Origin of the sequence: Congregibacter sp. (genome assembly GCF_045107095.1) — a bacterium.
Lineage (GTDB): Bacteria > Pseudomonadota > Gammaproteobacteria > Pseudomonadales > Halieaceae > Congregibacter.
Map to the genome: position 1 here is coordinate 1 of NZ_JBGCFU010000018.1, position 46,401 is coordinate 46,401.

The 46,401-nt window shown below is 54.3% G+C and carries 43 protein-coding genes and 4 tRNA genes; 23 read left to right on the forward strand and 24 right to left on the reverse strand.

The window, feature by feature from the left end:
• The 7 genes from AB8B76_RS03810 to AB8B76_RS03840 form a co-directional block, all read left to right on the forward strand.
• Window positions 1–1,110 (forward strand): sulfotransferase family protein (locus AB8B76_RS03810; RefSeq protein WP_405270434.1); only part of this gene is annotated, 1,110 nt, incomplete at its 5' end.
• A 171-nt stretch (window positions 1,111–1,281) separates the two neighbouring features.
• Window positions 1,282–3,747, forward strand: a complete 2,466-nt coding sequence (locus tag AB8B76_RS03815; RefSeq protein ID WP_405270436.1) for a TonB-dependent receptor — start codon at window positions 1,282–1,284, stop codon at window positions 3,745–3,747.
• A gap of 9 nt (window positions 3,748–3,756) precedes the next feature.
• Window positions 3,757–5,625 (forward strand): NAD(P)-binding protein, encoded by a 1,869-nt coding sequence (locus AB8B76_RS03820; protein ID WP_405270438.1) that lies wholly within the window; start codon window positions 3,757–3,759, stop codon window positions 5,623–5,625.
• Between the two features lie 4 nt (window positions 5,626–5,629).
• The gene (locus AB8B76_RS03825; RefSeq protein ID WP_405270440.1) at window positions 5,630–7,003 is read left to right on the forward strand and encodes a Na+/H+ antiporter NhaC family protein; all 1,374 of its coding nucleotides are present in this window, start codon (window positions 5,630–5,632) and stop codon (window positions 7,001–7,003) included.
• 52 nt (window positions 7,004–7,055) lie between these two features.
• Window positions 7,056–7,520, forward strand: a complete 465-nt coding sequence (locus AB8B76_RS03830) for a cupin domain-containing protein (RefSeq protein ID WP_405270442.1) — start codon at window positions 7,056–7,058, stop codon at window positions 7,518–7,520.
• 109 nt (window positions 7,521–7,629) lie between these two features.
• Window positions 7,630–7,719 (forward strand) — tRNA-Ser (locus AB8B76_RS03835).
• A 221-nt stretch (window positions 7,720–7,940) separates the two neighbouring features.
• The gene (locus AB8B76_RS03840; protein ID WP_405270444.1) at window positions 7,941–9,641 is read left to right on the forward strand and encodes an ATP-binding protein; all 1,701 of its coding nucleotides are present in this window, start codon (window positions 7,941–7,943) and stop codon (window positions 9,639–9,641) included.
• Window positions 9,642–9,663: 22 nt separating this feature from the next.
• Here the strand turns inward: AB8B76_RS03840 and AB8B76_RS03845 are convergent, their stop codons facing one another.
• Window positions 9,664–11,100 carry a M28 family peptidase gene (locus tag AB8B76_RS03845; RefSeq protein WP_405270446.1) on the reverse strand — a complete coding sequence of 479 codons (1,437 nt, stop codon included), beginning with the start codon at window positions 11,098–11,100 and terminating at the stop codon, window positions 9,664–9,666.
• A complete protein-coding gene (locus tag AB8B76_RS03850) occupies window positions 11,097–11,849 on the reverse strand; it encodes a dienelactone hydrolase family protein (RefSeq protein ID WP_405270448.1) in 753 nt (250 codons plus the stop codon). Before AB8B76_RS03850 ends, AB8B76_RS03845 begins: the two co-directional genes overlap by 4 nt.
• A 74-nt stretch (window positions 11,850–11,923) precedes the next feature.
• Here AB8B76_RS03850 and AB8B76_RS03855 point away from each other — a divergent pair, with 74 nt between their 5' ends.
• From AB8B76_RS03855 to trmA, 7 genes are all read left to right on the forward strand, one after another.
• Complete coding sequence (locus tag AB8B76_RS03855) at window positions 11,924–13,477, forward strand: sodium:solute symporter family transporter (protein ID WP_405270450.1); 1,554 nt, start codon at window positions 11,924–11,926, stop codon at window positions 13,475–13,477.
• Window positions 13,478–13,709: 232 nt separating this feature from the next.
• A complete protein-coding gene (locus AB8B76_RS03860) occupies window positions 13,710–14,381 on the forward strand; it encodes a Bax inhibitor-1/YccA family protein (RefSeq protein WP_405270452.1) in 672 nt (223 codons plus the stop codon).
• 114 nt (window positions 14,382–14,495) lie between these two features.
• Complete coding sequence (tusD, locus tag AB8B76_RS03865) at window positions 14,496–14,870, forward strand: sulfurtransferase complex subunit TusD (RefSeq protein WP_405270454.1); 375 nt, start codon at window positions 14,496–14,498, stop codon at window positions 14,868–14,870.
• Between the two features lie 9 nt (window positions 14,871–14,879).
• A complete protein-coding gene (locus AB8B76_RS03870; RefSeq protein WP_405270456.1) occupies window positions 14,880–15,254 on the forward strand; it encodes a DsrE family protein in 375 nt (124 codons plus the stop codon).
• Entirely contained in the window at window positions 15,238–15,546 is a 309-nt protein-coding gene (locus tag AB8B76_RS03875) for a DsrH/TusB family sulfur metabolism protein (RefSeq protein WP_405270458.1), read from the forward strand. The genes AB8B76_RS03870 and AB8B76_RS03875 overlap by 17 nt, the downstream gene beginning before the upstream one ends.
• Complete coding sequence (locus AB8B76_RS03880; RefSeq protein ID WP_405270459.1) at window positions 15,543–15,866, forward strand: TusE/DsrC/DsvC family sulfur relay protein; 324 nt, start codon at window positions 15,543–15,545, stop codon at window positions 15,864–15,866. Before AB8B76_RS03875 ends, AB8B76_RS03880 begins: the two co-directional genes overlap by 4 nt.
• Window positions 15,867–15,868: 2 nt before the next feature.
• Window positions 15,869–16,963: a tRNA (uridine(54)-C5)-methyltransferase TrmA gene (trmA, locus tag AB8B76_RS03885; protein WP_405270516.1), complete on the forward strand. Its 1,095-nt coding sequence runs from the start codon at window positions 15,869–15,871 to the stop codon at window positions 16,961–16,963.
• A 9-nt stretch (window positions 16,964–16,972) separates the two neighbouring features.
• On the opposite strand, the gene AB8B76_RS03890 is transcribed toward trmA, so the two are convergent.
• The 3 genes from AB8B76_RS03890 to AB8B76_RS03900 all read right to left on the reverse strand — a co-directional run bounded on the left by AB8B76_RS03890 (window position 16,973) and on the right by AB8B76_RS03900 (window position 19,151).
• Window positions 16,973–17,929: a hypothetical protein gene (locus AB8B76_RS03890; RefSeq protein WP_405270461.1), complete on the reverse strand. Its 957-nt coding sequence runs from the start codon at window positions 17,927–17,929 to the stop codon at window positions 16,973–16,975.
• Between the two features lie 3 nt (window positions 17,930–17,932).
• Window positions 17,933–18,550 carry a dUTP diphosphatase gene (locus AB8B76_RS03895; RefSeq protein ID WP_405270463.1) on the reverse strand — a complete coding sequence of 206 codons (618 nt, stop codon included), beginning with the start codon at window positions 18,548–18,550 and terminating at the stop codon, window positions 17,933–17,935.
• 136 nt (window positions 18,551–18,686) lie between these two features.
• Complete coding sequence (locus tag AB8B76_RS03900; RefSeq protein WP_405270465.1) at window positions 18,687–19,151, reverse strand: hypothetical protein; 465 nt, start codon at window positions 19,149–19,151, stop codon at window positions 18,687–18,689.
• A 345-nt stretch (window positions 19,152–19,496) separates the two neighbouring features.
• On the opposite strand from AB8B76_RS03900, the gene AB8B76_RS03905 reads away from it, so the two are divergent.
• Window positions 19,497–19,790: a hypothetical protein gene (locus AB8B76_RS03905; RefSeq protein ID WP_405270467.1), complete on the forward strand. Its 294-nt coding sequence runs from the start codon at window positions 19,497–19,499 to the stop codon at window positions 19,788–19,790.
• Window positions 19,791–20,037: 247 nt separating this feature from the next.
• Here AB8B76_RS03905 and AB8B76_RS03910 read toward each other — a convergent pair.
• Window positions 20,038–20,125: transfer RNA gene (locus AB8B76_RS03910), tRNA-Leu, on the reverse strand.
• A gap of 120 nt (window positions 20,126–20,245) precedes the next feature.
• Here AB8B76_RS03910 and AB8B76_RS03915 point away from each other — a divergent pair.
• The 4 genes from AB8B76_RS03915 (at window position 20,246) to AB8B76_RS03930 (ending at window position 25,665) form a co-directional block, all read left to right on the forward strand.
• Entirely contained in the window at window positions 20,246–23,086 is a 2,841-nt protein-coding gene (locus AB8B76_RS03915; protein WP_405270469.1) for an AsmA family protein, read from the forward strand.
• A gap of 63 nt (window positions 23,087–23,149) precedes the next feature.
• Window positions 23,150–24,499: a sodium-dependent transporter gene (locus AB8B76_RS03920; protein WP_405270471.1), complete on the forward strand. Its 1,350-nt coding sequence runs from the start codon at window positions 23,150–23,152 to the stop codon at window positions 24,497–24,499.
• A gap of 39 nt (window positions 24,500–24,538) precedes the next feature.
• A complete protein-coding gene (gene xrtH / locus AB8B76_RS03925) occupies window positions 24,539–25,033 on the forward strand; it encodes an exosortase H (protein WP_405270473.1) in 495 nt (164 codons plus the stop codon).
• Complete coding sequence (locus tag AB8B76_RS03930; protein ID WP_405270475.1) at window positions 25,030–25,665, forward strand: exosortase H-associated membrane protein; 636 nt, start codon at window positions 25,030–25,032, stop codon at window positions 25,663–25,665. The genes xrtH and AB8B76_RS03930 overlap by 4 nt, the downstream gene beginning before the upstream one ends.
• An 84-nt stretch (window positions 25,666–25,749) precedes the next feature.
• Here AB8B76_RS03930 and AB8B76_RS03935 read toward each other — a convergent pair whose 3' ends face one another.
• A complete protein-coding gene (locus AB8B76_RS03935) occupies window positions 25,750–26,769 on the reverse strand; it encodes a MerR family transcriptional regulator (protein WP_405270477.1) in 1,020 nt (339 codons plus the stop codon).
• 176 nt (window positions 26,770–26,945) lie between these two features.
• On the opposite strand from AB8B76_RS03935, the gene AB8B76_RS03940 reads away from it, so the two are divergent.
• Window positions 26,946–28,244 (forward strand): RNA polymerase sigma factor RpoD/SigA, encoded by a 1,299-nt coding sequence (locus tag AB8B76_RS03940; RefSeq protein ID WP_405270479.1) that lies wholly within the window; start codon window positions 26,946–26,948, stop codon window positions 28,242–28,244.
• 36 nt (window positions 28,245–28,280) lie between these two features.
• Here AB8B76_RS03940 and AB8B76_RS03945 read toward each other — a convergent pair whose 3' ends face one another.
• The gene (locus tag AB8B76_RS03945) at window positions 28,281–29,168 is read right to left on the reverse strand and encodes a TIGR01777 family oxidoreductase (protein ID WP_405270481.1); all 888 of its coding nucleotides are present in this window, start codon (window positions 29,166–29,168) and stop codon (window positions 28,281–28,283) included.
• Window positions 29,169–29,207: 39 nt separating this feature from the next.
• Between AB8B76_RS03945 and AB8B76_RS03950 the strand changes: the two genes are divergently transcribed.
• Both AB8B76_RS03950 and AB8B76_RS03955 read left to right on the forward strand, forming a co-directional pair.
• A complete protein-coding gene (locus tag AB8B76_RS03950) occupies window positions 29,208–30,149 on the forward strand; it encodes an NAD-dependent protein deacetylase (protein WP_405270483.1) in 942 nt (313 codons plus the stop codon).
• On the forward strand, window positions 30,146–31,594 hold the full coding sequence (locus AB8B76_RS03955; protein ID WP_405270485.1) for a cryptochrome/photolyase family protein: 1,449 nt from the start codon (window positions 30,146–30,148) through the stop codon (window positions 31,592–31,594). Before AB8B76_RS03950 ends, AB8B76_RS03955 begins: the two co-directional genes overlap by 4 nt.
• On the opposite strand, the gene AB8B76_RS03960 is transcribed toward AB8B76_RS03955, so the two are convergent.
• From AB8B76_RS03960 to AB8B76_RS04010, 11 genes are all read right to left on the reverse strand, one after another.
• Window positions 31,574–32,503 carry an XdhC family protein gene (locus tag AB8B76_RS03960; protein WP_405270487.1) on the reverse strand — a complete coding sequence of 310 codons (930 nt, stop codon included), beginning with the start codon at window positions 32,501–32,503 and terminating at the stop codon, window positions 31,574–31,576. The genes AB8B76_RS03955 and AB8B76_RS03960 overlap by 21 nt on opposite strands.
• A 76-nt stretch (window positions 32,504–32,579) precedes the next feature.
• Window positions 32,580–32,653, reverse strand: a tRNA-Cys gene (locus AB8B76_RS03965).
• Between the two features lie 7 nt (window positions 32,654–32,660).
• Window positions 32,661–32,735, reverse strand: a tRNA-Gly gene (locus AB8B76_RS03970).
• Window positions 32,736–32,815: 80 nt separating this feature from the next.
• Window positions 32,816–33,385, reverse strand: a complete 570-nt coding sequence (pgsA, locus tag AB8B76_RS03975; RefSeq protein WP_405270489.1) for a CDP-diacylglycerol--glycerol-3-phosphate 3-phosphatidyltransferase — start codon at window positions 33,383–33,385, stop codon at window positions 32,816–32,818.
• A gap of 46 nt (window positions 33,386–33,431) precedes the next feature.
• Complete coding sequence (gene uvrC, locus AB8B76_RS03980; RefSeq protein WP_405270491.1) at window positions 33,432–35,339, reverse strand: excinuclease ABC subunit UvrC; 1,908 nt, start codon at window positions 35,337–35,339, stop codon at window positions 33,432–33,434.
• The gene (gene murB, locus AB8B76_RS03985) at window positions 35,332–36,348 is read right to left on the reverse strand and encodes a UDP-N-acetylmuramate dehydrogenase (protein WP_405270493.1); all 1,017 of its coding nucleotides are present in this window, start codon (window positions 36,346–36,348) and stop codon (window positions 35,332–35,334) included. Before murB ends, uvrC begins: the two co-directional genes overlap by 8 nt.
• A complete protein-coding gene (gene kdsB / locus AB8B76_RS03990) occupies window positions 36,341–37,120 on the reverse strand; it encodes a 3-deoxy-manno-octulosonate cytidylyltransferase (protein ID WP_405270495.1) in 780 nt (259 codons plus the stop codon). The genes murB and kdsB overlap by 8 nt, the downstream gene beginning before the upstream one ends.
• A complete protein-coding gene (gene lpxK, locus AB8B76_RS03995) occupies window positions 37,117–38,133 on the reverse strand; it encodes a tetraacyldisaccharide 4'-kinase (RefSeq protein WP_405270496.1) in 1,017 nt (338 codons plus the stop codon). Before lpxK ends, kdsB begins: the two co-directional genes overlap by 4 nt.
• Before the next feature lie 5 nt (window positions 38,134–38,138).
• A complete protein-coding gene (locus AB8B76_RS04000; RefSeq protein ID WP_405270498.1) occupies window positions 38,139–38,564 on the reverse strand; it encodes an ExbD/TolR family protein in 426 nt (141 codons plus the stop codon).
• Entirely contained in the window at window positions 38,561–39,184 is a 624-nt protein-coding gene (locus AB8B76_RS04005; RefSeq protein WP_405270500.1) for a MotA/TolQ/ExbB proton channel family protein, read from the reverse strand. Before AB8B76_RS04005 ends, AB8B76_RS04000 begins: the two co-directional genes overlap by 4 nt.
• Window positions 39,185–39,232: 48 nt before the next feature.
• Window positions 39,233–41,269, reverse strand: a complete 2,037-nt coding sequence (locus AB8B76_RS04010; protein ID WP_405270502.1) for a DNA internalization-related competence protein ComEC/Rec2 — start codon at window positions 41,267–41,269, stop codon at window positions 39,233–39,235.
• Window positions 41,270–41,843: 574 nt separating this feature from the next.
• On the opposite strand from AB8B76_RS04010, the gene AB8B76_RS04015 reads away from it, so the two are divergent.
• Window positions 41,844–42,368: a DUF2062 domain-containing protein gene (locus AB8B76_RS04015; protein ID WP_405270504.1), complete on the forward strand. Its 525-nt coding sequence runs from the start codon at window positions 41,844–41,846 to the stop codon at window positions 42,366–42,368.
• On the opposite strand, the gene AB8B76_RS04020 is transcribed toward AB8B76_RS04015, so the two are convergent.
• The 5 genes from AB8B76_RS04020 to AB8B76_RS04040 all read right to left on the reverse strand — a co-directional run.
• Window positions 42,356–43,585 (reverse strand): FtsX-like permease family protein, encoded by a 1,230-nt coding sequence (locus tag AB8B76_RS04020; protein WP_405270506.1) that lies wholly within the window; start codon window positions 43,583–43,585, stop codon window positions 42,356–42,358. The genes AB8B76_RS04015 and AB8B76_RS04020 overlap by 13 nt on opposite strands.
• Window positions 43,582–44,265 carry a lipoprotein-releasing ABC transporter ATP-binding protein LolD gene (lolD, locus tag AB8B76_RS04025; RefSeq protein ID WP_405270508.1) on the reverse strand — a complete coding sequence of 228 codons (684 nt, stop codon included), beginning with the start codon at window positions 44,263–44,265 and terminating at the stop codon, window positions 43,582–43,584. Before lolD ends, AB8B76_RS04020 begins: the two co-directional genes overlap by 4 nt.
• Window positions 44,258–45,517 (reverse strand): lipoprotein-releasing ABC transporter permease subunit, encoded by a 1,260-nt coding sequence (locus AB8B76_RS04030; protein WP_405270510.1) that lies wholly within the window; start codon window positions 45,515–45,517, stop codon window positions 44,258–44,260. Before AB8B76_RS04030 ends, lolD begins: the two co-directional genes overlap by 8 nt.
• 19 nt (window positions 45,518–45,536) lie before the next feature.
• On the reverse strand, window positions 45,537–45,773 hold the full coding sequence (gene nqrM, locus AB8B76_RS04035; protein WP_405270512.1) for a (Na+)-NQR maturation NqrM: 237 nt from the start codon (window positions 45,771–45,773) through the stop codon (window positions 45,537–45,539).
• Window positions 45,774–45,816: 43 nt separating this feature from the next.
• On the reverse strand, window positions 45,817–46,401 hold a 585-nt coding region (locus AB8B76_RS04040; RefSeq protein ID WP_405270514.1), incomplete at its 5' end, for an FAD:protein FMN transferase.

The window sequence follows — 46,401 nt, forward strand, 5'->3', positions numbered from 1 at the left end:
GGTGATTTCGCGGGTGCTAGATCACGCCTTGAAGCCGCTATTGCTAAAAATCCCAGGCACGCGAATGCTCACTGGTTGTTATCGAGTCTTGAGAAAGCGAAGGGTCGTCAACACATAGATGAAATCACGGCCATATTGCACACAGACACGCTGCGCGATAGCGATCGAGCATTCCTGTCCTACGCAAAAGGCAAGGAACTAGAGGATCTTCAAGAATGGCCGGAGGCTTTTGATGCCTTCGCAGATGGCGCAAAGGCGCGTCGCCGATCATTAAACTACAACGAGCGCGCTGAGATAGATCTCTTCGAAATCCTCAGCAAGACCTATACACGCGACTGGTTGGGCTCCCGTGCGCCGGGCGCGCCGAGCACAGCACCTATTTTCATCGTGGGTCAGCCGCGCACGGGTACCACTTTAATTGAACGGATCATCAGTAGTCATAGCGCGGTGCACTCAGCGGGTGAGTTACGCCAATTTGAGGGGGCTTGTCGCCGACTCCTGGGTACCCAAGGGGATGGCAGCCTGAAGGAGGTGTTTCAGGCTGCAGCTAATCTGGATCCCGAGCAACTAGGACGCGCGTATCTAACTCTGACTCAGCCTATGCAGGGCGACAAAGCCCGCTTCGTGGACAAGCTCCCCGTGAACTTCCGCTTTGTACCGCTCATCCTGGCTGCGTTACCCAATGCCAAAATCATCCATGTCCGTCGCAGCCCCATGGACGCCTGCTTCGCGAGTTTCAAACAGCTATTTGCGGACGCCTACCCTCACTCTTATGACCAAGAGGAAATGGCGCGGCATCATGGCCGCTATTACGATCTGATGGCTGACTGGCGCGAGCGTTTTGGTGACAGATACCACGAACTTGATTACGAAAAGGTCGCGGCCAACCCAGAGCCCCACGCCCATGCTCTTCTCAGCTATCTTGAACTACCATGGGAAAATCAGTGTCTGGATTTCTACCAACAAAGCGGAGCCGTAACCACTGCGAGCGTGGTTCAAGTAAGGGAAGCCGCTCATACGAGATCCGTTGGGCGTTGGAGGCGCTACGAAACTCAACTAGCCCCCATGCGACAGGAACTCGAGAGGCTAGCGGTACCTTTCGAGCACTAGCGTGATACCCCAATATGGGTGGCGAATCTAATGATCTAACGCTTGTCTGGATCCCCGTAGTTTCGTAGTCTAGATTGGATCGCTACAACAAGGGTTCGCTACGAAACCCGGTGCATCAGCCAAAGGCGCACACGGTGGCCCGAGCTATTACGCAACGAACGAGGGGTTCTCATGAGTAGCATGTACAAAGAGTCATCAGCCAATTCCAGCACAACCATGCCAGAAACCCTGCCACCGACCCAGTCACAACAAGGCTTCAGCCGCCCCTTACTGTCCAGACAGCATCTCGCCTTGGCGGTATCAGCCGCTCTTTCCGTCAGCACCGTTCAAGCGCAGCAGCTGGAAGAGGTCATCGTTACCGCGACCAAACGTGCGGAGTCCGTCATGGACGTCGCCCTTGCGGTACAAGCTCTGTCGGGCGATTTTCTACGCACAGTAAACACCGACGACGTAAAAGACCTGATTGCCTTTACACCGGGTGTTACCGGCAACTCGAAAGACAGTTTTCTGGATACCGTGGCCGTAAGAGGTATTACTACTAACGATTTCGGTAACGGTGCGGACCCCTCTTTAGGTATTTATAAAAACGGCTTCTACCAAGGCCGCAACGGAGCGGCAGTCACCAGTGTTTTTGATCTGGAGCGATCCGAAATTCTTCGAGGACCTCAGGGTTTTCTTTTCGGCAGAAACTCTATCGCCGGCGCCATGAACATCATCAGTCGTCGTCCTGTTCAGGATGATGCCGACGCTTACATCGATGTGCGCGCGGGTGAACGCGGTATTTTCAGAGTTGAGGGTGCAAGCAACTTCGATGTCAGTGACTCGATTAGCGTCCGTGTTGCGGGCTTACACTCCCGCGAAGATGGCTACGTGAATAATGAGCTTACGGGTGAGGATTTTATCCAGCATGAGAAGAGCGCTCTACGTCTCACTGGCGTTTATGACGCTGGTGGCGCGCTCACAGCAACGCTCTTTTTGGAATACGAGGACCGCGATCAGTCCGGCACAATTTATCGTGCCACGGGTCGCGGTGCTTCTTACGAATTTCTCGAGAGTATTTACGGCGATATAGCACTGCCGTCTGATCCTCGAGATGTACGCATTGATGGCCCCAATAACGGTATTTTCGACCGCGGCGAAGTCTTTCAACTTGGCTTTGAACTGAATTATGACCTTGGCTGGGCAACTCTCACGTCGCTCACTGGTTACAAGACCCATGAATACAATTACACGGAAGATTTTGACGCGACAAACCTCACTATCTTTAATTACGAACAGGATCAGGAAGGTGAGTACTTTGAACAAGAACTGCGCCTAACCTCTGACAACGATGGAATGTTCAATTGGTATGCCGGCGTATCCTATTACCGTGAGGACATAGATAGTGAGTTCCTTGGTCAACAGGAAGAAGATGTTTACTGCAACGTCTACTGGGGTGATAACTGCCAAGGCGTCTTTGATTACTATAATTACTACGGCCTGAGTGATTACTTGGTGTATTACTTTGGCACTAGCACTTGGACACCCAGTAGCAACAACGGATTGATCGACGACTGGAACCGCACAGAAGGGGTGTTCCAGGGCTGGGCAGCTTACGTCGACCTGCAGTTCCGCTTCTCCGAGCAACTGGATGCCAGCTTCGGTGTGCGCTACAACGACGACGAAAAGGAGTTCTCCCAAAGGGTCCTGAGTGAGCGCAATGGCAGCCTGCTCGGCCAGGTGGTCCAGACAGGGTTTACAACGCCTGAGGGTGCCGTATCCGACACGCTAAGCTGGAGTGAACCAACATGGCGTGGCGTCGTGAACTGGCGACCCAACGATGACACCTTGGTCTACTTCAGTGTCACTACAGGCTACAAACAGGGTGGTTTCAACAGTTTCTTTGTATCTGATGTCCCCTTTGGCGGCGAAGCCCTGCCCGGCGTGAACCGTCCCACCTCCTTCGACTCAGAGACGGTAGTCTCCTACGAAGTTGGTTACAAAGCCACACAGTGGGATGGACGAAGTCAGCTATCCCTAAACGCGTTCTCCTATGCCTATGAGGGCTTACAAACCACATGCAGCGAGCCCGGCTCACCTATTGTGGAGGTATGTAATGCCGAGCTTGATGGCCTGGGTGCCGAGGGTGTGTGGAATGTGGCCCTCACCGAGGTAATCAGCTTTGGCCTAGGCATATCGTGGCTCGACACCGAGGGTTCGAACATCCAGGCACAGTGCACTGGCGGTCTCGCGCTACTGGGCGACGACACCATCTGTGAGGGATCCCCTGCGCCGGGCATCCCGGAGTGGACGGCCTATGGAACGATTGACGCCGTGCTGCCCTTTGGCTCCGGTGAACTCTATGGGAACTTAACTGCTAGCTGGGAGGACGATGCCGTCACTGATTGGGAGCCGTTCGTCCCTGCCACTGTAGCAGCTGGCCTTCAAGAAACAGGCAGTTATACCGAGGTTCAGGCCTTGGGTGGCTACCGCTCCGAATCGGGTTGGGCCTTGGCGCTCTACGTAGAGAACTTACTCGACGACGAGTACTACGACGCAGAAGGCGGAATCAGCATAGGCGGCCAACCCTATGTTCAGTCAAGCATTAGCCCAAGCAGGCCTCGCACGGTTGGTATGCGATTCACCTGGAACCTCTAAGGATTCATCATGCCCTCTCGGCTTAAGATTACGCGCCGAGACTTTCTTGGCGGCATAGCGCTTGGTACCACCGCGGGAGCTCTTACACCCTTAGAGGTGCTGGCGCAGTCGAGTGCCGCACCCTATCCTCCCGCTCTCACGGGAATGAGAGGCAGCCAACCCGGGTCCTTTGACGTAGCCCATGCAATGGCTTGGGGCGGCAAGCAGTTTTCTGAGCCTCGTGAGCAAACCGACGATGATTATGATCTTGTGGTCGTGGGTGGCGGGATATCGGGCCTTGCCGCTGCGTTTTACTGGCAACAGGAGAAAGGTCCAGGCAGCCGCATCCTGATTATCGACAACCACGACGATTTCGGAGGGCATGCACGAAGGAATGAGTTCACCGTGGATGGTGAAAAGCTCGTTGGTTACGGCGGCAGTCAGTCTATCGATACGCCAAGCAGTTACTCCCCCGCGGCGGCACAACTACTGCGGGACGTTGGAATTGTGACAGATCGCTTCTACGACTACTTCGATCAACAGTTCTTCTCTGACGAGAAGCTCGGTCGCGGCACCTACTTCTCAAAAGAGATATACGGTCAAGATCTGACTCTCCCCGGGCTCAATACCTGGCGAAGCGCTGAAGACACAGAACTTAGCGAAGAAGACGTCAAGGACTACCCCATTTCCGATGCCGCGCGATTGGCTCTGCTCTCACTCATGAACAGCACAACCAATTACGCAGCACACATTCCGAAAGACAAACGCGTCGAATGGCTCCGCAAACAAACCTATCGAGAGTTCTTGCTCTCCGTCGTGGGCGTTCCCGAGGATGTGTACTACCTTTTTCGAGACGGCGCTCGCGGCTGGTGGGGAGTTGGATGGGATGCGCTTTCCGCATTTGCAGCGACCGACATGGGCATGCCCGGCACTGCGTATCTTGATATCCCCGAAGGCAGTTCCGACGAACCCGTAAGAGATGAACCCTATATCTTCCATTTCCCGGATGGCAACGCGGGGGTCGCTCGGGCGATTCTCCGCAAGCTTATTCCCAGCGCGGTGCCCGGGTCGACGATGGAGGACCTGGTTTTAGCGAACACCGACTACGGAAAGCTCGACCTACGCTCCAACTCTTGCCGAGTACGACTAAACAGCACGGCGGTCAGTGTGCGCCACACGGCAGACGAATCTGCTGTCGATGTTAGCTACGTTCGCGACGGAAAGACTTACCGCGTCCGTGGAAAACACGCGGTCTTGGCCTGCTACAACGGTATCATTCCGCACCTTGCGCCGGAGTTGCCTGCCGACCAAAGAGAGGCCATCGACTACGCAACCAAAGTGCCACTCATTTACATCAGTGTCGCGGTACGCAATTGGCGGCCCTTTGCAGAACTCGGCATGCATCGCATCAATGTTTTGCAGTCCGACTTTATGCACTCCTTCGGCATGGATTTCCCGGTGACAATGGGGGGCGTCAAGTACCCTAACAGCCCAGACCAGGCGGCCATACTTCATGGCAGTGTCGTGCCCTGCGCGCCCGACCAGGGGCTAAGCGCAAAGCAACAACACGTTATCGGTCGCAAAGCGATGTACGCCATGAGTTGGGATGATATGGAGACTCGTATTCTCAGACAGATTAGCGGCGGGCTGGGCGGAACTAGCTTTGATGCCGAACGGGATATTGCTGCCATTACGGTGAACCGCTGGCCCCATGGCTACGCCTACGAATACAACGACTACTCTGATCCGCCAGAGTATGGACCTAAGAATGGCCCTCACCTCTTGGGCGCACGACAAATGGGTCGAATTTCCATCGCGAACTCTGATGCCTCTGCTTACGCCTTTGTAGACGGAGCCATCGACGCAGCCTATCGCGCCACCCGCGAACAGCTAAGCTGAGGATATGGAACCCAATGACGCGGGCGCACTAAGCCTTCTTCCTACCGCGCTCGTCTTTACCCTTGCCGTTTGGACGCGGCGCCCTATCGAATCTCTCCTCTGTGGTTCTCTGTTGGGCCTGCTCATGCTTTTTGGCAGCGGCTTCGTAACAGGTATGGCAGAGGCTTCTATAGCCGTACTTACCGATCCAGACGTCGCTTGGGTTATCTTGGTATGCGGACTCATGGGTGGCCTCATCGCGCTCCTAATGCGCTGCGGAGGTAGCACAGCGTTTACGCAATTTGTCAGCGATCGCGTCGGGGATGATCGACGAGCACTCCTTGCCACCTGGCTGCTGGGCATCGCTATGTTTGTCGATGACTACCTAAATTCCCTCGCGGTTGGCGCGGCAATGCGGGATATCACCGACAAGTTTCGCATCTCTCGGGAAAAGCTCGCTTACGTTGTAGATTCCACTGCCGCCCCTATTAGCGTCATCATTCCCTACTCTACTTGGGGTGCGTTTTTTTCAGGCCTGATCGTTGCGAATGGTCTTGCTGACGAGGGCGGCGGGCTTGCGGTCTACATAAGCGCCATCCCCTACATGTTTTACGCCTGGGCGGCTGTTCTGGTCGTGCCCCTGGTCATAGCGGGCTGGATACCCTCTCTTGGCAGCATGCGTGCGGCCGAAGAACGGGCTCGTTCAACGGGCGTTACCGTTCCCCCTGAGGCGCAGCATATCGAGAATGCTAATCGATCGATCGAGCCAAAGGCTGGCGTAAAACCACGGCTGTGGTTGTTCATCGCGCCCATGGTGTGTCTCGTGGGCGCCACGATCGCATCGGGGAATGACTTCCTAGTAGGCATCTACATCACTCTGGGAGCAACTATCGTCGTTGTACTCAGCATGAAGATTCTCGACCTTCACGATACCTTTGACACAGTTTTAGATGGCTTTAAGACCATGATCGAACCTCTCGCTGTGCTCATTGCCGCCTTTATTCTGAAAGAGATAAATGATGATTTGGGGATGGCCAGCTTTGTAGTTGCCTCGCTGGAACCGATGCTCAGCGCAGAAAGTCTACCCGTAGTTATATTTGTCTCTATGGGCCTCGTGTCTTTCCTGACAGGATCAAATTGGGGCGTTTTTGTGATAATCCTACCCATTGTGGTCGCTCTCGGAAACAGCGTAGGCTCCGATATGACGCTCCTAATTGGCGCCACTCTGTCAGCCAGCACCTTTGGGAGCCACGCCTGCTTCTACTCCGATGCAACAGTGCTTACAGCTCAGGCAACAGGTTGCACACCAATGCAGCACGCCCTCACGCAGCTGCCCTTCGCACTAATTGCGGCTGGCATTGCAGCCTTCGGCTATCTCGTCATGGGATACGTCTTTTGATATACCTTAGAAAAACATGAAAACAGAAACGACTAACGTCAGGAGGCACATCGTGAATCGAATTTGGTCAAAGAAAATACTGCACGCAGTTGTTGGCAGCGTCTTGCTTAGCGCGGCAGTACCATTTTCTCAGGCAGAAACCACCGTTTACCCCGCAACGATGAATAGCGAGGATATCGCTGGCGCCATTTTTGACAGACCCGGCACTCTCGTAAAAGGAGAAGGCAGCGATACCGTCTGGGATGTCACCTCGCTCCTCTCATCAGATGGTCGCTTCGCCAGCGGTATGTACCTCGCCGGAAAGTCCAGATGGGAGATCAATGAGCCCTACGGCGTCGACGAATTCATGTACTTTCTTGAAGGCGGAGTCACCCTCACCTCCAGCGATGGCACGGTGACCAAAATATCTGCTGGCGAAGCGGTCACTATTCCCAAAGAGTGGACCGGGATCTGGGAGACCGATGGCTACAAAAAAATATGGGTTATCTACTCTGAAGATGGATCCGCATTAGAGTAAATCTGTAGCTAAGAACGCGTACATCTAGATTGGCGCAACAAAAATGAAACTACCGTTGCCTCGCCAGAAACAGTAGGTATAATCTGCGCCTCTCGCGGCGCGAGAATCCGGTGGGCTGGCTGAGTGGTCGAAAGCGGCGGTCTTGAAAACCGTTGAAGGTTTATCCCTTCCTAAGGTTCGAATCCTTAGCCCACCGCCATAATTTCTTAGAAAGGGCTGCCTATGGGCAGCCCTTTTTTGTTCGCCATTTTCTATTGAACCTCCCTAAAGACTCTCAATAAACACCGATCTCTGATCGTTGTGTGATCATGGTTTTGCTTTAGACTGTGTTCGGTTCCAAAAATATTGGAAAAAAACCCTTGGCTTAGAGCTACAGCTATTCGTCACGATTGAGCGCCACGGTTGATAGAGGGAATAAAAGTGTGGTCTAAACAGGCAGACGCCTGGGCGGCGGCAAGACCCACCGACGCACAGGCCCTTCAAGAGAGAGGCAATCTCGATCTGGTTATAGACCAGTCAGTGCTTAGAAACATCTGCCTCATTATGTCGGCAGTACTGTGCCTGTTCGGGATCAATAACTTCTATACAGGCTTCGCAGCGCTTGGCGTAGTGGATCTGGTTTTGGCGGCTGCAATGCTCCTAAACGCCGTGCTTCTATTCTTCTTTCAACCCACATTGCTTCTTGTCGTGGCAACTCTGTTTGCCGGAGGCACAGCGGTAATCATGGCGATCTACTCTAATGCCTTTGGCATCTACTGGGCCTATGTGGTCGTTGTCGCCTCATTTTTAGTCGTCAACAAACGTGTAGCCTTAATTTCCAATGTTATCTTTATCGCCGTGGTCGTACCCCTATCTGCTGAACTACTGGGTAACGCTATTGGCGTAAGAATGGCGATCACCCTGTCACTCGTGACGGCCTTTTCGTACATATTCTCGATGCGCATTGAGAATCGCACAAAAGCCTTGTTGGAGAACCTTGACGAACTGGACAAGGCTAACTCGGTTAAATCTGAGTTTATAGCCAATATGAGCCACGAAATGCGCACACCCCTAACGGCCGTGCTGGGCTACTCGGAAAACCTCGCGTCCCAGAACGAACTTTCTCCAGCGGATAGGGAAAAGCTTGAAGCTGTCGTGTTTGGCGCAAAGCATCTTGCGGCCTTGATTGATGATGTTCTTGATCTCAACAAAGCCGAGAAGGGTCAGCTGGAGATCGATTCAGAGCTCACTAACCTGCCCGCACTACTCGATAACCTCCTTCGCATCCTCAAACCGGAGGCCGATAGCAAAGGCGTCGGACTGAAGTTCACAAAGGGATCTTCGATACCCGACTACATTTTGATCGACGCAAGACGCCTAAATCAAATTTTGTTGAACCTAGTCGCTAATGCCATCAAATTTACGGAAGAAGGAACGGTGGGCTTAGCCGTGGCCTACAAGAGCGACTCCAGCTCAATAGTCTTTGAGGTGAGTGACACCGGTATAGGCGTCCCAGAAGAGTTCAGAAGCAAATTGTTTGAGAAATTCTCCCAGGCAAACACGGGCATGAATCGTACCCACGGAGGCGCAGGTCTTGGCCTGTATATTAGCCAGAACCTCGCCAGGCTCCTCGATGGTGATATCGAGTATGTCCCCCAGGAGCGAGGCAGTCTTTTCCGATTAACCATTAAGACCGAAGAGGTGACGGGTCCGGTCAAGACGGAGCAAACCGCTCCAGAGTCACCCGAGCCCGACACACTCTCCGCACCTCAGCAGTTCAAGGGCCACATCCTCATCGCTGAGGACTCCCCTGCGAACCAGATGCTCGTTGCCCTTATCGTCGAAAAATTTGGGCTTACCCACAGCGTTGCAAACAACGGACGGGAAGCTGTGGACGCGGTGAGCTCAGAGTCCTTCGATCTAATACTCATGGATCTACAAATGCCCGTGATGTCTGGTATCGATGCAACGAAGGCAATACGCGAGTTTAATCACGATATACCTATCGTAGCCCTCAGTGCCGACGTGCTACGGCACGACACCGACTCTTCAGAGATGCGCCAATTCTCCGGCTTCATTCCCAAGCCTGTGGACATAGCAAAAATGGAAACTACGTTTGCGGATTTGTTAAACGCTGCCTAGGACCGAACTTAGCCAAACTGTTTTAGAACGCCCCCGCTGGCCCCGGGAACACCACGGGTGTTTCACTACCGTCGGCCGCGACCGATGACACTCCGAAGAAGTAGTTATCGATCACCAGGTTTGTGAACTCCCACTCAGTGACGTTTCCTACAAAGCGCGAGTGCGTCCACTGAGGAGCGGTGGTCTTACGCCACCACACGCGGTAGCCGGCTAGATTCTTTCTAGCGAGTTCCGTACCCCCGTGCTCCCAGCTCAAAGTAGCTGATGCGCGTACAGCGCCAGCTGCCTTGACGTCTGCGGGGAACGGTGGGGCACCGGCGATACCAGCCATCGTGATCGCGTTGAGTCCAGTGAGTTTTGCGGCGTAGCCCGCGTTCACCCCATCGAGGGTATCGCCGAAGACTCTCCCGTTTTCTACCCGAAGGTCTTGATGCTGTCGGTCATAGTGCTCATGCGTTTCCATAATTCGAACGCCGGGAATGCCCACTGCATTGAACGGCCGGTGATGCCCTCCTCTACCAAAGCGATCCAGGCGATACACCATCTCGACAGTGAGATTGGTCATGTAGTCGTCGGCCATGATGTTGATATAGCGTGCGAGGTTTCGCGACGGGCTGTCCACCTCGCCCCCGGTAAAACGCCTGGCCCGAGCCTCCTCTTCGGTTTCTACCGCCCGAGTGCCCTCGGAAAACACACGGGCGACGGTATTGTTGATCACTCCGTCGATCCCTGAGATGTTCGAGATCATATCGTTGTTAAGAACAGCCTTAATCTGCCAGCCCTCTTCCAAAGCGTGAGCAGCAACGATACGCCCGCCGATGAGTCCCTGTTCTTCGCCCGCAAGTGCGGCGTAAACGATGCTGCCATCAAAACGATACTGACTGAGGACCCTCGCGGCCTCCAACACGCCCGCGACCCCAGATGCATTGTCGTTGGCACCGGGACTATCTGAGGTGGAATTCATGACATCGGAAACTCGGCTATCTATGTCTCCGGACATAAGCACCATACGGTCAGGATCCAGCGCCCCGCGCTGTATCGCTAAGACCGACACAATTTCCACAGCATCAGGAACCCTGCGTTCTCCTGAAACGGTCTCACCGACGTAGATCACTTCAAGACAGCCGTTGCAGCTATCGGAAATACGCTCAAACTCATCAAAAATCCAACGTCGCGCTGCGCCAATCCCGCGACTGTCACTCTCAGCGTCGGAAGCGGTATGGCGAGTACCAAAATTCACCAACGTCTCTATATCGCTCATTATCCGCTCAGAAGACGGGGCAGCTGCAATGTCGTAGAGCGGCAGCACCTCTCCCGGGGGAGCACTCTGTGCCTGCGAGAAAGAAATACTTAGGAGCGCCGCGCTAGACAGAGCAACCCATGCCGTTAAGTTCGAAACCCGCACTCGACCTTGTAGACTCAAAAAACTTCCCACAACCACCTCGATAAACAACTTCATTGCGCCAAAGTTTCATCGAGGAAGCTCGTGAAAGATGCCCACGACTGCAGGTCGGCCTTTTCTTGATACCGCGCGCTCCCAAAGACACTGAAAGCGTGGGGAGCACCACTGTAGGTGGTCATTTCATGAGGTATCTCTTGGGACTCCAGCTGCTCAGCAAGAGAGGCGAAGTCCGTCATGCTGACGGCGGTGTCGGCGCTGCCGTGGTACACCATCACCGGACCCTGAGCGTCGGCATAAGTCTGTCCCTCGGGAGTGGTTAATCCACCGTGAAAGCTGGCAAAACCTTTTAGTGGCTCCCCCGCTCGAGCGAGTTCGAGGATGGCCGTTCCGCCGAAGCAATATCCAACAGCCACTGTATCCTCAATATCAGCACCACTGTCTGAGGCCGCTGCCAAAGCGCCCCGCATGAGCAAACGCATCTTCTCGCGATCCTTATATAGCTCACCGGATCTGGCGATTTTGTCTTTGGTTTCAGTAGGACGAACCCCTTTCCCGTACAAGTCAGCAGCGAACACGCTATAGCCCAGGGCAGAAAGCATCTCGGCTCGCTTTACTTCGTAATCAGTCAGTCCGTCCCAGTCGTGGATGATGAGCACCGTTCCCCGGCTGTCCATAGCAGGCTCAAAATACCCTTCGTATTCCTGGCCAGCGACCTCGTAAACTACGGCTTCGCCCGATAATGCTGTTTGAGAGCAGAAGATGCCTGCTGCGATTAAGCCAATGCCAAATCCTTTGATATTCTTCATTTGTCGATCCTTCATCCAATACCGGGGTCAGAGTTTCCTATCATGAGTTTTTACGCAGGCCTGAGGCAAGCAGTTTGACTACCCTTGATTGGTGGGTGATTGGTGGCTACCTCGTAGCGATGATGGCCCTCGCTATATGGTTGGGGCGCGACCAAAAAAATGAGCGGGATTACTATCTCGGTGGAGGCTTGCCGGCTCCTGCGCTGGCGACGTCTATCCTTGCCACCCAATGCTCTACGAACAGTTTACTCGGGGCCCCCGCTTTTGTCGGTTTTGCCGCTGGCGGTGGCTTGCTTTGGCTCCAATATGAACTGGCAGTGCCACTGGCCATGCTCGGCCTGGCCTTTTTGTTCCCAGCGGTGCATCGCAGCGGTGTTATTTCTATCTACGCTTTTCTCGAGCAACGCCTCGGTCGCGCTGCGCGATTAGCAGCCAGTGCGAGCTTTCTGTTTTTTCGCGGCATCGCCACCGGCGTCACGGTGTATGGCGTTGCCTCAGTGCTCTCCTTAATTACGGGCATCGCTTACATCCCAGCCGTGGCGCTACTCATGGGCGTTACCGTCTGTTACGACGTTATCGGAGGCATGCGTGCGGTGGTCATTTCTGACGTGGTACAAATGCTGCTTCTCATCGCCGCGGTTGTGGTGTCATTAATATGGCTCTCTCCCGATCTCTGGCAATACGCGGATACCCTGTCGCACCGCAGTCAACCTTTGGTGAATGATTGGGGCTTGAGCGGAGAAACAAACTTCGGGTTTTGGCCCATGTTGTTTGGTGGGCTATTTCTTTACATGGCCTATTACGGCTGCGATCAAAGCCAAGCTCAAAGACTTTTGGCTGCAAAACATGAGGTCGACCTCAATCGAATTCTTGTATTCAACGGACTCATGCGCTTCCCCCTCGTTCTTGCTTACTGCCTGCTAGGCCTTGGCCTTGCAGCCTATGCACTGGACCGACCCGAATTTATCAGTGAACTACCTCTAACAAGCGCGGGGGAGCCTAACCTGAACATGGTCTTCCCTACGTTTGTTTTACGGGAATTTGCACCGGGACTCGCGGGGCTGGCGATCGTCGGCCTGTTCGCTGCGGCCATGTCTTCCATAGATTCTGCATTGAACAGTCTTTCGGCAAGCACCCTTGAAGACTTCCTCCCCGCCACGAGTGCAAGCACCGAGCGACTGCGATTCATGCAGTCCAAAGTCATCACCCTTTGCTGGGGAATCTTCGCTATTGCCTTTTCTTTTGGCGTGGAACATATCGCGAGCACCCTGCTCGAATCCATCAACAAAGTGAGCTCGGTGGTTAACGGCCCTCTCTTGGGGCTCTTCGTCGTGGCGGTGTTCCTCCCCGGAACTAAATCTGCAATTGCAGTAAAGGGGTTCACCGTGGGTGTCGCCCTCAATCTAGCCCTCTGGCAATTCCTGCCTGATGTGTCTTGGCTATGGTGGAATCTAAGCGGATGCCTAACAACGCTTGCCGTTTCCATGCTTTTGGCCGGCTGGCGAGTCTCTATGGCGCTTAGTGGCAGCGCCGTGCGATCAATCGTGGTGCCGACAACTACGCCCAAGACCCTTTTGGTAGGCTTTTTCATAATGCTGGGCGTACTGGTGGTCATCCAACTCCTCTGACCAACCAGATATTAGTGGTTTTTTGAACTTTGATGTACCGCTATACTGCGGTTTGGGAGTGGTTTTAGCCAAAGTTAAAAATGGCGATAAACAATTATTTATCAACCACTTGACGAGAAAATCTAAAGCGATTTAGCTCGCGGATTGGGAACTTTTTACCGCGACTACCGTCTTAGATACAGACGCCCAAGGGCGTGTAACACCAACTCAGCTAATTGTGAGGCAGTAAATAATGGCGAATCCAAGAGTGTATGACGTTGATGCAGCGCTAGGCGCGGCAGTCAGCACTAACAAAGTTCTGAGAAACACTTACATGCTTTTGGGCATGACCTTGTTGTTTAGCGCTATTACCGCGGGCATCTCCATGTTTATGGGACTTCCTCAAGGCGCCGCTCTGATTCTGAGCTTGGTGGGCTTTGGACTGCTCTTTGTGGTCAATCGCACGGCGGACAGCTCTAACGGCTTGATTGCGATTTTTGCCTTCACTGGCGTTATGGGGGCATCCCTAGGACCTATGCTGAATTTCTACCTGGCGATGCCAGGCGGTCCCGCATTGGTCTTACAGGCCTTAGCAGGAACCGCAGTGGTCTTCTTTGGACTGTCGGCTTACGCCCTGACAACCCGCAAGGATTTTTCCTTCATGGGTGGCTTTTTAATGGTCGGACTTATCGTTGCGGTCGTGGCGATGATTGCTAATATCTTTCTCGCGATTCCAGCGCTCTCGCTGACAATATCTGCGGCGGTAATCATGATCATGTCGGGGCTGATATTGTTCGACACCAGCCGCATCATTAACGGCGGCGAGACCAATTACATCCGCGCCACGGTGAGTCTGTATCTGAACATCTACAACTTGTTCATTCACATCCTTCACCTGTTGACTGCTCTTTCCGGCGACGACTGATCACGCGGAATTAATCCGAGGGACAGTAGCTTAATTAAATAGTCTCGGATTTTTTGAAGAGCCCCGGCGTCGTCCGGGGCTTTTTTATGAGCACATTGTTTATACTCCCCGTCCATGCGTTACACCCTTCTTGTATTGAGTCCTCCAGATAGCGGTTCCAGCTGCCGCCACGCTCTGGAATTTGCTAAGGCTGTCTGTCGGGCAGGACACGAAATAGCCTGCGTCTTTTTCTATGACGCTGGCGTACTCACTGCACTCCCGGGAGCGGAGCCTAGCGCAGATGAAGAGGACCTTCGCTGTAACTGGCAGGCCTTTGCCCAGGACACGGACACACAGTTGGTTGCCTGTGTGGCTTCGGCGTTACGCTTTGGCCTTGGTGATGGGCGAAGCGACAGCGATCGTTGCCGCCCAGAGTTTGCCATCGCAGGTCTTGGCGAGTTCGTGGAGGCTTCCAGCAGCTCCGACCGCCTTTTGACCTTCGCAGATTAGAACACCGCTATGGCCTCTGACACTCCAAAGCCCGCACCGCTGGTGATATTCCAAAGGGCTCCGTATGAGGGATCTTTCGCGCGCTCGGCACTCGACCTGGCAATGAGCCTGGCCGTGTTTGCTCAACAACCCCAGTTGGTGTTCTGTGGCGAGGGCGTGTTGTCGCTCAAAGCAGGGCAAAGTACTGGGGCAATTGGCCGCAAGTCATTGCGGAAGGTCATAGAATCCCTGCCGTTCTATGACGTCGACGCTGTTTTTGTAGATGAAACTGCCGTAGAGGCCTTGGGACTGACATTAGAAGACCTTCCAGACTTTACAATCCTCCTGTCCAAGAACGAACTGAGAACCCTGATGCGTGAGGCAAGCCATGTCATTAGCCTCTGACAGATCACTTCACTGTCTTGCAAGTGCGCCGGAATCCCTAGCAGGCCAGCGTCTGTTGGCGCAATTGGAAAAGGATGATCCCGTGCTGCTTAATGGCCAAGCCGTGGTTCTTGCTGCGGCCTCTCATCCATCCATCACTGACTGGCTCGCTACAGGCGCATTGATCCACGCCCTGAAAGAAGACCTGCTCGCCCACGGCATAACAGACTTACACTCATCAGTGGTCTCCACCGATTACGCTGGCTGGGTAAGCTTGAGCGAGATCTACCGTACGCAAGTTCTTTGGAGATGAGTGCACCAACGCTTCCTGCGCTGACCGAAGAAGGGTTTCTGGTTAACCAGACAGACTGGAATCCGAGTGTTGCGGAAGAGCTTGCCCGCGCAGAGGCCATCAATTTATCTGAGGCACACTGGGAAATCATAGCGTTGCTACGAGAGTATTACGCGACCTACGACTCCTCACCAGCGATGCGTGCATTAGTGAAATTCTGCACATTACGCCTCGATGAGGATAAGGGCCGCAGTATCTATTTATTGAAACTCTTTCCTGGCTCGCCGGCGAAGTTGGCGAGTAAAATTGCCGGCCTTCCTAAACCTGCAAACTGCTTGTGACTATGCTGCCCTGGGAAACCAACGCTCAAGAATACGATCAACTCTTCGCACACAAGTGTGAGGACGTTGAAAAACGCATGCTGCCGCTCTCATTGCCGCCTGCCGTGCGCCATCCGTCGACCACAGAATCTTATCGAGTGCGGGCCGAGTTTCGCGTTTGGCACGATGAGGACGAAATTGACTATGTCATGTTCGACCCGGCAAGCCCACGAGCTCCCGTTGCGATCAAAGACTTTGTACCGGCACTGGCTCCTATCAGGGAGCTAATGCCAAGACTCCTAACTTATCTGAAGTCCCGGCCCACCCTGCGGAGAAAGCTCTTTCAGGCGGAGTTCATGGCCACCACGACCAAGGAGCTGCTGGTCACCCTAATTTATCACCGCCCCGTCGATGATCAATGGGAGCTGGAAGCAAGTGAGCTCGCCAAAGAATTTGATATCTCAGTTGTAGGACGGAGCCGTAAGCAAAAGCGCGTAATCGGACAGGATTACGTCAGCGATCAATTTTGCGTCAACGACCGCTGGTATCGCTATCGCCAGTACGAGCAATCGTTTGTACAGCCCAATGCACCGGTTAATCAGAAAATGCTCAATTGGGCCTGGACACATTCGGCGCAGTGCCCGGGGAATTTGCTGGAATTGTATTGCGGCAACGGCAACTTTACGCTTCCCCTTGCCTCGCAGTTTCCCCAAGTCATCGCTACAGAACTCTCCAAGAGCGGTACTCGTGCTGCTTTAGAAAACCTCCACGACAATCACATCGACAATGTTGCAGTAATACGCTTGAGTGCCGAGGAAGTGAGTCAAGCGATGGCTGGAGTTCGAGAGTTTCGACGACTCTCGGCGTTGCCCAAGCCACTGTCTGAGTACGATCTGCGATCGGTGTTTGTCGACCCGCCGAGAGCGGGACTGGACGACGCGACTCTAGAGTGTGTACGCCAGTTTGAAGCCATACTCTACGTATCGTGTAACCCGGCAACCTTAAAACAAAACCTGGAAGCCCTTGCAGATACCCATTCGGTGAAACATTTCGCGCTGTTCGATCAATTCCCTTACACACAGCACATAGAAAGCGCCGTATTACTCCAGCGAATCTAGACAGCCTCTCTAATACAACCCAGCCACGCACTTTGTGAGCAGCTCATCAACGCGATCGATATCGGCGGCGGTGACTTCCTGATAGGCGAGGTCCAACTCCCTGCAAACCTCTCGCGTGCGCAGTCGGCGTGTCAGCGTATTCGTAGGAACGTCCCGCTCCCAACATTCTATGTAGAGTCCCAGTGCAGGCACATAAAAATCCGCAGTCAGTGACTCCTCGACCGGCAGCCTCCTGTTTCGAGCATGGGCAAACTGCGCGGTGTAAAGCCAGTCGCAAACCCTGAGCTGTAACAAGCTATCTACGGTATGCCCATCAAGAGCATGGCGCTGCGTGTCCGGTTCGGCGCCCGACGCAGCATGCGCTTCGTTAGCCTCGGAAAAAAGATCTGGCGCCACATGGTCCAGTTCGGGCGCTTCGGCGGCTTCGATAACCGCGGAGCCAGAACCAGAATCATCAGTGGTAGTGCCATTACCGGCCAGGCGATTCAGCTCTCGATGAATCACTGCGTCGTCTACGATCTCGTGAGGCCAGCTTACTAACAGTAGACCATTGTCTTCATCGCGCTCCTGCCTTCCACCGAAGCGCTCACCGAGAGACGTAAGTTCCAGCCCTCGTCGGGTCAGATTAAGTAGCCCTAACTCAGCGAAATTCCTATTTATTTGGCGCACACCCAGGTGAGGATAGTACCTCTGCATCCCGCCGGGCATAATTCGCTGGTTGCTCTCGATTGCCGTAACCAGCGGATGCTCCATGAGGGTTTCCGGCCAGACGATGTAACGCCCGAATCGCTGACTCTCCTGATAAGCGCCGCCCTGCAGTTCACCTTTCGCCGTGAGCGCCCAACTTTTCCCCTGCCGCTGAATCCATTCATAGTCCCTCAAGGTGACAAACAATTGCTGAATGGGCAGCTTTAGGCGTTTTGCCAGAGCCGAGGTAGAGAGCCGACTGTCGTCGCTCTTACTCACCGCTTATGCAGTCTCTGCATAGCGTTGGGAGAGCGCGCTGTAGAGTTGCTCTTCGGCATCGGACGCGCCCGTGTCGATATCGATAAGAAGTTCCATCAGATGCTCGTTATCTTCTCGGCCTGACCAAAGCTTTCGGTAGCTCCCCTCTTTATAGCCATTATCCTGGCGGAAAAAGTTGAGTACATTTTTACCAAGGTAATGGCGATACAGTCCCGCAAAGTCCAAATCGACGGCGCTCAGTAAAGAGGCGAAAGAGACGACACAAAAACGTTGTTCACCGGCCGCGACAGCCGCTAGTGCCTCTGAGGCCTCGAGAATCCCAAGCTCTTGAGGGGCGTCCGGCCATACTCCCATGATGCTCTGGGCAAGCTGCTCGATTGGTGCATCCCCCTCAAAATAGGCCGACATGCCGAAGTGCCATATATCCACCACCTCGAGCTGAACCTGCTCCATATCCGGCTCCTGATGCTTCCACCACTTGTAACCGTGATGATCCACCAACTCAGCACACTCGACCCAAATAGCCCGGTGCCAGGCAAAATCCTGCGCAACCCACTGAGGGTGAACTCGAGTATTCATGCGATCCTGCATCCGCAACATCGTGGTAAGCGCTTCCTGCATTGACTCTCCTGATTATTCTGTAGCTGCTTCGTGCTGACTCGCTAAAGGCGGTGCTAAACATAGCAAGCTCCGGCGTGTTTGACACCCGAATCATTACACCAAAGGCAGCTGATTGGCAGGACTGCCACTCAGCCTGTCAGCTGCAGTCGCGAGGAAACCATTGATCTGTGCTGAGGCTGTCAAAGGGATCTGCTTCTATCACCTCAAAACACAGCTTCCCTATCTTCAAAAAGGATTGCCAACGACCACCTACGAAGGATCCGGGCGGCCCCTCTTCGACCGGCACCGGCGACGAGTAGGCGCCGGAACGCTCACCATAGACGTTGAGAGTGCTGAGCAGTTGCGGGTCAAAAACTGTCGAGGAACGCGGTGATCGTAAGGGGGCCGTCGCGCTAGGCTCTACCTCAGCTAGAGACAGATCTAAATCGTTGAACGTCGGTCTGCTTAGGGATGATTCGTCAACCGACTCACGGGGCTTCGTAACGACAGCACTATCGACTGCTGGAGACTTCTCTTGCAAGCCCTCGACTTCTTCGGCCATCGCGGCGGTGCTTGTTTTAGGTTTGGGCGGAGCTAACAGTTGGGGTTTGGCGGTCCTCACCAGCACCTCCAACGACCGGGCTTGCTCCGGCTCCCTAGGGGAAAAATTCGAGCTTTCCCAACGGTCAAAGATAAAAAGGGACAGAAGCGCGTGTGCAAGCACCGACAAGATCGCGGCAACAAGCAGCGGCGGACGCCTCCTACTCGGAACCTGTCGGACCTCTGCAAATGAAAAATACGCGGAATTCACCGTAACTCTGACCAACAACGCGCGCTATTTGTTCCGTGGAGTACAACGCTCAAAGTGACCGCTGTATTCATACCAATCGACCGAGGTAACAAACCCTTAGCCATTTCTGTGAACTTGCGTAATACTCATATCAAGCCCGACGCCTGGAACGACTCCATGAAACTACAAGTACTCGTCGTAGTTGCTCTCGCAGTGACAGCGCTACTCTCCGCCTGCTCCTCTACGGGAGGCTCCTCAGCTGGCACTGCAAATGGCACCACCAATGCCGTCGCCCAAGCGAATGAAGACGACCCGCTGATCTGCGAAAACTACATCCCATCGGGGACGCGAATCGCCAGAAAAGTATGTATCCGACAGTCCGAGAAGGATCGCATCCAGGAGCAAGCCCAAACCATTACGCAGGAAAACCAGCGCCGCGCTGTGATCGGAAGCCCCACAGGGAACGATTAGCGATAAACGGCGACTCTAGGTTTTGAGGCGTGCCTTTCCTAACAGCACTTCGTTGACATCGCCACGCGCCTGCCCTGTAACGACGAACAAGTACGCTGATAAGAAGAGAATTCCGCCAAACACCGCTACTGCGCCAAGGGCTAGGCCGGCCGCAGAAAACTGATGACGCCACGAGACCCATAAGCCAGATAAAAACAAATTGTTTTGTTGAAAGACTCTCAACTGCATTAAGCGCTGGGAGATATATTGGTGCCCGAGGCCGGAATCGAACCGGCACGACTGCAATAGTCGGGAGATTTTAAGTCTCCTGTGTCTACCAATTTCACCACCCGGGCAGTGCGGATCGCGAGGCGCAGGATTTTAGCACGCTGACCCTGCATTGATGCCAGTCTGGAGCCTAATATTTTCTACCCAATGCTAGACTGCCTACTTTCCTAGCAGCCTTACATGACCCGATGGCTCTGACTCCCCTACGCATTCTACTGACCTTGACGCTTACCTTGATCGTCACTCTCGCAATGGCTGCGGCAGTTTTTTGGGTATCTCCCGATCTCGCTATCCGTGCCCTTCAAAGCGCTACCGCCAGTTTCACACCCTACAAGCTCAATTTCGGCAACCCCAAACTACAGTGGTCGCCTTTCGAGTTTCAAACAGAGCTTCTTCTACTCAACTACGACGACCCATCGAGACCACCAGTGGTGTCACTACAGGCAGTCGAGTTTGCGATGCCCTTGCAGGAGTTGTTTTCTGGAAACATCAGTGGCGGATACTTTGAGGCGAAAAATGTTACTTACTACCTGGACAACGAAGACAGTAAAGAGCCGATTGATATAGAGGCGCTCCTCGCCCCGCTCTCACGCCTGCCCAACAGGATCGACCTGCAGTCTGTGCATCTCATATCGCGAAACGAGAGCCTCTGGATTTTTCCCCTCTACGATGTGCATGCCGATCGAAATGAGGCTGGCAGCATGGATATTACAGCCGGACTGGATGTTGCCGAACGCAAGGTAGAACTTGCCGCTGAGGCAAACTGGGTAAGCCGTGAAGGTCACCACAGACTCGAGGTCGACTCGGTTTTTACAGGTCTTGAAGAAGATTCACGTCTGCAGGCCACCGGTTATGTTGATGCCATCGATACGGAACTGAGCTACGAACTAGCCGTGAATGGACGGTATGAACGGGTGAGCGACTTTCTTCGTGCTCTGGATGGTGATGCCTATCCCTTCGCAGGCAACCTCACGGTAGAGGGAATACTCGAAGGAGGCCTGAAGGGCTACACGCTGACGCTAGATGAGATTGGCCTTAGCGAAGGAGACGTCTACATGTTCTCTGCCGAAGGCCAGATCACTCAAAATGGAAGCGAGCATGCGTCTTTGGACATCAACGCACAGGGCTCAGCGAAAGAGATAAACGAACTGCTACCTCATTCTGGAGCGTTCTCAGCGCTGTTGCAGCGCAGTGAAATAGAAATCGCCGTTCAAGGGACCCTTGATGAACCGCTTATCCAACGGGCTGCACTCGTACTCTATGGCGTAGGCGATACCCGTATAAGCCTCGTAACTCAAAGCAAGGCACTTCGGCTGAATGAGCTCGATAGCATACTTAACACCGAAACAGCCAGCGCAACCATAGAAGGCACTGTCGGAAACCTGGGGGAACTTCTTCTGGTAGCTGGCGCTGCATCAAAAGATGCCGTCCATGGGGCTAGATTGAACGAAACCAGTGCCTCCTTTCAAGGAAAGGCGCGCGGGAATATGCAAGAACTTCGGATAGATCTTGAAGGTCTCCGGGGTACTCATCCCATCTACGACCTTGAGAGCACGGCGAAGCTCTTATGGCACCAGAACGTTCTCTCAGCACCACAGCTTGATTTACGCATTAGCCATAGCGAGCAAGCCGAGCAAGTTCACGCTCGAGGCGCCGTAGCTGACGTACTTCAAGCTCGAGGAGTTGCTCTCGAGCTGGAACTAGACAATGTCTCCCCCTCTCCACTGTTGGATCTTTTGAGCATAGCGCCCCCTATCGAAATTGGAGCAGTTGATGGGAGTGCGCTCCTCCTGCGTGGGGGCGATACGCTCCGCCTTCGAGAAGTCGAAGCTAGGGTCCAAGCGTTACGAGGCCTCATCATTGAGCTCAGTGGCCAAGGGGCGATCTTTGAAAAAGAAATCACCGCCGACTTGCAATTGAACCTGATCGACACGACCGAGAACGCATGGGCCGCGCTATCGCTACCGATGGGCGCCCCTAAAAAATTCGAAACCACTGTGCGCCTCCGCCCAACCTACCTTACAGCTCTGTCCGATGTGCTTATAGGAGACACCCAAATCCAGAGCGTTGTCACCGGCGACATCGACCGACTCACCCTCGACCGATTGTCAGTAGATTTATACACCCCTAACTTGCACCTCGACGACTTTGCATCCCAAAGCACCGAAGCAGACCCCGCTGCTGTCAAAAGCTCATTGAGTCTTAAGGGCCTCAATGATGTCCTGCCAGAGTTCCCTACCTCAACGACCCTTCGCAGCCGCAAGGTAACCGGCCCTTTGACCCAGCTCGAGGATCTTAGCGTTGCGATAGACACCGGCGCGGGGCGTTTAACCCTCCGGGAATTCGATGCACGCTACGCAGGTGGCGAACTGATTTTAAGGGGCAATATCGATAGCACAATCGATCCACTAGCAGTCAGTCTGGCAGGCCGCGGAATCAGAGTGCCTCTAGGCGCTGTTACCGAGGATCTGGGACTCCAGCAAAACGTCAGTGGTGCCTTTAGCTTTCAGGGCGGCCTGGTAACGAGAGGGGTCGCTCAAAAAGATTGGGAAGGCAATCTCCAGGGGCGTCTATCTACCGCGCTCAGCGATGTCACAGTGAGCGGCGCTGCCTACGACTTGCTAATGAGTAATCTTCTAGCGTGGCTAGTTAAGGGAGCCGGCGAAAAAACCACGACCTTTGACTGCACGATGGCGCAATTCGACATCGCTGAGGGCGTAGCACGAAGTGACAGCATCTACATCGAAACCCCGCGTATGCTAGCCACGGGGAAAGCTTCCATAGACTTACCCAGGAGCAAGATCGACGTTCGCATCGAGCCTCGCTCCAAGTCCCGTGCGATCCAGTTCCCCAGCGCTATCCGGATCGTTGGTGATTTGAAGGACCCGAAAGTCAGTGCCTCGGCCCTGCAAGCCGGTGCTGACTTGTCTGCTCAGGCCTTACTGTTATTGCCAAGTCTGACTCTCAAAATCTTTGGCCTTGACGGCCCCGATGATCAAAACAGACCCTGTGAAACCAAGGCTTCCTGAGCCTCACGGGGGATCGACGACATGCTACACTCGCGGCCTCCAAGCTAGGGATTAAATACAAAAATGGCGCAAGCTCGGGGCGAATTTTCTTCACGTTTTGGTTTTATTATGGCGGCCGCTGGCAGCGCGGTGGGACTAGGAAACATTTGGGGGTTTCCGACCCAAGCGGCCAGCAATGGCGGCGCTGCCTTTCTCATCGTTTATCTAATTCTCGCTTTCGTTCTCGCTTACCCAGCACTCATGGCGGAGTTGGTTCTGGGCAGGCACGCTCACGCCAATGCGGTTACTGCACTTAAGGGTACCAGCGAAAAACCCGTGCTGAGAAACCTCGGTGCCACCGCTGGCATAGTGGGCTTCATTGTTGCGAGTTTAATCTTGAGCTTCTACGCCATCGTCGCCGGTTGGATGATTGCGCACTGCCTTTCTTCCCTTGCATCACTTTTCGGCGCAGATGCGATCGCGCAATGGCTGGTAGGGTTTTCCCTATCGCGTAACGTGGTTTTCATGGCTCTTTTTATGGGACTTACCATATCGATCATTTCAGCCGGCGTACGCAACGGCATTGAGCGATGGTCTAGTCGGCTAATGCCTTTACTCCTACTCACACTGTTCGCCTTGGTCGCCTATGTCCTAACCCTGGATGGAGCTAGCGAAGGCCTTCGCGTCTACCTGATGCCCGACTTTGAAAGCGCCTTATCGCCCCAGTTAATTATCAAAGCTCTGGGCTCCGCTTTTTTCTCATTGTCACTGGGCGTTGGGACAATGCTGATCTACGGCTCTTACATCAGTGACAAAGAGAACTTACCCGTCGCAGGTGGCTTGGTGACCGCGGTGGACATTGGAATTGCAGTACTTGCGGGTTTTCTCGTACTCCCGGCCATGTACGTTGCACTCAATAATGGGGTGGAAATTTTTGCCGAGAACGGCACCCTCCTTTCCGAAGACACTCTGATTTTTACGGTACTCCCCGAGCTCTTCTCAAACATGGGATTGGCTGGAGGTGTTGTATCACTGACGTTTTTCTTTCTTATGAGCATCGCAGCGCTAACCTCGTCCATATCGATGCTAGAAGTACCCGTGGCTTACACCATAGAGAATCACGGCGTAGATCGGCTAAAGGCGGTTTGGGTGATCGGCACGATTATCGCTATCGTGAGCCTGATCATCCTCCTCAACTTTGGCTCCTTGTTCGGTCTCGTGATCGCGTTTACTACACGATACAGCCAACCTCTTCTGGGCTTTGTATTTTGTATATATGTTGGTTGGATATGGCATCGCGATGCGGTGCTCACGGAACTTAAGAAAGGCGCCCCAGAAATAGCCGACGGCTGGTTTTGGAAGATATGGCCCTGGCATCTCCGCTTAGTATGCCCTTCGATAATTCTGCTGATTTTTGTGCAATCCCTGCGCTAAGCAAGGAGCCCTCTATGACATCCGTAGCCAGCTAGTACCGTGCGTAAATTTGTCTTTCTGTTCACCGCTCTGCTCTTAGGGCTATTCACGCTAGAGCTGTTAGAGCCGGTTCAAGCAGCGGTAATCCAGCCTTTTACGGGATGGTTAGCGGACGTAAGTGCAGCGATCATAATCCCCTTTGACGAGCACGTGCGAGCAAGCGGCCGAATAATCAGTCATACGCAAACGGGTTTTGCGGTATCTATTGAAGCCGGTTGTAACGGTGTAGAAGCGGCCATCGTGCTCATTGCTGGCGTTTTAGCGTTTCCTGCGAGCGTAAAACGAAAGCTGGCAGCCATTTCTTTGGGCTTCCTAGCCATTCAGGTAATGAACATTGCGCGCATCATCAGTCTGTTCTACCTGGGGCAATGGAATTTAGACGTATTCACCTGGACGCACCTCTACCTCTGGCCGGTACTTATCATGCTGGACGTACTCGTAGTATTCATGCTGTATCTGCGATACCTATCGCAGAACACTGCCGCAAGCGCATGATTGCCTATCTCGAGCATCGTCCCCTGCTGCGCTTCACGCTGATAGTTTTTGCGCTGCTACCCGCCTGCTTTTTGGTCTGGTACTTTCTCGGAAATTTTATAGCGGCGCCCGCTGTTGTTTTGGTCGAACCCGTCCTGATTGCCTGGCTGGGGGACACCGTGGCAAGCGTCGGGCTCCAAGGCACCGACTTGCTGATCATGTCCAACTACGGCGAAGACGGTGGCCGCATCATGGCAGCCGAGCAAGCCGGCAATCAGCTTGGTTATACGATTAATACACGGACACTTTCTTACTCAATACCCTTCTTCACCGCGCTGCATCTAGCCACGCCTATGCGTGCGAGCTGGGAGAAGTTCGCCTGGTGCCTTTTAGGCTTGTGGATACTGCTTGCACTGGGCCTTATCAGCACCGCACTGAAAGACCTCATGCTGGGATTGGGCGCAGCGTTCATGGAGAGCGAGGCGGTACCGCCCACGGACATCATCGCCCTGGCCTACCAGTTCTCAACGCTGATGGTTCCACCCCTCGCACCCGTCCTGCTGTGGGCCTATACCGCTAAGGACTCCCCAACCTTTATCGGCTTACTGCCCGAGGCGATAAGACCTTCCCTCACCAGTGAGGACAATGACTGATCGCGAAGGAGCCAAGGCTTACCCTCGCATCTGCTGTAATTGGCGCAACTGGTTGTGCAACCACGACAGGGTAAACGATTAGAATCAGCTGGCATTGCGCAGCTCTCCTGAAGCAAGAGACTGTCGATTGAGTTCGGCTTGAAACTCGGCACCGCGTTCCTCCAGTACAGCTTGCAAGGCTTTTTCCATAAGATGCCTTGCTTGGCCCGTGTATGCGTAGATGCATGAGTGCACGGCGGCATCGTGCCAGTTATCTATCGAACAGGACGCTGAATACTCTTCGAAGTTGGCAAGCGCCGTAATCAAGTCAGAGATATGCTTCGGACACTCGCAATCAAGGGTACTTTTGAGATTCGCCGCTGCGGCTAATTCCGCCGACTGAAACTGCCGCGCTTTACCGGGCATCAATTCGCCGAGGTTTGTCTCACCGGTGTGTATCGATGACTCCGCAACACCACGAGCGATCTCAAAAGCCAGCTTTCCGGAATCTGGCGGAAACTCCATAACGGCTATATCGGACTTGTCGAGTTCCTCGAGCCAATGCTCATTACCGAAGCGGTAGGCAACGATAATCCTCGACGCCACTCCGGCACGCTGAAAACTTTGGAGCTTCGCGACCTGAGCACTGCCCAAAGAGCCACACTCCACAACCAGAACGTCGTTTTCTTCTATGGCATCGAACGCGTCTTCATTGATGTCGGCGAGCTCGGTCCTGGCAAGGTGAGCGTTGACGTTGCTTACACAGCCCTGATGCTTATCCAACCAATCACACAGGGCCACTCCGAGAAAAACCGCCCGGGGCTTTACCGCTGCATCCGCACCGCGCCCACGAACACCGCGCTGCTTGAGAAGCATCTCCAGGGTTTTACGCTCGGACTTCGCTATCTCACCGATACGTGCCCCGTCATTAACCAAAGACGCTACAAGCTGTAGGTGCTCCAGATCTGACTGAGTGTACTGCCTGCGACCCGTAGCCGACTTGTGACTGGCCCCTAGACCATAGCGCCGCTCCCAGACCCTGAGGGTGTCTGGCTTCAGCCCGGTTAAGCGGGCTACGGTACCAATGCCGTAAAGCGGACGAGGTTCAAATATCGCTGCGTTCATGGTGAGCTCTCATATGGTGTCGTGGTAGTTACGCGACAAAAGATGTACTAGATCTACCCATACCTCCTGGTTGTTCATGTTTTGTCGAAAACATACCCGGACAATTCGCATTTAGCGGTATCCAATTCACGACAAACCCTCGTATACCTAGACATCAAGTTATCGAGGCAGACGAGTTGGAATCGCTAGCAGTAGAAACCGAAGACCGTGATCTGGAGCGCCTGTTCGCGGAGGCACGCCGCTATCCACTTCTTACCAGTCAGCAGGAGCAGTCCATAGATGGTTCTAAATGGTTAGCCGTCCGAGAACTCAGAAAGCTTCTCACGCGAGATGACGTAGCACTTCATTACCTTCGGGCGTGGAGTAGCAACACAGCGCTGACCCCTCTGGACATTGCATACTTCACGAACCGGGAGCACCACTTCATTCTGCGTAGGGAGCTGTCGAGCTACATGGCAGATGGCAAGCAGGCCGATCGTATGGAGGCTCTCCATACTGCGTTACAGAAAAAAAGGACTCCACGCACCCTTGACCAGCGCATGGGCGACCTGGAACTTCCGGCAAGCCTCGCGGTGGGGCTCGCCGTTGTTGTGCTCAGGCTCGATGGTGTGAAACTTCAGGACAGCGTTGCTGATGCGCTACAACAATGGGCAACGTATTGGACCCACACGGAAAAGCGCCCAAAACAGCGGTTAGACGCCTCAGTGCGTGAGCAGATGATCGCTCATCTGGAGAGTTACTCTGACGCTCGAGACACACTGACTATGCACAACCTCAGACTGGTGTACTCAATCGCCGGACGCTATCGCGGCAAGGGCGTCAACTATCTTGATTTGATTCAGGAAGGGACCCTCGGTCTGATCCGCGCCGCTGAGAAATACGATCATAGTAAGGGCTTTCGCTTTAGCACCTACTGCTTTAACTGGATAACACAGGCAATTCGAAGACACGTCGGAGATACCGGCGGGCTCATTCGCTACCCTACCCATGTCCAAGAGCAGGTAAACAAGCTTTACCGTTTGCGTGTCACCGAGAAGCAGCGCACCGGCGAAGAGCCCGGCGACGCGGCCCTTGCTGAAGCGGCAGGCTTGAGTCTCGAGAAAACCCGTGACCTGTTGCAGCTGCGTAATCTCGGGGTATCCCTGGACGCTCCGCAGTACGACGACGACGAGGGCACGCTACTGGATACCATGAGCGGTGGACCCTTTGGAGCATCAGAGTCGGAAGCCGAAACTGAGTCCCTGCACGACCGGCTGCTACTGGAAATGGAAAGCCTGGATAAAGCTGAGCGTGAGGTTGTCATAGCCCGCTGGGGTTTACACGACGGCCCGCCATTGTCGCGAGCAGAAATTGCAGATCGCATGTCTGTGAGCAGAGAGTGGGTACGGCAACTAGAGCGAGCAGCCTTGACTAAACTGAGCGCTAACGAGCGTATCCGCGCAGCATTTTCGGATTACATCGACGCCGCTGACTGAGCTACCGGCACCTGCAAAAACAGGTGTCGATTGTAGTTAGCGCTCGCCTTCGATTTGCAGGAGAGCGTCATCAATACTCGGACAGGAGAAGGAAAAACCCACAGACATTAGCGCAGCAGGTAATACTCGCTGTCCTGTAAGCAGCAGCTCATCGGCCATTTCACCCACCATCGCTCGCATTACGAAACCGGGCATCGGGATAGCGACGAGGGTGCGATGCACTTTGCGCATTGCAAAACAGAATCCACGGCTGCTTACCGGCTCAGGCGCTGTGACATTGACCGGACCGTCAAGCTGGTCGTTTTCCAGCGCAAAGCAAAAAGCGCTCACCACATCGTCTCGATGGACCCAACTCAACCACTGCTTACCGTCACCAAGCCAGTTTGCTACCCCCATTTTGAAGGGCTGTGCCATTTGAGCGTAGGCCCCGCCACCCTCGTCCAGTACAACCCCCAAACGCAGAAGACAGACTCGAGCATCCCCCGCAGCCTCGACGGCGGATGCCTCCCAATCGCGGCAGAGTTTCGCGGAGAAGCCGTGGCCTGAACTTGAATCTTCGCTTAACTCTTCGTCTTCCCTCGGGCCGTAGTAGCCAATAGCGCTGGCATTCAACCAAATTGATGGTCGTTGCTCTGCAGCGGAAAAGTACTCCCCCAGTGAGCGGGTCAACGCAACTCGGCTGGAAATAATCTCGTCTTTGTACGCCGTGTTCCACCGCTTGCCTGCCAGCGATGCGCCCGCGAGATTAATGACAACATCAATTGACTCTGTGATCTCCTCAAGCTGTTGAATGTAGGTTACGCCCGCAATAGTTGAGGGCGAAGCTTGGCGGCTGAGAACGGTGACGGAATGTCCTTTGTCGAGAAGCGCCGGAATCAGTGCTTCACCTATAAATCCTGTCCCGCCGGTAACCAGAATTCTCATTTAGCGATCTCCAAAAAATACATGATAGGTACTTGCGCCATGCGAATTCAGATCAAAAACCGGACAGTCAATCCACGGGAGCAAGCCACAACGTATGATGTAGTCATGGACATCACTGCCACAAACCTTGCCCAGGATTTCATTGCCGAGCTCACTGAAGCAACCCCAGCGCTCGTTGTTACCGGTGCCGGGATCAGTGTCTCCACAGGAATCCCTACGTATCGCGATGAAACTGGGAAGTGGCTGCGCAGCGACCCTATCACTCATCAGCAGTTCATGGGAGATTTTAGGCAACAGCAGAGGTATTGGGGTAGATCCCTATTGGGATGGCCCGCGGTACGTGATGCTAAACCTGCAGCGGGCCATCGCTTGCTTGCCCAGTTAGAGCACAAGAGCTTCCTCTCTCATATCGTCACCCAGAATGTGGACAGACTGCACCAGCGCGCGGGGAGCACTAGGGTCACAGATCTCCACGGCCGCCTTGATCGCGTCGTTTGTCTGAGCTGCAAAACATTTTTCAGTAGAGACCTTCTCCAGAAAGATTTGGAACGCCTCAATCCCGGAATAAACCACTCTACTGTCGCGGCACGGCCCGACGGCGATGCCGATATGCCAGATCAAACCGTAGAAAGCATCAAAGTGCCCAAATGCCGGGAGTGTGAAGGCACTCTGATGCCCGACGTGGTTTTTTTCGGAGGCAGCATTCCTTCCGAGCGAGTGGCCGAGAGCAAACTGGCGCTTGGGCGCTCTAACAGTCTACTGGTTATAGGCAGTTCACTGCAGGTTTACTCAGGTTATCGTTTCTGCAAGTGGGCTGCCGCGGCAAACAAACCGATATTTTTAATAAACCCCGGTAAGACAAGAGCAGACGATATGGCGAAGAAGTGGCAGGTTGACGCAGACACCGGCCTTGAGACCCTACTCGCGGCGATACGAAAAAAGAGCACCAAACAAACGCATACAGGAAACACGGCGGCATGACGGATACGATCATTCTTTGGTTCAGGCAAGATCTTCGGCTCAACGATCACCCTGCCCTGGAGGCAGCGGCTCGCGAAGGTACTCGTGTGCTGCCGCTGTACATTCTTGACGACGAGACACCGAATGAATGGCGGATGGGTGGTGCTAGTCGCTGGTGGCTACATCACAGCTTAAGTGCGCTAGGCAAAGATTTAGCGACCGCAGGAGGCCAGTTGATACTACGTCGGGGTGAGCCGTCCACCATCCTTCAAGAGGTCTGTGAAGCATCGGGTGCCAAAGCAGTTTACTGCAGCCGTCGCTATGAACCCTGGGCAAGTGCGCAGGAGAAGATGCTCCACCAGACGCTCGACCGCCAAGACATAGTCTTCAAACGCTTTGGTGGGACCCTCCTCCATGAGCCCGGTCAGGTGATGACCCAAGGTGGAGGTCCATTCAAAGTATTCACGCCGTTTTGGCGCGCATGCCAGCGGATAGAGATGGCACCCCCGGTAACATCAGCAGCAAAACATTGGGCGGATCCGGTCCAGAGCGATGATTTGGATGATTGGACATTACTCCCCACAGCGCCGAACTGGGCAGAGTCGTGGAATGATTATTGGCACCCTGGCGAGAATGGCGCCCAAGGGCGTCTTCACGAGTTCCTCGATGACGTAGTCGCTCGCTACGCTGAGGAGCGGGACTTCCCCGCTGTGGAGGCTACTTCGCGTCTGTCTCCGCATTTACACCACGGGGAAATTTCCCCTCGACAAATTTGGGCTATGTGCGAGCAAAAAAAGCTGGAGAGCCCCCATAGCGAGACCGCGGTCAAAAAGTTTCAAGCTGAAATAGGCTGGCGCGAGTTTTCCTATCATCTACTGCACTTCTTTCCCGGCATACCCGAATCCTCCTTCAAAGAGAATTTCACCGAGTTCCCCTGGCAAGCGAATGAGGAACGTCTACGCTGTTGGCAAGAGGGGAACACCGGCTACCCTATTGTCGACGCGGGTATGCGAGAACTCTGGGCGACAGGCACTATGCACAACCGCGTGCGCATGGTCGTGGCATCTTTTCTATGTAAACACTTATTGCAGCACTGGCGTTCAGGTGAAGACTGGTTCTGGGACACCCTGGTCGATGCGGACTTAGCCAGTAACGGATGTAGCTGGCAATGGGTTGCAGGCAGCGGCGCAGATGCCGCGCCCTACTTCCGAATATTCAATCCAGTGACTCAAGGTGAGAAGTTCGATAAGAAGGGAGAGTATGTTCGCCGCTGGGTACCAGAGGTCGCGAAACTGCCAAACAAATATCTGCACAAGCCTTGGGAAGCTCCGGCAACGGTCCTTGAAGAGGCTGGGCTAGAGCTAGGCCAGACTTACCCCGAGCCCATAGTGGATCATCGCGAAGCCCGTCAGGCAGCGCTGGACGCCTATGAGCATATAAGGCTTTCAAACACCGCGTCGGCGTAAGCGAACCAGCTCCGCAATAATGGATACTGCGATCTCGGGCGGCGTTTTGCTGCCGATATCCAGGCCCACAGGCGCATGTAGTCTGTCGATAGCTTCCGTCGCGACTCCCAGGGTCATCAATCGCTCCTTACGCTGCGCCGTTGTTCGCATTGAGCCCAGTGCACCGACGTACCAGGCCTTTGATTCCAATGCCTCCATGAGCGCCATATCGTCTATGCGGGGGTCGTGAGTTAACGTTATGACCACGGATTGAGGGTCATCAGCATGTGCCCGAACGGCATCATCGGGCATCGCTGGCAGGAGACTTACCGGAGGCCCACGCCAGTCGGCTCGGGCTTCCTCTCGGGGATCGCAAACCAGCACATCGTAATCCAGACCCAAAGCTAGTTCAGCGACACTGGCGGCCAGTTGCCCCGCCCCTACAAGCAACATTCGCTGTCGCGGGCCAAAACTCTGGAGCAGTGTTTCGTCGCTAAAGGCCAGCTCGCAAAATCTTTCAGCGACACTGACAGTGGTGTAACCCTGCTGTCGATTAACTGATCGCGTGACAACCTGCCGAGTCTCGATGGTGTCTTTCACTGACTGCAGCCAATGAAGGTCTCTCGACGCAATCAAACACTGAAGGAACACGGTAAGGTGCCCACCACAGGGCAAACCCAAGCGAGCATTTTCTTCAGCTGAAACACCATATTCGAGGACGTGGGGTACATCAGTAGCGAATTCGCCGCGGACAATACTTGCCTGGAGCTCGTCTTCGACGCAGCCGCCCGAGAGGGAGCCGACCTGAGACGTGGGCGGAAGAAAAAGGGCTAAGGAGCCTGCGGGCCTTGGTGACGAGCCATGCACAGCGACAACAGTCGCCAGCCAGCAATCTTGCCCTCGGCTCACTGCGTTTAACGCTTCACTCAAAACTGCGTAGTCTTGCGTCTGCACTTCGCTAAATCACATCGCCAGGGGACATAGCAATGTCGCGTGACTGTAAAAATGGAGGCTCGGGTCGGAATCGAACCGGCGTTGACGGATTTGCAATCCGCTGCATAACCACTCTGCCACCGAGCCTAAAATCTGGAGCGGGAAACCGGTTTGAACCGGCGACCTCAACCTTGGCAAGGTTGCGCTCTACCAACTGAGCTATTCCCGCTAAGATTCCCGCAGCTCCTGCGGGACGCGTATTGTAGGGTTTGATCAAAGCTAGTCAAGCAGTAAGCGCGGCTGAGTCACTCACTCAGCAGATTCTTCGGCTAACACATGCTGTGCCGCACGGAGGTACTGCCACATGGACCAAATCGTCAATGCCGCGGCAATGTACAAAAGCAGTACGCCTAGAGCGAGTATCTCGCTGCCGTCCCTCTGTGCATCCACAGCGAGCAAGACCACAATAGACACCATCTGGAATCCGGTTTTCACCTTCCCGATCATCGATACCGCCACCGACGTCCGTTTACCCAGCTCAGCCATCCACTCTCTAAGAGCTGACACGACGATCTCCCGGCCAATTATCACGCAAGCGGCCAGGGTGAACAGCAAGTCGTTGTGCCGCTCTACCAACAGTACAAGAGCGACCGCGACCATTAGCTTGTCAGCTACGGGATCAAGGAAAGCACCAAAGGGGGTCATCTGCCCCAAACGCCGAGCCAGGTACCCATCAAACCAATCTGTGATCGCCGCAACCGCAAAAATCGCCGCTGCGGCCAAAAGATGCCCCTCAAAAGGCATGTAAAACACGCCGACCATTACCGGAATCAGCATGATTCTGAGCAATGTTAAGGAATTGGGTATGTTTAGAGACATAGTTTTAGGGACATATGTTTAAAGACAACGACTCATTCTCAAGAAACTAGTCGGCAACACCGTGTAGGTGATCGTAAATGGTTTGCGCCATGTTAGCACTGATGCCCGAGATCTTTCGAAGCTCTTCGACACTTGCATTCTCCACAGCAGCTGCACTCCCAAAGTGGCGCAAAAGCTCTCTTCTCCGCTTGGCGCCAACCCCCGCGATGGACTCCAAAGAGCTTTGCTTACGCTGCTTGTCTCTACGATTGCGGTGTCCCGTAATCGCAAACCGGTGAGCCTCATCTCGTATCTGCTGTATTAGATGAAGAGCGGGGTTATCAGACGCCAATTGCAGCTCCCGCCCACTGTCTCCAAGGATGAGGGTCTCGAAACCAGCCTTGCGTGTGGTGCCTTTGGCCACGCCTACAACTTCTACAGCTGATACTTGGAGCTCCTTGAGTACGTCCAACGCCTGAGTCACCTGCCCTTTGCCGCCATCAATAAGCAAAATATCCGGGAGCGTCGCTCCCTCATCTCTTAATCTTCGAAAACGCCGTGTTAGAGCCTGATGCATTGCGGCGTAATCGTCCCCGCCCTCAATCCCATCAATATTGAATCGCCGATAATCAGACTTCCGTGCACCATTCCCATCGAACACAACGCAGGATGCAACGGTAGCCTCTCCACTGCTGTGACTAATATCGAAGCACTCGATACGTTGAGGATGCACTTCCATCTCCAGAGTTTCCTGCAGCATTTGCAGTCGTTCCTGAACGGTTTGCTTTCCCGTGAGATGGGCAATGAGGTTGGTCTCTGCTGTTTGCGCAGCCAACTGTAGCCAGCGCGCCCTGGCTTCTCGAACCCGCTCCCGCATTACAACCTTCCGTCCTGCCCGATCACTAAAAACTTCCGCAAGAGTAGCCGCGTTATCGGGCACGTGGCTGAGGATCAACTCCGGCGGCACGCGCTGTTCACCATTGAGGTAAAACTGCGGTAAAAAGGCCTCCAGAACCTCAGCTTCGGTACTCTCCAATCGTAGTTTTGGATAGAAAGATTTACTGCCTAAAACCCTGGCGTCACGTACAAAGAGCACTTGCAGGCAGCACTGTCCTCCCTCCATCGCCGCCGCAACGACGTCGAGATCACCGCGCCCGCCCTCTATGCCCTGGGTATTCTGGACTTGCTGCAAATGTTGGATCTGATCCCGCAGAGTCGCAGCCTTTTCATAGGCCAATTCCGCAGCCGCTTGCTCCATGTCATCGGCAAGGCGAACCTGCAACTCCCGTGACTTCCCCAAAAGAAAAAGCTCGGTTTTCTCAACCTGCTCTGAATACTCCTCGGGCGAAACCAGGTCAACGCAAGGCGCTGTGCATCGATCAATCTGATGTTGCAAACAGGGCCTTGAACGATTGCGGAAATAGCTATCCTCGCACTGCCGCACTTTAAAAACCTTCTGCAAAAAGTGCATAGACTGGCGCACTGCACCGGCGCTCGGATACGGCCCAAAATACCGACCCTTTTTGCGCTTTCGACCTCGATGCACCGTCAAACGAGGAAACTCGTCCTCACTGGAAAGAAAGATATAAGGATAGGATTTATCGTCCCTGAGCAGAATATTGTAAGGCGGCTTATGGGTCTTTATGAGGTTATGTTCCAGAAGCAGCGCATCAGCTTCTGTGGACGTCACCGTGACCTGAATATCACGAATACGCATAACCAATGCCACGGTCTTTGCGTTGAGGCCGCTATTCCTGAAATAACTGCTGACCCGATTCTTAAGATTGCGGGCTTTACCGACATACAGCAACTCTCCCGCAGCGTCGTACATCTGATACACGCCACAGCGGGACGTCAGGGTTTTAAGAAACGCTTCGGAGTCGAAGTCGCCCTTCTCAGGCCGAGCATCGGAAACCAATTTCGATTTTGCTTCAGTGATAGCTTTTGGTTCAGTCATGGATTTTGGTTCAGTCATAGAAGCGTGGCTCTGGTTCGAGCATCACCGTAAAGCGTCCTTTCACAACCCCCTGCACATGTTTGGCCAGCTCCCGAACATCGGCCTGATAAGCCTTGCCATTTGTGACTAACACCAGGGCATGCTGCTCAGAGATCGACGCCGGTCCCTTAGAAAAGCCGGGCAGCCCTGCTCTTTCTATCAACCAAGCGGCGGATACTTTGAACTGCTCGCCGGCAACTGGATAGACGGGAACCTCTGGCTCGATAAACTGAAGCTTTTCCAATTGCTTACGGGACAAGATCGGATTTTTAAAAAAGCTGCCGGCGTTGGGAATCTCATCCGGATTCGGCAAACGCTCTCTGCGCAGTGCTACCACCGCCTCAAAAACGGCAGTCGGCGAGTTCTCTCCGTCAGCTAGACTTGAGCGAAGAGCGGGATACTCGACGTTCACCACCGGGACTTTGCTAAGGCAAAAGTCGACGTGGCTGATCAAGAATTTATCTCGAAGGTCGTGCTTGAACACGCTGTCGCGATAAGCAAATTCGCACTCTTCAGAGCTCAGGCTTCGCGGCTCACCGCTATGCAGACTCACGCCATGCACTGCCACCACGAACTCGTTGAGCTCACGGCCGTAGGCCCCGATGTTTTGTACAGGAGCCGCGCCCACGAGACCCGGTATGAGCGCGAGATTCTCGAGCCCATAGAAACCATTTTGGAGGGTCTCACTAACAAGAGAGTGCCAGCCTTTCCCCGCTCCAACACGCAGCGTAACGCTGTCCGCGGTCTCGCTGAGCACAGAGACAGAGTCATCACGGACCGTGATAACCCCAGCCGCTAGCTCCGGAGGAAGAACTACGTTGCTACCAGCACCCAGTGGGCATAAAGGCAGGCCTGACGCCTGACTCCAGTCAATAGCCGGGCGCACATCTTCCACCCCCGAGACTTCAAAAAGTCTGTGCGCCACACAGCGTAAAGCGAGGGTATTCGCAATCCTGGATGACAAGTCCTGATCCTGCAAATTACCCACTCGTCTTCGTAGATTCCTGCAGCCGCACAAAGTGCTCCCGAACCCTACCGAGATCTTCCGGTGTATCTATTCCACCCGGGACTGGTGCGCAGGCGACCTCCACGTGGATCTCCTCGCCGTGGTAAAGAGCCCGAAGCTGTTCTAAAGACTCCTTTTTCTCCATAGGGGTCGGGTCCCACTGCGTATAACGTTTCAAAAAGCCTGCCCTGTAGCCATACAGACCGATATGCCTGAACCACTCACCCTCAGGCATTACGCCGGACTCCCACTGATAGTCTCTCGGCCAGGGAATTGTTGCACGGCTGAAGTACAGTCCTCGGCCATTTGCATCAAAGACAACTTTGACGGCGTTGGGATCGCAAAGCACATCGACATCGGTGATAGCTTCGCAAAGCGTTGCAATGCTCGCTGATGCGTTCTTGGCTAGATTCGACGCAACCTGATCGATGGTCGCAGAGGGAATCAAGGGCTCATCGCCCTGCACATTCACCACTATCTGATCATCGCTAAGGGACAGCTGGCCGGCGACTTCTGCCAATCGATCAGTGCCGCTGGCATGATCTGTACGCGTCATTAAACACTGTGCTCCAAAGGCTGAACACGCATCCTGGATCCGCTCATCATCGGTTGCGACAACCACCTGGCTGGCCGCAGAGGTTCTGGCACGCTCCCACACGTGCTGGACCATTGTCTTTCCGGCAATGTCTGAAAGCGGCTTACCGGGCAAACGGGTGGACGCATAACGGGCCGGTATCACTACGACAAAACTCATTTCCGATCCTCGCCTATCTGCCCTGTGCTCTTTGCAGCCAACCCTGAACGATCCACCAACTGATCAACAAAACCCTCAGGAAACTCAATCTCCATATCCAAAATCCAGGCATCCACCTCAAGCTCCTCGGGACACTTCACCGCATCCTTTGCCGTCATAACAATGGGCAAATCGCTTAATGCGTCAAAGTCGCCAACCTGGTACTCCCGGTGATCAACAAAACGGTGCTCTACCGGCGTAAGCCCGAGGTTTCGCAGGCTATTAAAAAATCTTTGGGGCTGCGCTATCGCGGCGACTGCATGCACATCCGGACCAAAGCCCGGAGCACTAGTGCTCCGGGTTTCCCCATCAGAAAGACGCCTGAACTGTAAGGCCTTATACGCGGTCCCCGAGTGCGGATCCTCGCCCCCTCGCAGCAAAAAGAAATCCACGGTCGCAAGACGACGCCTGGGCTCCCGAAGGGGCCCCACGGGTAGCAGGTGACCATTACCAAAACCCGTTTTCGCATCACTGGTAACTACTTCAACATCACGATCCAATGCGTAATGCTGAAGACCATCGTCTGAAACAATGACATCTACACCCTGTTTGGCTGCATGCTTAGCTGCTGCAAAGCGATCCTTGGCCACGACTACCCTTGCAGGCGTGCTTTGCGCGATCAGTAAGGCCTCGTCCCCAACCTCACGATAATCACTGTCGGCGCTAACAGGAATCACCCCTCTTCCCGACCCGCCATAACCCCTACTGACCACTGCAACACGTAGACCTCTATCTGCCAATGCCCGGACAATCCCGATAACCACGGGAGTCTTCCCCGTGCCTCCAACAGAGATGTTACCCACAACAACGACGGGTACCCCAGGGTGCCCGCTTGCAAACCACCCCTTGCGATAAGCCGATCGGCGCAGGGCTGTGAGACCGGCAAAGAGCCATTCGAGCGGTAACAGGAGGAGCAGTAGTTTGGGGGGCTGAAACCAAGCGCGCTCTATTGCCAGTGCAAATCGATCAAACATCAGAATCACTGCGTCTGAGGTGTAGGCTGAACGGACGCTATGCTTAGTCGGCTAAATCCCATTTGCCCTGCCGCATCCATGGCCCTAACCACAGATTCATGCGCAGCCTGCGCGTCGGCAGATATCACTAGCGGGAGAGTCGTATCGCCCTCAGACACCTTGTAAACCGCTGCCTGCAAAGTCCGCATGCTGGTATCAACGAGTGCGCGCCCGTTAACCCGATAATTGCCCGCTTCGTCGATAAGAATCTCTACTTGCTTCTCAACCTCATCACGGACAAGGCCTGTTGCCTCGGGCAGGTCCACAGACAACTGAGTTTCACGGGTAAATGTCGTCGACACCATGAAGAAGATCAGCAACAGAAACACCACGTCAATCAGCGGCGTCAGATTAACGTTGAGCTCTTCCCGGCTTTGACGACGAAACTTCACGCCGAATCACGCCCCTCTTCCCGCGCGTGCAGTGCATCAACCAACTTTATGGTTTGCTGCTCGAGCTCAATGACAATGCCATCAATACGCCCGCTAAAGTACCGGTGCATTACCAGGGCAGGTATCGCGACGCAAAGGCCCGCGGCGGTAGTAATCAGCGCTTCGGAGATACCCCCTGCAAGCGCGCTGGCATTACCCGTGCCTTGAGACATGATTTCGGCAAACACTCTAATCATGCCAACTACCGTACCCAATAATCCCAGTAGCGGAGCGATAGCCGCGATGGTGCCAAGGGTATTTAGGTATCTTTCAAGGTCATGAACTACGTGGCCGGCAGCCTCTTCGATACTCTCCTTCATGACATCGCGGCCATGATGTGCATTCGCAAGTCCTGCGGCGAGGATCCTTCCGAGGGGAGATGAGTCTCGAAGATTACGTAATTTGGTCGCGTCCAACTCGCCCGCCTTCAACTGTTTCCAGACGTTGGCAAGTAAGTGCGGCGGTGCAATTCGGCGACGATTCAACACGTAGGTTCTTTCAATGCAAATAGCAATTGCTACGACCGAGCAAGCGATGATGATGATCATCAGCAAACCGCCGGCGGTGATTAGTTCCAGCACTGTCAGGCTCCTCTGGCTAAGGGTCTGATTATAACCGCGGATGGCCCCTCAGGGAGGAAGGCAATTACGCGTAAATTCACCACGCCGCCAAAATGGCGCCCAGCGATGCCTGGCGGCCCGGCACTGAATCTTCCCTCCAGGAGAGATTCTCAGGGTGACCGCCCCGTGGGAAGCGGTGTTTCGTACAGTAACGCCAGAATCCTGTGCGTCATCGATGACCCTTCGCGCAGGATGCCCGTAACGGTTGGCACGTCCCGCCGTAACCACCATCAAGCTTGGGGACACTGATCGCAGCCACAGCCGACTGTTTGACCCGGCAGAGCCATGATGCGTTGAGAGCAGTATGTCAGCTCGTATCTGCGAGCCCCAGTAACTCAAAAGCTCCCGTTCGCGCGATGAAGCAATATCACCAGCCAGAAGAAGGCTCTTGCCAAAAACGGTCACCAGCAAAACGCAGGAGGCATTATTATCACTATCGCCCGACAGGCTCATCGATAGATAGCGAAGAGTGACTGATTCACCAAAATGTCTGGCTTCGCCCAATCTGCAGGCCTCGCTCTCTTTTACCGCGACGCCCCGCCTGATTTGCTTTGGCGGCGCCCGCCCAGATACCGCAGACTCTCCCCCATCGTGGTCATTGTCCGGATGACTAATCACCAAGGTGTCCAGCACATTGATTCCCCGGGATTGAAACATCGGCAAAACAGCCCGATTTGCAGCGGAGGCCTCCGCTGAGTGAGCGCCGCCAGTGTCATAGAGCAGAGCCTCTCGTCCCTGACGCACTAGCACTGCCGTACCTTGCCCCACGTCAAAGAACACAATCTCTACGCCACTATCAGCGCCCCGAGACATAAAAGCGATGGGAGATGCCAGTAGCGCTATCACAAGGAACCGACCGCGGAACCTTGGGAGCACCCACAGAACAACGGCAAGCATAAGCATCACAAATGTAAGCTCATGGGGGCTCTGCCGCAGGACACTCTCCCGGCCTAAAACTGGCGCCCAGTACGCCATACCCGACCACATGATGCCCAGCAAACTCGCCGCTGAATTCAGTAGTCCGGCCCCAATATCGGGAAATAGCGGAGCCAGAGCTATAGCACTCAAGACAAGAGGCACGACTAGGAACGTTATCACGGGTATAGCAACTAGATTGATAACTCCTCCGACGCTGCTGGCCTCCTGAAACCAAAAGAGACTTAGGGGAATCATTGCCAGAAGCATGTAGCCCTGAGCACTCCAAAGGCTGCGAAGCCACGTGGCACGGCCTCGCCAGGCCGTAAACCAAAGAAGAAGCGTCACCGCACCCACGCTAAGCCAAAAACCGGGCGTAATGATACTGAGGGGATTGAGAACAAACAGGCCGAATACTGCGATAGGGAATGACCAACCAGAGTTCGTAGTCCGACCCAACAGTTTGGGTAACATCACTAGACCCAGGGTGAGAAGTGCGCGTTGCGCGGGCAAGGCAAACCCTGAGATCAGTGCGTAAGCACCGGCAAACGTGAGGGCGGCGCACGGGGCTAATTGTGGTAAGCCGCGCCCTCTCGCTAGAAACAAGCTTAAGGTACGTGAAAGGCCCAACCCAAGGTACCATCCAGGAATCGATAGCAGCGTGACATGCATCCCCGAGATAACCATAAGATGAGTCAAACCAAAAAGCCGCAGACGACTCCAGACATCACTAGTTATAGCTCTCCTGTCACCTACGGCAAGTGCTGACAGTAACGCGCCCACGTCACCGGGAACCTCTTCTTGAATTGCAGATGAGACGGTATGGCGAGTTCTGTCGATCGCGTCTACGAGACCGAGGTTGAGGGCACGCCCCCGCCGTCCATCAGGCACCGACAAAAGACGAGCCACTGATCCCACGCCGTGAATGCCTGATGTCAGATAAAACTTCTCGCCCTGCTGAGCCGCCGGATTAACCAAGCCCCAGGGACGGCGAAGACGTGCTTCGAACTCTATGCTCGCACCCGGCAGCAAAACTGACGGCACGTTTAAAATCTCTGACTCTGACGCTGACTTCGTAGAGCGCCCGTCTATCAGCTCCGCCATCATCTGATGATTGGGGTCCAGGTACATTCGCAGACTTCTGGGCCCTCCGCAGCTTGAAGGAAGGATACTCCGCACGCGCACGTCAAATCGAAGAACTGGTCTCGGCCCAGGGAGCATCTCAGCCAATCCATCAACAGTGCCGACTACGGCAAGCGTCTTTCCTTCACAGAGCGGTGATAGAAGCCACTGTTGCCAAGCAGCGGCGTGGAAAAAGACTAGGCCTGTGCAAATACAGCTCGCAGCGACAGCAGCGATCAGATACCCGTTTAACGAATAACGCCCGGCCCAAAATCCGCTCGCCCAAGTACCGCTTGATACAAGGCCAAAGACTCCAAGAGAAACCGCGGCAGTGGCAGTTGTTAGCCCTAGTAACAACTGTCCGAAAGTCGGCAGTATCGGCAACTGTAACGCCAGAACCCCCGTAAGCAAGGAAGGAAGCAATAGTGCATACGGCGCTACCAACGCTGGCCTGCGAACGGCATAATGTTACGCACAATTCAGGAATCTTCCGCTACGTGGCCGGTGTTCTAGTGAAGCACGACAACTCTTTTCAACGAACAGCATTTGCGTGCCATCGAACAGCAATTGTGATCAGCTGAGAATGCCGCGAAAAACCCTAAAATCGCTGATGCCCTCGCCCGCCAGACTTCGAAAGCATGGCGCCCTGGATATTCTTGGTGACTGGGTCTACGCCAGTAACCTTTGGCATATCAATCGATATTCTGCGTCGATGGCTTTTTTTGTGGGCCTTTTCCTGGCGTTCATACCGGTTCCCGGGCAGATGCTTCTAGCAGCCTTAGGGGCGGTCATGCTTCGATGTAATTTACCGATTTCCGTTGGCCTCGTTTGGATAACCAACCCCCTCACCGTGCCCGCGATTTTCTATCTGGCGTATCAGGTAGGCGCGCTGGTTATTGACGTCCCCCTAAAAGAAGTAGAGTTCGCCTTAAGCGTTCAGTGGGTTGAAGAAGAGCTGCTGCGAGTCTGGCGTCCGCTGGTCGCTGGCTGCCTGCTTTGCGGTTTGTTTTTTGGAAGTCTTGGCTACTTTGTGGTCAACGTACTTTGGCGCATCCGCGTCGCCAGACAATGGAAGAAGCGCAAAAAGCTCCGTTCTCAAAGATCCTGATGCAAAACCTTGGCGGGCTGAAGACGCGCCGCACGAATAGCAGGGTACAACGCCGCAAGCACGCACATAAAGATTGCAACACTCGCGATAAGCAACACATCGCCGCCCCTTAAGTCGACGGGGATAAACGATACCGGGTAAACGTCGGTGCTGAGGAATTGGAAACCCAGACCTCGCTCAAGACTCGCCACAATCCCGGGCAGTGCAGTGCACAGTGCCGCGCCAAGGGCACAACCGATTGCTGAACCGATGATGCCAATGATCAAACCTTGTGCAATAAACACGGATGCCATATTGCCTGGGGTCGCACCCAAGGTTCGCATAATTGCGATAGCTCCGCGCTGATCAATCACGATCAGTACCAGAGCCGAGACAACGTTAAATGCAGCCACCCCAATGATTGACGTCAGCAACAACACCACTAGATCGCGAGACAGTTGAATGGCTGCATACAGGTTTCCGTGAGTCATACGCCAAGTGGTCGCGTAACTCCCGGGAGGTAACTCCTGGCGTAACTGAGAGAGCAATTGCTCCACTTCGAAGGGATCCTCGTAGCGCAGCTGCAAACCGCTGATGCCCTGTTGATTACCGTTATTGATGCCCGCAAGCACCGAAGCCTGATTGAGGGACATCAGACTCAGGGTTTCGTCAAGCTCTGTACCGGTATCTACCACCGCTGCAACCACAATACGCTGGGTACCGATGGCTGTGCGGTTTCCTCCACCGCGGGGTGGGACTATAACGGTAATGCTGTCCCCGGCATCTGCGCCCAAGCGCTCCGCAACAGAATCTCCCAGCACTACGCCGGACAAGTTTTCAAACTTCGGCAGCTCGACCATATCGGGAAGCGGAGATGGCATTGACTCCAGTCCCAATCCAGAAATCGCAACGACGTCTCTACCGCGAATAGCCATCCCGTCAAAGCTCACAAATGGGGAAACTGATAGCACAAAAGGCAAGGCTTCCAGGCGTTCACGTAGGCCGTACTCTTCACCACCGTCAGGAGGGGTATGCACGGTCACATGAGGCACCAAAGCCAGGATACGCTCGCGCATTTCCCGCTCAAAACCGTTCATAACCGAGAGCACCGTGAGCAACAAAGCTGTGCCTAGAATCAAGCCCGTTATCGATACTCCAGCCATAAACACGGAGAGATGCCCCCGCCCAAATGCCAGGGTATAGCGCAGCGCTATTCGCAGAGTCTCCCACAGTGTCACGGAGCAGCTTCCAGTCGGCCTTCAGTCAGTCGCAGCACCCGTTGCATGCGTCGTGCCACGCCAAGATCGTGAGTCACGACAACGAAGGCGCTGTGCTTTTCACGGAGCTTATCGATCAATTCCAACACCTGCTCCGCTGCATCCGGATCCAGATTTCCCGTGGGCTCATCCATCAGAACACAGCCGGGGTTATTGATGAGGCTTCGAGCAATAGCCACTCGCTGCCGCTCCCCTCCGGACAACTGCCCGGGACGATGTGTACTGCGATTACTCAGCCCAACTTCGTCGAGCATCGCAGCTGCTTTAGCCTGCGCTTCCCGGCGCGACACACCGGCAATCAATTGGGGCATTGCCACGTTCTCCAGAGCGGAGAACTCTGGAAGTAAATGGTGAAACTGGTACACAAAACCCAGGTGCAGATTTCGCCAAGCCGCCAGCTGGCTTTCGGACATTGGAGTCAGCACTTTACCCGCCAGAGCGACTTCACCCTCGGACACATGATCGAGCCCACCAAGAAGATTCAAAAGCGTCGACTTGCCGGACCCCGAAGACCCAATGATGGCGACCTTTTCTCCTTCCTCGAGCGCAAAATCAACACCACGCAGAACCGTCACGCGGGACCGACCATCTTCATAGCTTTTGTGTACGTTACGGCAGCTTAGCGCCAGTGAATCACTCATAACGGAGAACCTCAGCAGGGGCTATGCGACTGGCTCGCCAAGCCGGGTAAATCGCCGCTATCACACTCAGCAAAGTCGCCGCGACACTTACGACCAACACGTCGACCCACATCAGCTGAGACGGCAATCGAGAAATAAAATAGACCGACGGATCAAAAATCCGTGCGCCGAAAAGTCCTTCAAAAAAATCCACCACATCTGCAACATAAATTGACAGCAACACGCCCACTACCGTACCCGCCAACACCCCTAGTAGCGCAAGCGCCAAACCCTGAGTCAAAAAGATCTTCGAAATCCCGATCGGCGTAGCTCCCATGGTGCGAAGCACCGCAATATCCCTTCGCTTCTCCGTCACGGCCATTACCAGGGTGGAAACCACGTTAAACGCGGCGACCAGCACAACGCTTAAAAGCAGAATACTTACGGTGATCTTCTCCATACGAATCGCCCGAAACAGTGAGCCCTGTGTTTCACTCCAGGGTCGGTAAACGCCGAGGCCACTGATCGCGTTTTCTAACGAAGCACCCAGACTCGGCGCTGTCATAAGGTCGTTGGTACGAATCTGCACACCTCTAGTGCCGCCGCTCTTTAACAGGCGATTTGCCGTGTTGAGCGATACATAGGCCAACAGCGCATCTTGTTGAGCACCGACCTCGAACAATCCAACAACCCTTAGCAGGCGGGACCTGGGAAACAAACCCAGAGGGGTCGTACTCACTTGTGGGAGGACAATGCGTATCTCATCGCCGGGAATCACGCCCAACATTCGAGCGAGAGCGGCTCCCAAGATAACGGTGAAATCAGTGTTTAAATCGTCAAGGGTTCCCGCGAGTAAAAACTCATCAAGCTCCGTCAATCCCGACTGCTTTTCGACATCTACCCCGGTAAGGGATGCCCCCTGCTGACGATAGGGGCCCGAGAAAAGGACTGTCTCACGCACAAAGGGTGCTACCGCGAGAATATTCGGGTGAGAAAGCAGGCCAGCAGACAGCGCCGCTGTCCTGTCGACTTCCTGGTCAGCCGAGGCTTGCTGCTCATTGGGATGCAGCTCCACGTAGGCATGAGGAACGAGAGCAAGAATACGACCTTGCAGCTCTCCCCCAAAACCGTTCATCACTGAAAGCACGGTAATCAGGCTGGCGACCCCAAGCATCATTCCGAGCATCGAAGCCAGAGACACCAACGCGGTGAAGCGCGAACGTTGTCGACTAAAGCCGTAACGCAGCCCCAAAAACCGAGTGTAGGAGGCCATGAATCAAATTCTGCAGCTGTTACTTACTGGCGTCGTAAAAGCGCGCTTCGCCATCGGTGGTCGCGTTTTGTATGGAGCCTTGAGACTGTTCTTCGCAAAGGCTCGGATCATCACCGCAAATTTCGCAGCGCCCCTCTATGCCCACAGCCGACAGCCCGCCACAGGAGCCCTTCAGCGGCCCACGACCCGTCATGGCACCAATGGCCATACCAGCCATGATCAAGCCCATAACGAGGAATGCGAGAACAAAAACCATAACAACTCCAGTATGACGTCAGTGACGCGTTGCGCCGGAAAGCTTACCCCTCGGGCTCTTCCCTGGGCTGTGTATTTTGCCGATAAGCGTCAAACGGCTCGGTGTAGTGTACCTCAAGCCCATCTGCTCCCCGAGAAACAAAATGCGCGGCTAAGCCTTCGCTCTCCGCCAGCTCAATAGCCTCATCGAGACCGAGTACCAGTAATGCAGTCGCCCAAGCGTCAGCTACCATGCAGTGACGATCAATGACGGTCACCGACACTAACTCATGAGCCACGGGATAACCCGTTCGCGGATCAACGAGGTGAGAATACCTTCTTCCCTCGTATTCGAAATAGTTGCGGTAGTCTCCGGATGTCGCGACGGCCGCGTTACTGACACTCAGGGCCTCGATAAATCGAGACTTGGACGGATCTGGGGACTCTACGGCAAGGCGCCATGGGCCGCCCTCAGGGCGTTCTCCGGACGCGCGAAGCTCGCCGCCAATCTCCACCAGATTGTTAGCGATCCCTTGCAGCCGCAGCAGTTCATGTAACTGGTCGACGGCATAACCCTTGGCAATAGAGGACAAATCGACTGCCACCCCAGCGGGTCTACTGAGCGTTGACGCCGGCGTATCCAAACTCAG

Coding starts and splice junctions, on each gene's coding strand:
- AB8B76_RS03915 (WP_405270469.1), top strand. CDS start 20,246: ATGGCTCTGACTCCCCTACGCATTCTACTGACCTTGACGCTTACCTTG.
- AB8B76_RS03860 (WP_405270452.1), top strand. CDS start 13,710: ATGGCGAATCCAAGAGTGTATGACGTTGATGCAGCGCTAGGCGCGGCA.
- AB8B76_RS03950 (WP_405270483.1), top strand. CDS start 29,208: ATGCGAATTCAGATCAAAAACCGGACAGTCAATCCACGGGAGCAAGCC.
- AB8B76_RS03920 (WP_405270471.1), top strand. CDS start 23,150: ATGGCGCAAGCTCGGGGCGAATTTTCTTCACGTTTTGGTTTTATTATG.
- AB8B76_RS03815 (WP_405270436.1), top strand. CDS start 1,282: ATGAGTAGCATGTACAAAGAGTCATCAGCCAATTCCAGCACAACCATG.
- AB8B76_RS04030 (WP_405270510.1), bottom strand. CDS start 45,517: ATGGCCTCCTACACTCGGTTTTTGGGGCTGCGTTACGGCTTTAGTCGA.
- AB8B76_RS03930 (WP_405270475.1), top strand. CDS start 25,030: ATGATTGCCTATCTCGAGCATCGTCCCCTGCTGCGCTTCACGCTGATA.
- AB8B76_RS03820 (WP_405270438.1), top strand. CDS start 3,757: ATGCCCTCTCGGCTTAAGATTACGCGCCGAGACTTTCTTGGCGGCATA.
- AB8B76_RS04010 (WP_405270502.1), bottom strand. CDS start 41,269: ATGTACCTGGACCCCAATCATCAGATGATGGCGGAGCTGATAGACGGG.
- AB8B76_RS04015 (WP_405270504.1), top strand. CDS start 41,844: ATGCCGCGAAAAACCCTAAAATCGCTGATGCCCTCGCCCGCCAGACTT.
- AB8B76_RS03870 (WP_405270456.1), top strand. CDS start 14,880: ATGGCCTCTGACACTCCAAAGCCCGCACCGCTGGTGATATTCCAAAGG.
- kdsB (WP_405270495.1), bottom strand. CDS start 37,120: ATGAGTTTTGTCGTAGTGATACCGGCCCGTTATGCGTCCACCCGTTTG.
- uvrC (WP_405270491.1), bottom strand. CDS start 35,339: ATGACTGAACCAAAATCCATGACTGAACCAAAAGCTATCACTGAAGCA.
- AB8B76_RS03875 (WP_405270458.1), top strand. CDS start 15,238: ATGTCATTAGCCTCTGACAGATCACTTCACTGTCTTGCAAGTGCGCCG.
- lpxK (WP_405270496.1), bottom strand. CDS start 38,133: ATGTTTGATCGATTTGCACTGGCAATAGAGCGCGCTTGGTTTCAGCCC.
- AB8B76_RS03845 (WP_405270446.1), bottom strand. CDS start 11,100: ATGAAGTTGTTTATCGAGGTGGTTGTGGGAAGTTTTTTGAGTCTACAA.
- lolD (WP_405270508.1), bottom strand. CDS start 44,265: ATGAGTGATTCACTGGCGCTAAGCTGCCGTAACGTACACAAAAGCTAT.
- AB8B76_RS03825 (WP_405270440.1), top strand. CDS start 5,630: ATGGAACCCAATGACGCGGGCGCACTAAGCCTTCTTCCTACCGCGCTC.
- AB8B76_RS03850 (WP_405270448.1), bottom strand. CDS start 11,849: ATGAAGAATATCAAAGGATTTGGCATTGGCTTAATCGCAGCAGGCATC.
- pgsA (WP_405270489.1), bottom strand. CDS start 33,385: ATGTCTCTAAACATACCCAATTCCTTAACATTGCTCAGAATCATGCTG.
- AB8B76_RS03905 (WP_405270467.1), top strand. CDS start 19,497: ATGAAACTACAAGTACTCGTCGTAGTTGCTCTCGCAGTGACAGCGCTA.
- AB8B76_RS03880 (WP_405270459.1), top strand. CDS start 15,543: ATGAGTGCACCAACGCTTCCTGCGCTGACCGAAGAAGGGTTTCTGGTT.
- nqrM (WP_405270512.1), bottom strand. CDS start 45,773: ATGGTTTTTGTTCTCGCATTCCTCGTTATGGGCTTGATCATGGCTGGT.
- AB8B76_RS03895 (WP_405270463.1), bottom strand. CDS start 18,550: ATGCAGGAAGCGCTTACCACGATGTTGCGGATGCAGGATCGCATGAAT.
- trmA (WP_405270516.1), top strand. CDS start 15,869: ATGCTGCCCTGGGAAACCAACGCTCAAGAATACGATCAACTCTTCGCA.
- AB8B76_RS03955 (WP_405270485.1), top strand. CDS start 30,146: ATGACGGATACGATCATTCTTTGGTTCAGGCAAGATCTTCGGCTCAAC.
- tusD (WP_405270454.1), top strand. CDS start 14,496: ATGCGTTACACCCTTCTTGTATTGAGTCCTCCAGATAGCGGTTCCAGC.
- AB8B76_RS03935 (WP_405270477.1), bottom strand. CDS start 26,769: ATGAACGCAGCGATATTTGAACCTCGTCCGCTTTACGGCATTGGTACC.
- AB8B76_RS03945 (WP_405270481.1), bottom strand. CDS start 29,168: ATGAGAATTCTGGTTACCGGCGGGACAGGATTTATAGGTGAAGCACTG.